Raw genomic sequence first — 56,532 nt, forward strand, 5'->3', positions numbered from 1 at the left:
CGGTTTTTTTATGCCCGGATATTCTCCGGGATATTCAGACGGCGGCGCCAATCCGGCGCCGCCACTGCCATCGCAGCTTATTTCAATTGCTCGTGCAGCAGGTTCAGGATCTTATCGCCGACCGGGCCCGTTTCCGGTTTGCCGGCATTGTTCATCACGGTGACGGTGCTGCTGTTGCCTGCGCCGGCCTTGACCGAGATGCGATAGCGTTGCGCTTCCTTATCGGCTTCCGACGACGAACCCCAGCTGAACAGCTTGCTGAAGAAGCCCTTGGTTTCGGTCGCGTCGTCGATGTAGCGGACGAAGTAGGTGCCGCTGGTGCGGTCGCGGTCCTCGACGGTGAAGCCGGCGCGGTCGAGCGCCAAGCCGACCCGGCGCCAGGCGCGGTCGAAGCCCTCGTCCACCTGCACGGCACGGTCGGCGCCGGTGCCGACCAGCGACGCGTGCTGCGGCTGGACGATGGCCGATTCGACGGCGGTCTTGGCCGGCGAGGTGTCTTCGCCGCCGTTGCCCAGCTTGTTCATCATGCGTGCCAGGAATTCGGCTTCCAGGCCCGGATCGTTCGGACGCGGGGTCCACATCGTGCTTTCCTTCTGGGCGCCGGTGACCACTTCTTGGGCGCCGCGATGGCTGATGTAGATCTCGCTGGCGCCGTCGGCGCGGCGCTCGATGCGGGTGCGGAACTTGTCGCGCTCGCCGCTCGAATAGACCGAATCGAATACCTTGCCGATGGTGTTACGGATGAAATCCTGCGGAATCTTGGCGCGGTTTTCGTTCCATTCCGTTTCCATGATGCCGGCGGTCGGCAGTTCCTGCGCCAGGGTGAAGCCCGAATCCTCCCAGAACTTCTTCAGCTGCGGCCACAGTTGTTCCGGCGTCTGCTTGATCACCAGCCAGCGCTGGTTGCCGTCGCGCTCGACCTTGATGTCGTTGACGCTGGTCGGCACCACGGTGCCGGCGAGCGGCTGGCCCGGCACGACCACGCCAGGACCGACACCGGCGGCGGCGGCCGCGCCCTTGGCGGCGTTGTAGCCGGAGGCGGTGGCGACGCCGTTGTTCGAGTCCGGCAGCGAGTAGCGGTTATCCTTCTGCAATTGCGTCAGATCCGGCGGCACGTCCAGGGTGCTGGCCTTTTTGGCGGACTTGTAGTCCACCTTGTCGTTGCCGATGACGGAGCTGATCATGCCGCAACCGGTCAAACTGGCCATCAATGCGCCCAGTACCAGCACGCGCTGCGAGGAAATAGAAGCTGTCTTGCGAATAGTCATGTCGTTACTGTTATAAGAAGCTGGAGTGCAGCAAAATATGATCCGATCGAGTCGGGGCTTGTTGCTCAGGCCGCCACCGCGCCCGTGCAACATCGCGGGCGCGCGCATGCCTGCCGGGGTTTTACAGTACGCCGGCCTCTCGCAGGGCCGCGCGTACCGCGTCGTGGCAATCGGCGCCCAGCGGCACCAGCGGGAGGCGTATGCCGGCCGGCATCTTGCCCATTTCCGCCAACGCCCACTTGACCGGCACCGGGTTCGGCTCGATGAACAGCTTCTGGTGCAGCGGGAACATTTGATTGTTCAACGCCACCGCCGTCGGGATGTCGCCGGCCAGCGCGGCCGCGCACATCTCGGCCATGGCGCGTGGCATGACGTTGGCGGTGACGGAGATGTTGCCGGCGCCGCCGCCGAGGATCAGCGCCATCGCGGTCGGATCGTCGCCGGAGTAGACGGCGAACGATTTCGGCGCCAGGCGCAGCAGGTCGTAGCCGCGGCCGATGTTGCCGGTCGCATCCTTGACGCCGACGATGCCGGGCACGGCCGCCAGACGCAGGATGGTCTCGTTGCTCATGTCGGCCACGGTGCGGCCGGGCACGTTATACAGGATCACCGGCAGGTCCACCGCTTCGGCGATGGCCTTGAAGTGCTGGAACATGCCTTCCTGGGTCGGGCGGTTGTAGTAGGGAACCACTTGCAGCGTGGCGTCGGCGCCCGCTTCCTTGGCAAAACGGGTCAGCTTGATCGCTTCGGCGGTCGAGTTGGCGCCGGCGCCGGCGATGATCGGGATGCGGCCTTTGGCGTGGGCGACCGTCGCCTTGATCAGGGCGCAGTGCTCTTCCACGCTGACGGTGGCCGATTCGCCGGTGGTGCCGGCGATGACGATGCTGTCCGTGCCTTCGGCGATGTGCCAGTCGATCAGGCGGTTCAGGCCCTCGAAGTCCAGACTGCCGTCCGGGTGCATCGGAGTGACGATTGCTACTATGCTGCCCTTAATCATAGGAAACCACTGCATAAAGTATTAAAACGACGATTGTAGACGATGAGCCGCGCTTATGGTGCATTCGGGGCGACAAATCGGGTTTCAAAATGGCGGCAACAGGGCCGCCACGCGCGGAAAATCAGGCTTCACGGCGCAGATTCGTTGCACCATGGCAGCTTTTGGCGCATCGACCACGCCATCCTCAAACGCGACCACGCGCAGGCCGTGGCCGCGCGCCCAGTCCAGCAGTTCGCCCGGCTTGAGCAGAAAGTCAGGGTTCGACGGTTTGCCGAATTGCGCGTTACCCTCTGCGAAGGTTTCGTAGATCAACACGCCGTCCGGCGCCAGGCTGGCGATCATCGCGGCGGTTAGCGGGCGATGCAGGTAGTTTGTTACCACAATACCGGCAAATCGCGCGGGACCGAACGGCCAAGCGGCGCCCGCCTCCTCCAGGTCGATGTTGGACGTGGTGATATCGGGGCCGGCCGCCAGCGCCAGCGCCTCCGGATCGCGGTCCACCGCGACCACCGAATGGCCCAGCGAGGCCAGATGGCGGGTATGGCGGCCGTTGCCGCAGGCCAGATCCAGCACCTCGCCACCAGGGATCAGGGGGGCGTAGCGCCGCACCCAGGAAGAGATGTTATCGCTCATGATGTCTTTACCGGAATTTACGAAGGGTTACAAAGTTTCCAGCGCTACGTGTAGGCCAGGCCCATGGCCTCGCGCACGTCGCGCATGGTGTCCTGCGCCAGCCGACGCGCGGCGTCGTTGCCGTCGGCGACGATGGCGCGCACCAGCGACGGGTCGTCCAGATATTGCTGGGCCCGCTCGTGCATCGGCTCCTGTTCCTTGACGATGGCGTCGATAACGGGTTGTTTGCACTCGATGCAGCCGATACCGGCCGACATGCAGCCGCGCTGCACCCAGGCCTGGGTCGGCGAGTCGGAATACACCTGGTGGAATTGCCAGACCGGGCAACGGGCCGGGTCGCCCGGATCGGTGCGGCGCACGCGGGCCGGATCAGTCGGCATGGTGCGGATCTTCCTGGCGACCGAGTCCTTGTCCTCGCGCAGCGCGATGGCGTTGCCGTAGCTCTTGGACATTTTGCGTCCGTCCAGGCCCGGCATGCGCGAGGCGGCGGTCAGGCGCGCCTGCGGCTCGACCAGGATCAGTTTGCGGCTGCCCTCCAGATAGCCGAACAGGCGCTCGCGGTCGCCCAGCGACAGGTTCTGCGCGTCGTCGAGCATGGCCTTCGCCTGCTCCAGCGCCTCGTCCTTGCCGTCCTGCTGGTACTCGGTGCGCAACTCCATGTAAAGCTTGGCGCGCTTGCTGCCCAGCTTCTTGACGGCCTTTTCCGCCTTCTCCTCGAAGCCTTTTTCCTTGCCGTACAAGTGATTAAAACGTCGCGCTATTTCGCGCATCATCTCGATATGCGGCACCTGGTCGTCGCCCACCGGCACCAGGCTGGCGCGGTAGATCAGCACGTCGGCCGCCTGCAGCAGCGGGTAGCCGAGGAAGCCGTAGGTGGCCAGGTCCTTGTTGGCCAAGTTGTCGATCTGGTCCTTGTAGGTCGGCACCCGTTCAAGCCAGCCCAGCGGCGTGGCCATCGACAGCAGCAGGTGCAGCTCGGCGTGCTCCGGCACGCGCGACTGGATGAACAAGGTCGTCTGCGACGGATCGATGCCGGCGGCCAGCCAGTCGATCAGCATCTCCCACGTGCTGCGCTCGATGACGCTCGGGTCGTCGTAGTGCGTGGTCAGCGCGTGCCAGTCGGCCACGAAGAACAGGCACGGCTGCTCAGCCTGCAGCTTGATCCAGTTTTTCAGCGCGCCGTGATAGTGGCCCAAGTGCATGGAGCCGGTCGGACGCATGCCGGAAACGACACGATCGGGGTACATGGTGTGCTTAAGCCAAAAGGAAGATCAGCGGTTTCACCAGCAAATGGAAAACAGTCTGCACCAGATGCATGCCGCTGATGAGGAAGCCGGTCAGCAGGCCGAACTGCATCATCAGGATCAGGCCGATGAAGACGTAGACGCCGTAGCGCTCGATCTGCGCGTACTTGCGCGCCAGCGGCATCGGCAGGATGCCGGTGACGATGCGCCCGCCGTCGAGCGGCGGCAGCGGAATCAGGTTGAACACGAACATGGCGGAGTTGACGCCGATACCGGCCTTGGCCATCAGGATAAAGAAGTCGTCCTGGTCGGCATGGAACACGAACGTCAGCACCACCCACAGTACCATCCAGCCCAGTCCCATGACGAAGTTGGCGCCGGGACCGGCGGCCGCCACGATGGCCATCTGCTTTTTCGGATTGCGCAGGCGGTTGTAATCGACCGGCACCGGTTTGGCGTAGCCCAGCGCCGGCAGGGTCAGCAGGCTGAGGACCAGCGGCAGCAGCACCGTGCCGAACGGGTCGATATGGCGCATCGGGTTGATGCTCAGCCGGCCAAGATCGGCGGCGGTGGGATCGCCGAAGTAGCGGGCGACATAGCCGTGTGCCGCTTCGTGCAGGGAAATTGCAAAAAGAACTGGAATGGCGTAGACCGTGATGGTCTGGACGATGCTATCTATATCCATGATGGAGGGATTCTACCAGAGGCTGCTAAGTGATCTTGGGCGCCGTCGAAGGCCGGCGCACTTGCCTTGTCGCAAAGGGAGAATCAGAGTCCGAACAAGGCGGCGTCGCCCCGGCCCTGGCGTACCAGCTCGGCGTCGGGACCGGTCAGGTCGATCACGGTGGTCGGCTCCATGCTGCAGGCGCCACCGTCGATGACCAGCTCGATCTGCTTGCCCAGCCGCTCGCAGATGGTGTCGGCGTCGTTGAGCGCGTCCTGCTCGCCCGGCATGATCAGGGTGGTGCCCAGCAGCGGTTGCTGCAATTGTTCCAGCAGCGCCAGCACGATCGGGTTCTCCGGCACGCGCAGGCCGATGGTCTTGCGGGACGGATGGCTGAGCCGGCGCGGCACGATCTTGGTCGCCTCGAGGATGAAGGTGTACGGCCCCGGCGTGGCGCTCTTGAGCAGGCGGAACTGGCGGTTGTCGACGCGCGCGTAGACGCCGATCTCGCTCAGGTCGCGGCACAGCAGGGTCAAATGGTGCTTCTCGTCGATGCCGCGGATGCGGCGCAGGCGCTCGACGGCGCCCTTGTCGTCCAGGTGGCAGACCAGCGCGTAGCAGGAATCGGTCGGCACGGCGACGATGCCGCCGCCGTCGATAATCTGCGCCGCCTGCTTGATCAGGCGCGCTTGCGGGTTGACGGGATGGACCTGGAAGAATTGACTCATGGTTGGTTGGCAGGGCCTCGGCTTGGCTGAAGTCGTGACCGACTAAAGCCGGCCGAGGCCGCTATTAATAAGATCAGGATTGTACGCTACGCAAGGCGGCGATGCGCTGCTCGAAAGGCGGGTGGGTCGAGAACAGCGCGCCCCAGCCGCCGCGGTTGGTGATGCCGGCCGCCGCGATCGATTGCGGCAAGGCGCCCGGCTCCATGCCGTTCAGGCGGGCCAGCGCGTGCTGCATCGGCACGCTGCTGCCGAGCAGCTTGGCCGAGCCGGCGTCGGCGCGGAATTCGCGCTGGCGCGAGAACCAGGCCACGATCAGCGAGGCGACCAGGCCGAACACCAGTTCGCAGACGAACACGGTGGCCATGTAGCCGATGCCGGTGCCCTGGCGGTCGTTCTTGAGCAAGACCTTGTCGACGAAGAAGCCGACCACGCGCGCCAGGAACACCACGAAGGTGTTGACCACGCCCTGGATCAGCGTCATGGTGACCATGTCGCCGTTGGCGATGTGGGCCACCTCGTGGCCGAGCACGGCCTCGACCTCGTCGCGGTTCATGTTTTCCAGCAAACCGGTCGACACGGCCACCATCGCCGAGTTCTTGAAGGCGCCGGTGGCGAAGGCGTTCGGCTCGCCGTCGTAGACCGCGACCTCGGGCATGCCGATGCCGGCGCGTTCGGACAGCGCCTTGACGGTGTTGACCAGCCACAGCTCGGTCGACGACGACGGCGTCTCGATCACGCGCGCGCCGGTCGACCATTTGGCCATCGGCTTGCTGATCAGCAGCGAGAAGATCGCGCCGGTGAAGCCGACCACCAGCGAAAACGCCAGCAAGCTGCCCATTTCGAGGTTGCCGCCCGCGCCCGGACGGCCGATGCCCAGCAGCGACAGCACGATGGACAGCACCAGCATGACGGCGAGGTTGGTGGCGATAAACAGGACGATGCGTTTCATTGGTTGTTCTCCGGTACGGACAAGTTTGTCCAGATCATAAGGTATGACCGGCTCTGCGCAAAATCAAGATGGCAATATTAATTACCGCCGGTAATCAGCGGACGGTTTTACCGGCGAGGCCTAAAACCAATCATGCCAAACGGGTTTGACATTGGCGGGCAATGGCGGCAACAACGCAAAATCGACACGCGATTCGCCCGGCGCATGGAAATCGGTGCCGCGCGAGGCGAGAAAACCGTAACTATTCGCCAACTGCGCATACACCGGATACTGGTCCGGCGTATGGCTACCGGTGACGACCTCGATCGCCTGCCCGCCCAATTGCTTGAACTCGTCAAACAATTGGCCCTGGGCCAGATGGCTGAAGCGATAACGACCCGGATGGGCGATGACGGCGATGCCGCCTGCCCCGCGTATCCACTCGACCGAATCGGCCAGGCTGGCCCAGCAATGCGGCACATAGCCCGGTTTGCCCTCGGACAGGTATTTCTTGAACACGTCCGGAATATTGGCGCAGGCGCCGATTTCCACAAGATAGCGGGCAAAGTGGGTGCGCGACATCAGGTCCGGATTGCCGACATAGGTCAGCGCGCCCTCGTAGGCGCCCTTGATGCCTGCCGCTTCGAGCTGGCGCGCGATTTCACGGCCCCGGTTGTCGCGGCCCGAGCGCGTGCACGCCAGGCCGTTGAGCAGCGCAGCGTTGGTCTCGTCGATGCGCAGACCGACGATATGCACCGTTTCATTGGCCCAGGTGATCGAAATCTCGACGCCGGAGACAAATTGCATCCCCTGCTCTTTCGCGGCGGCGCGCGCGGCAGGAATGCCGCCGACTTCGTCGTGGTCGGTCAGCGCCCAGACGTCGACGCCGGCCTTGCGCGCGTGGGCGGCCACGGCGGCGGGTGCGAGAACGCCGTCGGAGACATTGGAATGGCAGTGAAGATCGACTTTTAACATGCTGTCATTGTATCGCGGATGCGCGCGCCCCTGCACAGCAACTCCGCAAAGCGCGCGGGGTCGATGTTGGAGCCGCATACCAGCAAGGCCACGCGCTTGCCCTCAAGCCGCTCGCGCAGCGGGCCGAACAACGCGGCCGTCGCCACCGCCGCCGCCGGCTCGGCCACCAGCTTGGCGTCGCGGAACAGATACAGCATAGCCTCGCAAATCTGGTCGTCGTCGACCCGCACCACCTCGTCGACGAAGCGGCGGCAGACGTTGAAGCTGTACTCCATCGCATACGGCGCGCCCAGGCTGTCGGCGACGGTATCGACCCGTTCCAGGGTCTCCGGCGTGCCCGAGGCAAAGCTGCGGTACAACGCGTCGGCGCCGAACGGTTCGACGCCGTAGACGGCGCAGCGCGGATTGAGTTGCTTGACCGCGGCGGCGATGCCGGCGCACAAGCCGCCGCCACCGACCGGGACCACCACTGCGTCCAGATCGGGCACCTGCGCCATCAGTTCCAGTCCAACCGTGCCGGTGCCTTGAGCGGTCAGCGGGCCGTCGTAGGGATGCAGCATGGTGCGGCCCTCGTCGCGCGCGATCTCGCGTCCACGCGCGAACGCCTGGTGTACGTCCGGCATCAGCAGCACTTCGGCGCCGAACTCGCGGCAGGCAGCGATGCGCGCCGGGCTGGCGTGGGCCGGCATGACGACCTTGGCGCTGCATCCGGCCAGCCGCGCCGTGTACGACACGGCAATCGCATGGTTGCCGGCGCTGACGGCGACCACGCCGCGCTGACGCGCCGCCGCGTCCAGCGCCTCGATGCAATTGAGCGCGCCGCGCAGCTTGAAGGTGCCGGTTTTCTGAAACAATTCCAGCTTGAGCCAGACTTCGGTGGAGGGGAATTGTTCTTCGATGACGCCGGTTTGCCAGCGCCAGACGGGCGTATGCAGAACTTTGCCGTGCAGGCGTGCGGCGGTGTCGCGGATCTGGGCCAGCGAGGGATACGGGTGGGATGTCGTCATTGGGTGCTCCATTAAACTATTCAGGGGAAGACGCGGGCACGGCCCGCGCGCGGGGAAGCGCTGGGACTGGGGCGCCGAGCACCGGCGCAGCCGCAGCTCAGCGACCCTGAATAATTCGAATAATGGAGAAAGACTGACCGCAACCGGCAAACGCGGCCAGGCCAGCGTCTGGGGCGACGTGGCGGTGGTTCGTGACGGTGGTGTTATGCGGGTTCATGCGGTCAATCATGCCAAAGAACCAATGTGCTTGCAAGCACTACCGATCATGTGGTCAAGAATTCCTCGATGTACCCCGCAAGCTCGACCGGCTGGTCGTGGTGCAGCATATGGCCTGCATCGTGCACCATCTTGCGGGTGACGTCGCGCAAAAAGCTGAGGCGGCGCTCCAGCTCGACCTGCCCACCCGGCTTCGAGCCGAGCCAGTCCCACATATTGGTCTGATCGGCTTCGACCCACAGCACCGGTGCGGTAATAGCCTTCCAGCAGGCCATCACCTCGTCGACGTTGTACGGCAGCGGGCCTTGTTGCTTGTGTACGGGGTCGCCGAGGATTTCCCACTCGCCCTGCTCGTTCTGCGCAGACCAGTGCTGCGACAGGAAAGCGGCGCGCTCGTCGCTCAGGCGCGGATTGGTCTTCTGCAAGCGCGCCGCCACCGCCTGTCGCGACGGGTAGGTGCGCAGCTCGGGCTTTTCCAGCAAGCCGTCCATCCACTTGGCGTAGCGGCCGGGCGCCTGCTCGGGCTTGGCGGCGCGCAGGCCGGCGCCCTCCAGATTGACCAGCTTGCGGATGCGCTCGGGCCGCGCGCCAGCGTACAGGCCGAGGATGTTGCCGCCCATGCTGTGGCCGACGATGTCGACCGCCTTCTCAGGCGAATAGTGGCGCAGGATCGCGTCCAGGTCGGCCAGATAGTCGGGGAACCAATACGTGTCATCACCGCTGCGGTCGGACAGGCCGAAGCCGCGCCAGTCCGGCGCGATCACGTGCCAGTCGCCTTTCAAGGCGTCGACGACGAACTGGAACGAGGCGCCCACGTCCATCCAGCCGTGCAGCATGAAGATCTTGGGCGCGCCTTCCCTGCCCCAGTGATGCAAATGGCAACGCAAACCGCGTATGGTCAGGAATTCGGAGCGGGATGGTGTCAGCGTCATGGTTCTGGTCCTTGTCTCAGGCAGCTTGAAAACGGCGGAGTCGGCGCAATATCGGTACATTGCTGGCCGCAAAGCAAAATAATAGCACGACCGTTCGCTGGTGGTGCAAGCGTAAAATAGCGCCATCCCGCCGTTCCCATCATTCAACCGAAGGTTTCCAATGTCTATTTATCAACTGGGCGAACACGCGCCAGAGATCGATGCATCGTCATTTGTCGCCGACAGCGCGACCCTGGTGGGCAAAGTCACGTTGAAGGCCAACACCTCGGTGTGGTTTGGCGCGACCTTGCGCGGCGATAACGAACGCATCACCATCGGCGAGAACAGCAACGTCCAGGAAGGCACCGTGATGCACACGGACATGGGCTACCCGCTGACCGTGGGCAAGAACGTGACCATCGGCCACCAAGCCATGCTGCACGGCTGCACCATCGGCGACGGCGCCCTGATCGGCATCCAGGCGGTGATCCTGAACGGCGCGAAGATCGGCGCCGGTTGCCTGGTCGGAGCCGGCGCGCTGGTCACCGAGGGCAAGGAATTTCCGGACAACTCGCTGATCATCGGTTCGCCGGCCAAGGCCGTGCGTACCTTGACCGCCGAGGATACCGCGCGCTTGCTCGCCAGCGCCGACAGCTATGTGCAACGCGGCCAGCTGTTCAAGACGCAACTCAAAAAGATTGGATAAAACATGAGCATTACCCTGACTACGGATGTCCTGCAGAAATTCATCTTCGAGAACGCCGCCGTGCGCGGCGAGTTCATCGACATTTCGGCCACGTGGCGCGAGGTGTTGTCGCGCCACGACTACCCGCCTGCGGTCAAGAAGCTGTTGGGCCAGATGGTCGCCGCCGGAGCGCTGCTGTCGGCCAACCTGAAATTCAACGGCTCGATCATCATGCAGATCCACGGCGACGGTCCGGTGCAGTTGCTGGTGGTCGAGTGCGATGCCGACCTGCGTCTGCGCGCCACCGCCAAGCTGGCCGAGGGCGCCGTCATCGCCGACGACGCGACGTTGCCGGCAATGCTGAACGCCAACGGCAAGGGCCGCTTCATCATCACGCTCGATCCGGCCGACAAGGTGCCGGGCCAGCAGCCGTACCAGGGCATCGTGCCGCTGGACGGCGACGATGTGGCGACCGTCATTGAAAACTACATGCTGCGCTCGGAACAGCTGGATACCAAGCTGTGGCTGGCGGCCGACGATAACGTCTCGCGCGGGCTGCTGCTGCAAAAGCTGCCGGACCATGGCGGCAAAGCCGGCGCCGAGCCGCTGACGCAGGAAGACGCGCTGGAGACGTGGAACCGGGCGGTGATCCTGGGCTCGACGTTGAAGGAGCAGGAGTTGCTGGAAACGACCGTGGATGTGTTGATGCAGCGCTTGTTCTGGGAAGAGACGATTCGGGTGTTCGATCCGTTGAGCCCTTCGTTCCATTGCACCTGCACGCGCGAGAAGGTGGGTAACATGCTGAAGATGCTGGGACGCGAGGAGGTTGACAGCGTCCTGGAGGAACAAGGTCACGTTGGGGTGAATTGCGATTTCTGCGGGCAGCATTACGATTACGACAAGGTCGATTGCGCGCAGTTGTTCGCCAGTGATGAGCCGGTCGCGGCGTTGATACCGGCGAGCGACGTTAAGCATTGATCTTGCTGGCGGCGGTCGCGTAATCCGTTTTGAGCTTTTGGCGGCTCATGGCGGATTACGCTGCGCTAATCCGCCCTACGTGGATCACGAAGTTTCAACCGTTAACGATGACGGCCACGACCGCCGCAGCACCACGGATGCACGTAGGGCGGATTAGGCGGCACGCCGTAATCCGCCACCGAGCCGCCAGCGGCCTCACCCTTCCTCGCCATCCCTGGCGTACCGCTGCGCCAATACTGCACACACCATCAATTGCAATTGATGGAACAGCATCAACGGCAACACCACCGCGCCCAGCGCGCCGCCCGCGAACAGCACCTTGGCCATCGGCACGCCGCTGGCCAAACTCTTCTTCGAACCGCAGAAGACGATCGCGATCCGGTCCGCGCGACTGAATCCCAGACGCCGGGCCAACTGCGCGGCGATCAGCATCACCGATCCCAGCAACACCACGTCAATCAACATCAGCCCGCCCAGCGACGCCCATGACAGCTGGTGCCACAGCCCCTGCCCGACCGCCTCGCTGAATGCGGTGTAGACCACCAGCAGAATCGAGCCCTGATCGACCATCCGCGTCAGCGGCTTGTTGCGCTCGACCCAGGCGCCGATCCAGCGCCGCGCGACCTGCCCTGCGATAAACGGCAGCAGCAACTGCAAGGCGATCTGCAACGCCGACTCCCACGGCGAACCACCCTGCATCTGCGCGGCCGTCAATAATCCGACCATCAACGGCGTCAGGAAAATCCCGATCAAATTCGACGCCGACGCGCTGCATATCGCCGCCGGCACATTGCCGCGCGCGGCCGCCGTGAAGGCAATCGACGATTGCACCGTCGACGGCAGCATGCACAGGAACAGGATGCCAAGATAAAGGTCCGGCGTCACCAGCGGCATCAGCAGCGGCTTGAGGACGAATCCCAGCACGGGAAACAGCGCGAACGTACACAGCAACACCAGCAAATGCAACCGCCAATGCGTGATGCCGGCCACCACCGCCTCGCGCGACAGCTTGGCCCCGTGCAGGAAGAACAGCAGGCTGACCGCCGCATGGGTGATGCCGTTGAAGATCACCGCGCCCTGGCCGGTGCACGGGAACAGGCTGGCCGCGACGATCGTCACGACCATTGCCAAGGTAAAGTTATCGGGCAGGAATTTGGGACGGGTCATCGCTGGGTTACCACATCTTGAGCTTGGCGCATTGGACTTCCAGGATATCGACCGCGCCCAAGGTCTTGGCCGACGTCTGGTTGCGGATCAGATCGACACGTTCGACGCATTCACCGCGCATCAGCCGTTCCTGCGCGCGGGTGCAGATCGTCACGGTGCCGGGGCTGCTGGCGTTGCAGGCAAAGCCCTCGACCCGCATGCGCGCCACCGCCTGCTCCAGCGGCATGCCGGGCTGGACGGTGTCGGTGACGAAGTTGCCCAGCCGTGCCTGATTGACCGTGTAACAGCCGGCCAGTGGCAACGCCAACGCCAGCATCAGAAGTATGCGCATCGTGTTGTTCCCTCTTATTTCCATACGGCAGTGTACCGCATGCCCGTCATCATCCGGTAACACGCCATCACTATCATGCGCAGCGTTGCTATTCCTGTTGTAACTCTTTTAACCGGTTTTCAAGGCAGAACATGAACAAGAAATTATCCGCAGTGTGCTTCGCCGCGCTGAGCTTCCCGATGCTGGCCATGGCCGCCAACGTTGCCGCCGCCGTCGCTGAAATGGCCGCCCCGGCCAATGCAGCGGAAGCCCCCGCCGCCGCTGCCGATACTGTGGACACCGCCGCAGCCGCCGCCGCGCCGATGGCCACCGTGGAAATCGCCACCCGCAAGACCCGCTCCTCGGTCGCGATGACCAAGAGCGATATGCAGAAGATCCTGCCGGGTATTAATCCATTGAAAGCGCTGCAAACCCTGCCGGGCGTGAGCTTCCAGACCGCCGACCCGTGGGGCAACAACGAACAAAACACCTCGCTGTTCATCCACGGCTTCAGCGGCCCGCAGCTGGGCTACACGATGGACGGCGTGCCGCTGGGCGACCAGCAATACGGCAACTACAACGGCCTGTCGCCGCAGCGCGCCGTCATCAGCGAGAACGTCGGCAGCGTAATTCTGTCGTCGGGCGCAGGCGACCTGTCGACCGCGTCGACCAGCAACCTGGGCGGCACCATCGAGACCTTCTCCAGCGATCCCTCGCAGACGCGCAACCTTGCCGTCCAGCAAACTGTCGGCAGCTACAAGACCTCGCGCACCTTCCTGCGCTACGACACCGGCGCCTTCGGCGAAGGCAACAGCGCCTACATCTCCGGCGTGCACCACGAGCAGCGCGCCTGGGACTTCAAGGGCCGCCAGGGCGGCGACCAGTTCAACGCCAAGTTCGTCAACCAGTCGAGCCTGGGCAAGCTGACCTTGTTCGTCAACTACTCGGACAAGATCGAGCCGAACGAGGACAGTACCGTGCGCTCGGCCACCGAGAAGTTCCAGCCATACACCCGTCCCTTCCTGTACCCGAACTTCCAGCAGGCGGTGTCGTACCTTTCGCCAACCGGCGCCACCCCGGCCGCAGAAGGCAACAACTACCGCAACTACTACAGCGACGCCCAGCGCACCGACTGGCTGACCTACGCCAAGTTCGACATGAACCTGGGCGAATCGACCACCTGGTCGAACCAGATCTACTATCACAACGACGACGGCGTCGGCGTGGTGGCCGGCCCGATCGGCGTCGCGGGCCTGCCGGGCTTGTTCGCGGTGTACTTCCCCGGACAGAACCTGAAACAGGTGTTCGGCAACTCCGGCTACGCGACGCGCACCACCGAATACGTCATCAACCGCAGCGGTTACCTGTCGAGCCTGACCACGGAACTGGGCGACCACAAATTGCAGGCCAGCCTCTGGCTCGAAAGCAACCGCTCGTCGGCCTACCGGCGCTGGTACGCGCTGGACGTCAACAATCCAAGCTCGCCATACGACCGTCCGAGCGATCCGCTGATCACGCAATACGGCAGCAAGATCGACAACAAGGTCGCGCAGATTTCGGTGCAGGACGAATGGCGCGTGCGCGACGACCTGGCGCTGCAAGCAGGCTTCAAGTCGAGCCTGCAATGGGCCGACGGCCAGTTCCCGGTGCAGCCTAAAGTGGGCGCCATCGCCAACGGCTCGACCGCCCTGCCGGTCGGCAAGATCACCACCAAGAAATGGCTGCTGCCGCAGATCGGCGCGCGCTGGGACATCACGGCGCAGGATCAACTGTTCGTTAAACGTGCAGAAGAACATGCGCCAGTTCGTCACCTATGGCGGTGGCGGCGCGTCGCCGTGGAGCCTGGCGAGCCAGCAGGCGTTCGACCTGTTCCGCGACACCGCCAAGCCGGAAACCTCGATCACCTATGAAGCGGGCCTGCGCACCAGCCACCAGCTTAACCTCGGCGCGCTGAGCGCCATCGACGGCCAGGTCAACGTCTACCACGTCAACTTCAAGGACCGCCTGCTGCAGATCAGCCCGACGCCGGTGATCTCGTCCATCATCGGCGGCAACCCGGTGCTGGCCAACGTCGGCAGCGTCAAGACCGACGGTATCGACCTGTCCGGCACCTTGCACTTCGGCCGCATGTTCACTTTGTACAACGCACTGTCGTACAACCGCTCCGAGTACCAGGACAACTACCGCAACGGCAAGGACATCGTGCCGACCGCCGGCAAGGCCGTGCCGGGCAGCCCGGAGTGGATGAACAAGACGGTCGCGACGCTGACTGTCGCCGACACCGAGTTCCAGCTGATCGGCGACTATGTCGGCAAGCGCTATGCGACCTACACCAACGACCTGTCGGTGCCGAGCTACTTCCTGATGAGCCTGGGCGTGTCGGGCAAGCTGCCCTTCCTCAACGGCGGCTTGATCAAGAACGCGCGCTACCGCGTCAACATCAGCAACCTGGCCGACCGCGAAGGCAGCTTGAATGTGGTGGTCGGCGCGGCCAGCGGGACTTACAATACATTCCCGATCGCACCACGTCAGGGCTTCCTGACTTTGATGGCCGACTTCTGATGAATAAACTTTATTTACCTTCGCGCCTGTCGCGCCGGGGCTTTATCCAAACGGCGGCGCTGACCGCCGGCGCCTCGCTGCTGTTGCCGGCATCGTCGGTGCTGGCGGCGAGCGGCGGCCTGGCTGACCAGTCGGGCCTGCCGGGCATCGCGCCGGTCGGCGCCGGCGGCATCGGCGGCGGCAAGAAACCGCTGGTGTTCGCGCACCGTGGCGCCAGCGCCTTGCGGCCGGAACACACGCTGGCTTCGTACGCCAAGGCCATCGCGGACGGCGCCGACTATGTCGAACCGGACCTGTGCAGCACCAAGGACGGCGTACTGGTGGCGCGGCACGAGGCGTATCTCAGCGAGACCACCGATGTGGCCAGCCATCCCGAGTTCGCCAGCCGCAAGACGCGCAAGACCATCGACGGCGAGCCGCACGACGGCTGGTTCGTCGACGACTTCACCCTGGCCGAACTGAAGACCCTGCGCGCGGTTGAACGTATTCCGGCTTATCGTCCGGGCAGCGCGCAGTACAACGGCATGTTCCAGGTGGCCACGTTCGAGGAGATCATCGACTTCGTCGCGGCCGAGGCGGCGGCGCGCGGGCGCATCATCGGCATCGTGCCGGAGCTGAAGCACTCGACCTATTTCGCCAGCGTCGGCCTGCCGCTGGAGGACCGTTTCCTGTCGATTCTGGACGCGCACGATTACACGCGCCGCAACCCGGTCGAGATCCAATCGTTCGAGGTCGCCAATCTGAAATACCTGCGCGGCAAGCTGGGCCGGCGCGCCAACCTGCGCATCATGCAGCTCGTCATCGGCCAGGACGTGCGGCCGATGGACGTCGCGGCGGCCGGCGGCAAGCTCACCTTCGCGCAGATGTGCACGCCGGCAGGCATGCGCGACATCGCGCAATACGCCGACGTGATCGCGCCGCCGACGCGCTCGATCATCCCGCTGAAGAAGGACGGCAGCCTGGCCGAGCCAAGCTCATTCGTCGACGATGCGCACAAGGCCGGCCTACGCGTAGAGCCGTGGACCTTCCGGCCCGAAAACCAGTTCCTGGCGGCGGATTTCCGCGACGGCGGCAGTTTGCAGGCGCGCAACGAGGCCGGCTCGATCGCCGAAATGAAACGCTACATCGCCGTCGGTCTGGACGGCTTCTTCACCGACGATCCCGCGCTGGGCCGCGCCGCCGTCGGTGCCTAAAACCCCGGGGTCAAGTCTGACATTCGGACACGAGCTTAACTGTAAAGCCCTCGCACCGTAGAGGCCGTGTCCGAATGACAGACTTGACCCCCGCAGGGTTAGCGGCTGGCTTGGCGGGCGGCGTCTTCGGCTTTCGGCAACGCGGCGGTCATGTTGAGCCAGCTTTCCGGCTGCGGTTTCTTCGGTTCGCGCACGCCGAAGAAGCTGACCACCTGGTCGCTGTTGTGGTCGTAGAATTCGACCGAGGTGATGCCGGCGCGCTTGACCACCCAGCCGCTGGCGAAGGCGCTGTCACGCAGGTGCAAATTGAATTCCGGGTCGAGCACGTTGAACCAGCCCGACGAGGCGGCGACCTTGCCGACCTTGCCGCTGAAAATCTGGATCGTCGAGCCATTGCCGAGGAAGACCATGATGTCGATCTTTTGCTTTGCGGTCTCTTCCAGCAGCTGGCGTACCGCTTGCGGCGTGATGCGCGTGGCGGCGCCGGCCGGCGCCAGGCGCATCGCTTGCTGGCGCGAGACGCCAAATTCCGTCAACAGGCGGTTGAACTGGTGGACGTCGTTGATTTCGTTCCATGCCAGCTGGAATTCCTTGACGTCGATCGCGCTGTCCGGTTTTTCGGCAGCCTTGACCGGTTGCGCGGCAACCTTCAGGTCGGCGCTTTGCGATGGCGCGCGGAAGTCGGCGACCAGCTTGTCAAACACCGGTACGCCGGCGTCGTTTTTCAGGTACAGCTTGTGCACGGCGTTGCCGCTGGCGTCGAAGAATTGCAGGCTGCGCGAGACGACGCCGTCCTTGCCCGGCTGCGTCACCGCGAACGCGTATTTCCATTTGTCGAAGGTGAAGCGCAGGTCGATCTGGCCGCCCAGATAACCGCCGGCGATGTTGCGCAGGCGCGCTTCGCGTTCCTTCTGCTTGTCTTCTTCCAGACCGAGAATCTCGTCCTGAGACTTGAGCTTGCTGGCGACGCCGGTGCGCTCGAGCACGCCGTTTTCGTTGCGGGTCAGCGCCAGCACCTTGCCCAGGTCCAGCGCGCGGCGCATGATTTCGCGCGGCACGGTGTCGCCTTCCTTGAGGCGGACGACGGTCTTGCCGATGCCCGTCGCCAGCAGGTCCGCTTCCGAGACGCTGAGCGTTTTGGCGGCGTCGCGCGCGGCCAGCTTGGGCTGCTCGGCGCGTAGGCTGTCCCAGCGCTCGGCCAGGCTGGCGGCGCCGCCCGGCAACGCGGTGAACAATAAGGCGCCGGTCAGCGCCAGGGTGAATCGATGGTGAGGTTTCATGTTGGCTCCGTGGGTGGTTTAGTAGATGACTTTGAGGTTGACGGCGAAGTTGCGGCCCGGACGTGCCTGGCGTTCGATGTCGGCCAGGGTGGCTGCCGTGGTGCCGGCAACCAGGCTGCGCGACGAGGCGTAGTCCCAGTACTTGCGGTCGGCCAGGTTGTACAGGCCGCCGCTGACGGTGGCGTGCTGGTTGATGTGCCAGTACGCGGTCAGGTCCATGACGGTGTAGCCGGGCACGGCGAACATGCCGGTCGTGGCGCTGGTGAACACGTCGGCGGCGGCGCGCTTGCCGCGCACGGTGCTGACGATGAAGGCGCCGCCGCCGCGCTTGGCCGGGTCGTCATAGGCGAACGTGGCATTGGCCTTGTACGGTTGCACCGAGGCCAGGTCGGCCTTTTTGCCGCTGTCCTTGTTTTCGGCCGTGCCGCGCGAGATGCCGCCGGCCAGCGCCAGGCTGTAGCCTTGCATCGGCTGCCACCATTGGCCCAGCGCGAATCGGCTGCTCACTTCGCCGCCACGGATCTTGGCCTTGCCGACGTTTTCCGGACGGAACAGGCCTTGCGTGATGGTCGGGTAGTTGACCGGGTCGGGCGCCTGCGCGGCGTATTCGATGAAGTTGTCGTAGCTGGTGTGGAACAGCGAGAAGCTGACCTCGACACCCGGCGTCGGCGCGCCCTTCAGGCCCACCTCGAAGGCATTGCTGGTTTCCTTTTTCAGGTCGGGGTTGCCCAGCACGGCGTAAGCGTTGCCGGCGGCCGTGTAGCTGAACGAGTCGTAGGTGCCGGTGCGCTCGGCCGCGCTCGGCAAGCGGGTGCCGCGCGTGTATTGGGCGTAGGTGCTCAGCTGCGGGGTCAGCTCGACCGAGAAGTTCAGGCTCGGCGTGACGAAGGTGTCCTTTTCCTCGCGGATTTCCTTCGCCGCGCTCGGCACGGCGATGAGGTAGTTTTGCAGGTTCTTAGGCGTCAGCTCGCGGCGCTCGGCGCGCAGGCCCGGCGTCAATGTGGCCTGGTGGCCGGCGAGGTTGAACCCGAACTCGCCGCGCACGTAGGCGGCCAGCTTGTCGGTGTCCATGTCGGCCATGCGGTTCTTCATCGTGATCTGGTGGGCGCCGGTGCGCACGACCGTGCGGTCCTCCAGCCATGGACGGCGGCTTTCCAGTTCCTCGTAGAGCACGCCGTAGCCGAGCATGATCGACGGGTTCAATTGTTTCACCGCGTCAAACGCGAGACCTTTGCTATCGTTGAAATAGCCGGTGGTGATGTCGCGGATGTAGGGCTGACCGCCGGTGACGTAGTTGGCGTTGGTGAAGTCCTCGACCGAGGCGGTTTGCTTATACAGTTTGGTTTCAAGCTTGTCGAACAGCAGGTTGTTAGCCGGTGTGTAGCGGTGTTCGACGCTGTAGCGGGTGCGCTCGGTATTGGAGTTCTGCGTCGCGCCTGCCGGATACAGCGCGCCGACCTTGTTGTTATAGATACGATCGTGCTCGGCCTTGTAGTGATCGACGGTGAAGCGCAGTTCCTGGTCGCGCGCCAGCTTCCAGTTCAGCTTGGCCAGCACGGCATCCGAGGACCAGTCGTCCGGGTTGGGGACGGCGTCGCCTTCGGTCTTGGTTTCGGCGCCGTCGCGGTGCACGGCGACGATCAGCGCTTGCAGGCTGTCGCCAAGCGCGGTGGCGGCGGTGACGGCGTGCATGCGCGACGCCTGTTCCGACGCGTAGCCGAACTTGTAGTCGGCGTAGAGCTTGCGGGTGCCGTCGAGGTACATCTCCGGCGATTTGGTGACGAACGAGACGGCCCCGCCCAGGCCGGGTGTGCCGCCGCCGGCAGGGCTGGCGCCGGAGCCGATGCTGACGTAGTGGAACATCTCGGGGTCGAAGTAGTCGCGGCCGATGCCGAACGAATTCATCGATGTGCTTTCCGGACGCGGCGCGGCGTCCGGCAGCGCGATGCCGTCGACTTCGAGGCTGACGCGGTTGCCTTCGACGCCGCGAATGTTGATGCCGGTGTTGCCGGCGCTGTCCCAGACGTTGGCGCCGCCGCTGGCGGCGGCGGGCACGCTGATCAGCGGAGAGTAGCGGGCGATCTTGGCCATATCGATGGCGTTGTTTTGTTCCAGTTGCTCGGCTTTGACGACGGTGGTGGTGCCGTTGCGGGTGGAGGCGGCTTCGTCGCGCTTGGCCTGGACGACGATTTCGCCGAGGGCCGGGGCGCTGGCGGCGGCTGCCGCTTGAGCTTGCTGGGCATGTGCCGGGAGCATGGTGGCGGCCATCAGGGTGATCATGGCGGAGTGCACTGCGACGCCCATCAGGCGCGGCCGCAAGTTGTGGGTAGGCGCGGCCGGATGCCGGGCGCCCGTGGTGGTGGTGGCCATAGAGTTCCAAGAGAGAGTTGTGGACGGCTGGCTCTCGGACTTACAGCGATTGCTGGCAAAAACGCATACTAACAATAATGATTCTCATTTACAAGTGGTGAACGTGTAAAGATTGATTATTATCAAAGCGATTATGGGCAAACCCGGGTGGAAATTTTTTGACGGTGTTGGCGGCGCTTGGCGGATTACGCGCTTTGCGCTAATCCGCCCTACGTGATGTAGATTTTTTCACGTGTTCAGGCCATGGGGCGGTCAGAGCGTTTGCATTGCCTGACTTTGCTTTGCTTGGGTTTCACTGCTGATGTGGTTGTTTTTGACGCGGACGTAGTGCTCGGCCGAATATTTCAGGTAGGCGATTTCCTCTGCACTGAGCGCCCTCACCTTTTTCGCCGGACGGCCGACGTACAAGTGGCCGCTTTCCAGCACCTTGCCCGGCGAGACGAGGCTGCCGGCGCCGATCATGACGCGGTCTTGCACCACGACGTCGTCCATGATGATGGAGCCCATGCCGATCAGGCATTCATTGCCGATGGTGCAGCCGTGCAGCAGCACCGAGTGGCCGATGGTGACGTAGTCGCCGATGATCAGCGGCGAACCGTCCGGCTTGCCCGGGTGCTTGTGGGCGACGTGGCCCATGGCGAAGTCTTGCACGTTACTGCATTCGCCGATGACGATGCGGTTGACGTCGCCACGCAGCACGGTGTTGCACCAGATCGAGCTGTCGCGGCCGATGCGAACGTCGCCGATCACTTGCGCCGTGGCGTGCAGATAAATGTCGTCAGCAAGGACGGGGCTGGTGTCGAGGTACGGGAATAAAGGCATGCGGTGTCCGGAAAAGTCAGTTGGGGGAATAGGTGCTGTCGCCGTGCGGCGCGGCGGCAAATTGCGGCAGCGACTCGGCGCGGCGCGACAAGTCGTCCAGCGCCGGATAGTTTTCGGCGGCCACCAGCTCGGGCAGCATTTGCCGCATGAAATGCCAGGTGATTGCGGTCATGATCGCGCCATGTTCCGTGCCGGGTCCACCGAGGATCAGCGGCTTCTCGCGCTGCTCGGCTTCGAGCGCGTCGAAGGCCGACAGCATTTGCAGGGTGACGCGCTCGACCCACGGCTGGTGCAGCTTTTCGGCCGGGCGCACGTTGCGTTCGTAGACGATTTGCACGCCCTTGTCGCAGGCGGCCAGGGCCAGCCCGAGCATGCGCAGCGAGCGCAGCAGCGCTGCCGGGTCGGATGGCGTCAGGCGCCGTTCCGGCGTAGCCAGGGTTTCGGCGTATTGCAGGATCAGCGTCGAGTCCATCAGCACGGTGCCGTCGCCGGTCACCAGGGTCGGCGCCTTGACCACGGGATTGATCTGGCGGAATTGGTCGAAGGTGCGGAACACCGACAGCGACTGGTGTTCGAACGGCACGCCGAATAATTGCAGCGATACGGCGACGCGGCGGACATAAGGTGAGTCGAGCATGCCGATCAGTTTCATTTTTTCTCCGTGGTGTCGGGTGGAAGGCCGAGCGCAAACTCGGCGGCCTTGCGGGCGTGGATGGCGGTGGTGTCGAACAGCGGCACGGCCGCGTCGGCCTGGGCGATCAGCAGCGAGATCTCGGTGCAACCCAAAATGATGGCCTGCGCGCCCCGCTCCACCAGCGCGGCGATGACGCGGCGGTACTCGCCGCGCGAGGCCTCGACAACGTTGCCGAGGCAGAGTTCTTCGTAGATGATCCGGTGCACGATGTCGCGTTCGTCCGCTTCGGGGACGATCACGTCCAGGCCGTGCAACGCGCGCAGCCGGTCCTTGTAGAACGCCTGCTCCATCGTGAAGCGCGTGCCGAGCAGGCCGATCCTGGTGTGGCCGGCGGCCTTGATGGCGGCGGCCGTGGGGTCGGCGATGTGGAACAGCGGAATGCCGGCGGCCGCTTCGATGGCCGGCGCGACCTTGTGCATGGTGTTGGTGCACAGCACGATGAAGTCGGCGCCGGCGGCCTGCAGCGAGCGGGCGGCGTCGGCCAGCAGCGCGCCGGCCGCGTCCCAGTCGCCGGCCCGCTGTAACTTCTCCACGTCATGGAAGTCGACGCTAACGAGCACGACCTTGGCCGAGTGCAGCCCGCCCAAATGCTCCTTGACCGTTTGATTCACTTGCCGGTAGTACGGCACCGTCGATTCCCAGCTCATGCCGCCGATGAGGCCGATGGTCTTCATCAGATGCGCCCAGGAATGAAGCTGAGGAAAGAGAACTCCGCTTCGAAGCCGGACTCCTTGGGACTGCAGGCGTACAGCCCGCAGGCGACCGACTCGGCGCCGGCGCGCTCGTGCAGGTGCGCCATGCGGATTTGCGTCCACTGCTCGCCGTCGAGCGACGATTCGACGATGCAGTCGTTGTCCTCGGCGCGCACGCGGAACCAGACGGTGTCGATGTCCTTGGCCAGCGGCTGGGTCGACCAGTCGGAATAATGGCCGTTGGTGACGACGACGCCGAGGCGGTTGTCGCCGTCCGGCTCGAACTCGACCGACGTTTTGAGCCAGCAACCGGACGACAGCCGCACCATCAGCCCGGCCTGGTCGTACTGGTGCGCCGGGCGCGAGGTGACCTTGGTCGTCAGCACGAAGTCGCCTTCGGCCTGCAGGTGCAGAAAGTGGCCGTTGTCGACCTGGAAGCCGTAGTGGGTGCGCTGCCAGAAGTCGGTGGCGGCGTCGGTGTGGATGCGCAGGCTATTTGCAGCGTAGTCCACCTGCCAGTGGGCAGGCTCGCAATGCCATTGCAGCCTTGGGCTGAGCATGGTGTCGGCGAAGGTTTCGTGCAGCGGGGTGTCGCTCATCCGGTTTCCTAGTCTGGTGGTGGCCGTGCGCTAGTGTACCAAAGGAAAGGGCTCGCCCTATTCCGTCCGCTAACCTTGCAACAACACCACCGCGCCGCGCGAGATGGCCCGCGCCACCGTCTGGACGTCCCAGTTGGTCAGGCGGATGCAGCCGTGCGACTGGGTCTTGCCGATCTTGCCCGGCTCCGGCGTGCCGTGGATGCCGTAGTGCGGCTTGCTCAGCTGGATCCAGACAGCGCCGACCGGGTTATTGGGGCCGGCCGGAATCTGGGCGGCGGCGTCGCCGGCCTTGGCGTCCCAGAACAGCTTGGGGTTGTAGCGGTATTGCGGGTTGACGGCGATGCCGCGCACTTCCCAGCGCCCCTCCGGCAGCGGGTCGTGGGCGCTGCCGGTGCTGGCCGGGAATTGCGCGATCGGCATGCCGCCGGCGTCGAGCAGGGTCAAGGTGCCGTCGCCGGCGTCGACCAGGATCGAGGTCGCTTTGGGCAGCGGCTTGGCCGACATCACGTTCGGCACCAGCAGTTGCTCGCCCGCCCGGGTGAACGATTTGCCGGGATTGAGGCGGCGCAGCAGCTCGGGGCTGCTGTGGAATTTTTCGCCCAGCGCCTCGGCCATGCTGGCGTAACCGAGCGCCGGCAGCTTGGCCTTGTCGGCCATCGTGGCCGGCACCGGCCGGTACGGGCCGGCCGCGTCCCCGGCGGTGACGGTGTAGACGTCGAGCACGGGCGCGGTGTCGGTCGATAGCACGGCCCAGGTGGCGGTGTCGAGCACGCCGGTCAGCGGCAACTGGTGCAGTTTCTGGAAACCGATGACGGCCTTGCGCAGGTTGCTGCCCTTGCTGCCGTCGATTTCGCCGGACGAGAAATGGGCGCGGTCGAGCAGCACTTGCGCGCGCAGCAGGTCGTGGCCGCCGGCGGCGGGGTTGGCTGCGGTGACAGGGGTTGCGGCGGCGATACCGGCCAGCGCGAGCGTAATGGTCGCGGTGGTTATAAACAGCGTCTTCGACAAATCAGGCCTGGAGGTGGTCGGGATGAGGGACCCGGATTCTACCAAATCGCGGGCCCAAATCGCGCACTACTATTGCTTGCGGTATTTCTGCATGACGTAGCCGAGCCGGTGGCGGTTGACGTCGAGCCAGGTCCACAGCGCCTCCACCTGCGCCGGGTGGGCGCGGTAGAAGTTGTCGTTGAAGGCGAGCCAGACGCGGGTGTTGATCAGCGGCTGCGGTAGTTGGACGAAGGCCCCCTTGTAGCGCGCCAAGGTGGCCTTCAGGTGTTCGGGCGAGACGGCGGCGACGACTACGCCATCGATGCGTCCGAGCCGCAGCTTTTCGAGGTTGCGCTCGAGATCGCGCGCGCCGTCGTCGATCGTCAGGCCGGCGTCGCGCAGGCGGGGGGCGTAGCTTTGGCCTTGCGCCACGCCGAGCAGCTTGCCCTTGAAGTGCTGCATCGGCTGGGTGCTGGCCGGTAGCTTGTCGCTGGCGCGCACCAGCACGATGAGGGCGTTGTGCATGGCGCGGTCGAGGTCGATGTTGCCGGCCTTGTCGCGTGGTAGCGCTATCTCCGGCGGATAGACCGGCAGCTCTCCCATGGGCGACATGTCGATGTCGCCGCTGGCCAGCGCCACGCGCAGGCGGGCGATCGGCAGGCGCACCCAGACCGGCGGGCAGCCGAAGCCGGCGCCGAGCACGGCGTCGTGCATCAGGTCGACGGCGGCGCCGGGCGGATCGGGGACTACGGTGCCTTCGCCCAGCCAGTATGGGGGGCGGTGCTGGTCCATGTAGCCGACGCGGACGGGGATGCAGGTGGCGTCGGCGGCTAGTGGCGCCAGCGCGGTGGCCACGAGCGTGGCCGCCCAAGCAAAGGCGGCGCGGAGGCGGCCGGGCTGGCGGCGGGCCGCTGGTCTACGGGTTGGTGCTGGGGCTTGGGTCATGGCGGTATGGTCACTTCGCTGGATGCTCGTCGGTATCATAGCGTTTATTTCCATGTGGAAATCTAGCGAAATGTCACGGGGGTTGGCATGGGCCATCGACGGCGCTTGGCGGATTACGCTGCGCTAATCCGCCCTACGTGTTTTAGAACATATTCAGGGTTAGTGGTCGGCTGGCGGGGCTGGTGGGGCGGCCAGCGGCACCGGCGGCGCGGCTTGGCCTTTGCCGACGATCTGGATGAAGATTTCGTTTTGTTTAATCATGCTGAGCTCGTAGCGGGCGCGTTCTTCGACGGCGCCGGTGCCGTCCTTGAGGTCGCGCACTTCGGAGTCGAGCTTGGCGTTGCGAGCCAGCAGTTCGGCGTTTTTTTTATGCGCCGTGCCCACTTGCGCTTCGAGATCGGCCACGCGCAGCCAGCCGCCCTTCCCCAGCCAGAGCGGGTACTGTATCAGCAGCAGCAACACTGCCAGGGCGAGGGTGATCAGGCGCATGGTCGATTCGGGTTCGAACGCGGCCGCCGGACGTCGGCGGCCGCTGACTGCATTACTTCAGGTTGTAGAACGCGTCGCGGCCAGGATAGGATGCGATGTCGCCCAGGTCTTCCTCGATGCGCAGCAGCTGGTTGTATTTCGCCATGCGGTCCGAACGCGACATCGAGCCGGTCTTGATCTGCAGGGCATTGAGGCCAACGGCGATGTCGGCGATGGTCGAGTCCTCGGTCTCGCCCGAACGGTGCGAGATGACGGCCGTGTAGCCGGCGCGCTTGGCCATTTCGATGGCGGCGAAGGTTTCGGTCAGGGTGCCGATCTGGTTGATCTTGATCAGGATCGAGTTGGCGATGCCCTTCGAGATGCCTTCCTTGAGGATCTTGGTGTTGGTGACGTACAGGTCGTCGCCCACCAGCTGGATTTTCTTGCCCAGTTCCTTGGTCAGGATGGCCCAGCCGTCCCAGTCGCCTTCGTGCATCGCGTCCTCGATCGAGATGATCGGGTATTTGTCGCACCAGGTCGCCAGCAGGTTGGTGAACTCAGTGGCCGTCAGGGACAGGCCCTCGCCTTCCAGTTCATACTTGCCGTTCTTGTAGAACTCGGAGGCGGCGCAGTCCAGGCCCAGCGCGATCTGGGTGCCAGGCTCGTAGCCGGCTTCTTCGATGGCCTGGATGATCAGCTTGATGGCTTCCTCATGGTTGGCCAGCGATGGGGCGAAACCGCCTTCGTCGCCGACGGCCGTGCTCAGGCCCTTCTTGTGCAGGATCTTTTTGAGGGTGTGGAACACCTCGGCGCCGTAGCGCACGGCTTCCTTGAAAGACGGGGCGCCGACCGGGATGATCATGAATTCCTGGATATCCAGGTTGTTGTCGGCGTGGGCGCCGCCGTTGATGACGTTCATCATCGGCACCGGCAGTTGCATCGCGCCCGAGCCGCCGAAGTAGCGGTACAGCGGCAGGCCGGCTTCTTCCGCCGCGGCCTTGGCCACGGCCATCGACACGGCCAGCATGGCGTTGGCGCCCAGGCGGCCTTTGTTTTCGGTGCCGTCCAGATCGATCAGGGTGCGGTCCAGGAAGGCTTGCTCATTGGCGTCGAGGCCCATGATCGCTTCCGAGATTTCAGTGTTGATATTTTCGCAGGCTTGCAGCACGCCCTTGCCGAAGTAACGCTTCGGATCGCCGTCGCGCAGTTCGATCGCTTCGCGCGAACCGGTCGAGGCGCCCGATGGCACGGCGGCGCGGCCCATGACGCCCGATTCGAGCAGGACGTCGCATTCGACGGTCGGATTGCCGCGCGAATCGATAATTTCACGGCCGATAATATCAACAATAGCACTCATGTCATTCTCCAAAGTTAGACGAAAACGTGTTTGCCCATCGCGTGTTGCATGATGGACAATTTAAGGATAACGGGAATATAACCCGGCGCAGAGGGGTTTGCCAACGCGCGCCGGGCATTTTTGCCTGCGATTGCTTTAGTTGAAGCTAGTTTCCAGGAAACCGGCTTTTTTGGTGATGCGGTCCAGCTCGATCAGGGTCGACAGCAGTTCCTTCATGCGGCCCAGCGGCACGGCGTTGGGGCCGTCCGACAGCGCCTCGGCCGGGTTCGGGTGGGTTTCCATGAACAGGCCGGCCACGCCGACGGCAACAGCCGCGCGCGACAGCACCGGCACCATCTCGCGCATGCCGCCCGACGAGGTGCCGTTACCACCCGGCAATTGTACCGAGTGGGTGGCGTCGAACACGACCGGGCAGTTCGATTCGCGCATGATGGCCAGCGAACGCATGTCGGACACCAGGTTGTTGTAGCCGAACGAGGCGCCGCGCTCGCACGCCATGAAGACGTCGTCCGGCAAGCCCTTGGCCTTGGCGGCCGCGCGTGCTTTGTCGATGACGTTTTTCATGTCGTGCGGGGCCAGGAACTGGCCCTTCTTGATGTTGACCGGCAGGCCGGACTGCGCGCAGGCCGTGATGAAATCGGTCTGGCGGCACAGGAAGGCCGGCGTCTGCAACACGTCGACCACGGCCGACACTTCGGCGATCTCGTCGATCGAGTGGACGTCGGTCAGGACCGGCACGCCCAGCTCGCGCTTGACGTCGCCGAGGATCTCCAGGCCCTTGTCGCGGCCGGGACCGCGGTAGGACGTGCCCGACGACCGGTTGGCCTTGTCGAACGACGACTTGTAGATGAACGGGATGCCCAGCGCGGCCGTCATTTCCTTCAACGCGCCGGCGGTGTCGAACGCCATCTGGCGCGATTCGATCACGCAGGTGCCGGCGATCAGGAAGAACGGCTGATCGAGGCCGGCTTCGAAGCCACAAAGTTTCATGCCGCATCTCCTTGCAACGCAGTGCTCTCAGCGACGGCGTGCGGGCGGTTGCCGCCGGCTGCCTTGTGGGCCAGTGCCGCCTTGATGTAGGACGTGAACAGCGGATGGCCGTCACGCGGGGTGGATTTGAATTCCGGATGGTACTGCACGCCCATGTACCAAGGGTGCGAATTGTCGCCGGTGCGCGGCAATTCCATGATCTCGCACAGGTCCTCGGTCGGCGTGCGGGCCGCCACCACCAGGCCGGCCGCTTCGACGCGCGGCAGGTAGTGGTTGTTGGCCTCGTAACGGTGGCGGTGGCGCTCGGTCACGACCGGGCCGTAGATCTCCGCCGCCAGGGTGCCCGGCTTGATCGCGCAGGTTTGCGCGCCCAGGCGCATGGTGCCGCCCAAATCGGAGTTGGCGTCGCGCGTTTCGACCTTGCCGTCCTGGCCCTGCCACTGGTCGATCAGGGCGACCACCGGTTGCGAGGTTTCCAGGTCGAACTCGGTCGAGTTGGCGGTGGTCAGGCCGGCCATGTGGCGCGCGTATTCGATCAGCGCGACCTGCATGCCCAGGCAGATGCCCAGGTACGGGATCTTGTTCTCGCGGGCAAATTGCGCCGCCATGATCTTGCCCTCGACGCCGCGCTTGCCGAAGCCGCCCGGCACCAGGATGGCGTCGTACTTGGCCAGCGCGGCGCAGCCGGTCGTCTCGATCTCTTCCGAATCGATGTACTCGATGTTGACCTTCGATTCGTTGTGGATGCCGGCGTGGCGCAGCGCTTCGGTCAGCGATTTGTACGACTCGGTCAGATCGACATACTTGCCGACCATGCCGATCGACACTTCGCTCTTCGGATGCTCGAGCGTGTAGATCAGGCGGCTCCAGACGGACAGGTCGGCCGGCGGCGGGTTGATGTCGAGCGCCTCGCAGATGATGGCGTCGAGGCCCTGGTCGTGCAGCATCTGCGGCACTTTGTAGATGGTGTCGACGTCCCACACGGAGATGACGGCCTGCTCTTCGATGTTCGAGAACAGCGAGATCTTGGCGCGTTCGTCGTCCGGGATCGGGCGGTCGGCGCGGCACAGCAGCGCGTTCGGCGAGATGCCGATCTCGCGCAGCTTCTGCACCGAGTGCTGGGTCGGTTTGGTTTTCAGTTCGCCCGCCGAGGCGATGTACGGCACCAGGGTCAGGTGGACGAAGGCGGTGTTCTTGCGGCCGGCGCGCAGGCTCAGCTGACGCGCGGCTTCCAGGAACGGCAGCGACTCGATGTCGCCGACGGTGCCGCCGATTTCGCACAGGGCCACGTCGTAGCCTTCGGCGCCGCGGCGGATGTAGTCCTGGATTTCGTTGGTGATGTGCGGAATGACCTGCACGGTCTTGCCCAGGTACTCGCCGCGGCGTTCCTTGCGGATCACCGATTCGTAGATCTGGCCGGTGGTGAAGTTGTTCACCTTTTTCATGCGGGTCGAGATGAAGCGCTCGTAGTGGCCGAGGTCGAGATCGGTCTCGGCGCCGTCGTCGGTGACGAACACTTCACCGTGCTGCATGGGGCTCATCGTGCCGGGGTCGACGTTGATGTACGGGTCGAGCTTGAGCATGGTGACTTTGAGGCCGCGCGATTCGAGGATCGCGGCGAGGGAGGCGGCGGCAATCCCTTTACCAAGGGAAGACACGACGCCACCGGTGACGAAGACAAATTTGGTCATTGCAGATAGTGCCGAACGGCACGTGCGGGAAATTGAAATTATACCCTAAAACGGTTATTTCATCAGCATCAGCCCCGGAAAAATCCCTTACGGATCGGAAAACTCAGCGTAGCTGACTGGCAAAAATGGCCGGTTTGGCAATCCGATCCGACTGTGTCTCAGCGTACAGACCGTCCCAATCAACCAAGTCAGAATGGCAACTCATTCTTAGAGGAGAACATCATGAGCTACACGGAACGCGATGCTTACGGTATGTATGTCGACAACGGCAACAAGGGTCCCGGCCCTGAACTGATGGGCGCAGACACGCTGATCGGCGACCACGTTCACAATCTGAAGAACGAACACCTGGGCGAGATCAAGGAAATCATGCTCGACATGCGCACCGGCAAAATTGCCTATGCGGTCATGTCGTCGGGCGGCATCCTGACCATCGGCGAAAAATTGTTCGCGGTGCCATGGGAAGCGCTGACCCTGGACACGGTCAACAAACGCTTCACCTTGAACATCGACAAGGAGCGCATCGAGAACGCGCCCGGTTTCGACACCGACCACTGGCCCAACATGGCCAACCAGACCTGGGCGAGCCAGATCCATAGCTACTACGGCACCCGCTACGACAACCTCGACAGCGGTCCGCTGTGATGTCGGCCCTGATCATGCTGGCCGGCGCGGCCGCGCTGACCGCGACCTTGATGGTGCGGATCGCGCGCCGGCGCCAGACGCAGGCGCGGCCGCCGGTCGGCGTGCCCGTCACGCTGGCGAGCTGGTCCGACGGTCGTGAATACCAGGTGGCAGAGCACCTGCGGCGCAAGAGGCGATGAGTTGGCGGGATAACCACCGCCCTCGCATCGTTGCAGTACGGCTTCGGCCGCCCGTGTAAGCGTGCGGCCGAAGTCTTTTTAATCAATGAATGTCGTCGAATTCATCGTATTCACGGCGGCTTTTGGGCAAGCGGCGCTCCAGAGTGTTTCGGGACTGCAAGTCGACGTGCTCGATCAAAACCAGTGCGGCGTTCAGCGCATTGCTCATTGTCTTGGCTGCGTTAGCCATCGCTTCCGCCGGCGTTGGCGGCGTAGTGGCGGCACGTTTTTGCAGACGGGCGCGCAATTGCGCGGCACACGCCCAATTCTTTTCTCCAGGGAAGCGTATCCACAGATCCCGCCAGGCATTGCGGCCGTCGCCGGCCACGGCCTGGGTCAACTGATGCGGGGACACGGGAAGGCCGCGATAGATCAAATCATCACCGACCACTTCGGCGCTGTGCCAGTCTTCCTCATATTGCATGCGTACGCGAGTTCCCTCCGGTAAAAATAAAATCTTCCATTGGTAGCCGCGCGATGGCTGGGCGGTCGCCTTCTCGCGCTCGATCCAGAATTTAACGGCGGCCACCAGCGCCTCGGTGACCGATAGAGAGCTGGCGCTCTTGCGCAGGAATTCTTCAAGCTGGAGTTCAGTGGCGGGTGGGAGTAAGCGAGTCTGTCGGGGATTCATACTCTTTCTCCTTGCGGTTTCTGTCGGTTTTTGTCTCTTCCTGTCTCTTTAGACCCGGAGCCCGAGCTGGAGTTCAAATAAGACAAAAAGAGACAGAAACAGACAACCAAAAGAGTACGGTTCCCGCATAGAGTCGTGTGATATTGCCCCTTTCACCTCTTACGGTCCTGTACCAGACACCTTATATGCCCGTTGGGGTGGGGGCCCCAGATCTTAGGCCGCGTCCCGCACCGCCTGCTGGGCGCGCGCATAGCTCTCCGCCACCGCCGCATAGTTGGGCGCGACCAGGCCATATAGCTTGGCCAGCTCCGCCGCTTCCGGGCGCGCCCAGGTGCGGTGCAGCTCCGATAACAACGCGTTGGTCGCGGTGGGCTTGACGCCACCTTGTGCGAAGCGCGCAACGGAGACGCGCGAGACCATCTCGCTCGGATCGCCGGACGCGTCGATGACGGCGTAGACATCGTACCCTGCCGCCACGGCGTCGAGCGCGGGAAACATCACGCAAACGCTGGTCCACACGCCCGCCATCACCAGCGTCTTGCGGCCGCTGGCGCGCACGGCGCCGACAAAGTCGGCGTTGTCCCACGCGTTGACCTCGCCTTTGCGCGGCACATAGACGGCATGCGGCGCGTACTGGTGGATCTCCGGCATCAGCGGACCATTGCTGCCGGCCGGCTCCGAAGCGGTGGTGATCACCGGGATCTTCAGCAAAGTGCACAGCCTGGCGATCGTCTCCACGTTCCGCCGCAGGTCTGCCACCGCGATATCCTTGACGGTCTGGAAGAGTCCGGCCTGGTGGTCCAACAGCAGCACCAGGGTGTCGGCGGGATCGAGCAGCGCGGCGCCGCCGCCTGTGGGCAAGGCGCTGGGTTTGGCGTGTGAAATGTCTGGCATGGGTGGTTCTCCTTGATTGGACAGTGGTGACAGTGACGGCGGACGATCGGGAACGCGCGTCCAATCAGCTTGCCTGAATTCGTGTCCTCGGTGGCGTTGCGGCGCCAGTTCGCTCCCCGCACTCCCCCCGAAATGGGGGCCTGTGGCACCCGGCTTCCTCAAATTCCGCGCGCGTACGACTGCGGCCAGCCATCGCGCCGGAAATTCCACCTCAACAAAAATCACGGCTGATGGTCGGCAGCCGGCCCAGCAGGTGCGACATGTCGACCAGCCGCTTGGCCACCAGGTGGCGCACGATGCCGTCCTGCTGCCAGACGCCGTACACGCCCAGCAGCGGCGCGCCCAGCACCTCGCGGCGCTGCTCCTCGACCAGTTTGGGCCAGATGATGACGTTGACGTTGCCGGTCTCGTCCTCAAGGGTGAGGAACAGCACGCCCTTGGCCGTGCCGGGCCGCTGCCGCACCGTGACCATGCCGCAGGCGCGCGCCAGCATGCCGTTGGTGTAGGTGTTCAGGGTAGCCGCCGGCAGGAAACGGTGCTCCAGCAACTTGGCGCGCAGCAGCGCCAGCGGATGGCGTCCCAATGTCAGGCCGTGCGAGCGGTAGTCGCCGAGGATTTCCTCGCCCTCGCTCGGCGGCTTCAATACGGGCGCCTCCTCGTCCGGCGTGGTCGGCCGCAGCAAATCCTTGTCCGGCGTGGCGCCGACCGCCTGCCACAGCGCCTGCCGGCGGTTGCCGGCCAGGTGGACCAGCGAATTGCCGGCGGCCAGCACTTGCAGGTCGTGGCGGTCCAGGTCGGCACGCCGCGCCAGGTCGGCGACGCTGGCGAACGGCGCCTGGGCGCGCGCCGCTTCGATGCGTTCGGCGGCGCCATCGCGCATCCCCTTCATCATCGACAGGCCCAGCCGCACCGCCGGCTGTCCCAGCTTGCCCACCGGCTCCTCCAGCGACGACTCCCAGCCGCTGATGGTGACGTCGATCTCGCGCACCACCACGCCGTGGCGCTTGGCGTCCTGCACCAGTTGCGACGGACTGTAGAACCCCATCGGCTGGCTGTTGAGCAGCGCGCACAGGAAGGCGGCCGGTTCGTGGCATTTGAGCCAGGAACTGGCATAGGTCAGCAGCGCGAAACTGGCCGCGTGCGATTCGGGGAAGCCGTATTCGCCGAAGCCCTGGATCTGGCGGAAGATCGATTCGGCGAACTCGGGATCGTAGCCGCGCTCGGTCATGCCCTCGACGATGCGGGCATGGTACTTGTCGACGCCGCCCTTGCGTTTCCAAGCCGCCATCGCGCGCCTTAATTGATCGGCCTCGCCCTCGCTGAAACCGGCGGCGATGACGGCGATCTGCATCACCTGTTCCTGGAAAATCGGCACGCCGAGGGTGCGACCGAGCGCCTCCTTCAGGCCCGGCGGATAGTCGATAAGCTTGGGGTTGATGCGCCGCTGCAAATACGGATGCACCATGCCGCCCTGGATCGGCCCCGGCCGCACCAGCGCCACCTCGATGACGAGATCGTAGAAGACCTTGGGCCGCAGCCTTGGCAACATGCTCATCTGCGCGCGCGACTCGATCTGGAACACGCCGATGGTGTCGGCCTGGCACATCATCGCGTAGGTGGCGGGGTCTTCGGACGGAATGGCGTGCAGGGCCAAGGGCGCGCCGCGCCGGGCCGACACCAGGTCGAGCGCGCGCCGCAGCGCCGACAGCATGCCCAACGCCAGCACGTCGACCTTCATCAGGCCGAGCTCCTCCAGATCGTCTTTGTCCCACTGGATCACGCAGCGCCCTTCCATCGTGGCCGCCTCGATCGGCACCAGCCGCGACAACTTCTCGTGCGAGATGACGAAGCCGCCCGGATGCTGCGACAAGTGGCGCGGAAATCCCAGCAACATCATCGCCAGCGAAGCCCATTGCTGCGCCAGTTGCGAGTCCGGGTCGAGCCCGCATTCGGCCAGTCGTCCGACCAGGTCGTGCCGGCTGTCGAACCAGTGGTGCGACTTGGCCACCTTCTCGACGATGGCGAGGTCGACGCCGAGCGCCTTGCCGCTGTCGCGCAGCGCGCTCTTGGGCCGGTAGCTGATGACGACGGCGGCCAGCGCGGCGCGGTCGGCGCCGTATTTTTTATAGATATACTGGATCACCTCCTCGCGCCGCTGGTGCTCGAAGTCGACGTCGATGTCGGGCGGCTCCTTGCGCTCGCGCGAGATGAACCGCCCGGTCAGCATGTTGCTGCGCTCGGGGTCGACCGCCGTCACGCCAAGACAGAAGCACACCACCGAGTTGGCTGCCGAACCGCGCCCCTGGCACAGGATGCCCTGGCTGCGGGCGAACTTCACGATGTCGTAGACGGTCAGGAAATACGGCTCGTACTCGAGCTCGGCGATCAGCTTGAGCTCGTTCTCGATCTGACCGCGCACCTTGGCCGACACCCCGGCCGGAAAGCGCCACGCCGCGCCCTCGTACACCTCCTGGCGCAGGTAGCTGGCCGGCGTGTGGCCGGCCGGCACCAGCTCGCGCGGATATTCGTACCGCAGCTCGGTCAGCTTGAAGGTGCACTCCTGCATGATGCGCAAGGTCTCGAACAGCGCCGCCGGCGGATACAGGTTGGCCAGCCGCAGACGCGGGCGCAGGTGCTGCTCGGCGTTCTGCGCCAGCGCGTAGCCGCACTCGCCGACCGGCTTGCCCACCCGCACCGCCGTCAAGGTATCGTGCAGCGGCTTGCGCGAGCGCACATGCATGCACACCTGCCCCAGCGCCACCACGGCCATGCCATGCTGCAACGCCACCTCGTCGATGCTGAGGCGGTGCGCCTCGTCGAAGGCGCGCTGCAGCAGGTTCAGCCCCATCCACGCGCGCCCGGGAAAGGTCGCCTCCATCCACGCCGCCTGCGCGTGCAGCCGGTCGACGTCGCCGGGCTGGTGCGCCGGGTAGTGCGGCAGCAGTATCATCAGGCAGTCCGGCAAGCCTTTCAAGTGCGCATAGGCAGGCGCCGGCGCGGCCAGGTCGGCCGGCGTCAGCAGATAGCTGCCCTTGGCGACCCGGTTGCGGGCGATGGTGATCAGTTCGCACAAATTGCCGTAGCCTTCGCGGTTTTTGGCCAGCGCGATGAGCGACAACGCGGCGCTGCCGTCCGGGTTCTTCAGGTGGAAGTGGCTGCCGATCACCAGGGGGAGGCCGGCCTCTTTGGCGGCCGCGTGCGCGCGCACCACGCCGGCCAGCGAGCACTCATCCGTGATGGCCAGCCCCGCATAATCGAGCTCGACAGCGCGCGCGACCAGCTCCTCCGGCCGCGACGCGCCCTGCAGGAAGGAAAAGTTGCTCATGCAGAACAGCTCGGCATAGGCCGGCAGTCCTTGCGACGACGGGAGTGGTGACGGTGGCGGGCTCATAGGCATACTGTGTTTATGTACAGTATTTTACACCCTAAGCGCACGGTATACTCAAGTCATGCTCATTCATCAACTTCTTTGCTTCGGCACCATCCCCGGCGGCGGCAACGCCGCCCTCGTCGTCCAACACGACCACAGCGACGCCGATTGGCGCCAGCGCTTTGCCCGCGAACGCGCCCTGCCCGCCTGCGTGTTCGTCGACACCGCGCCCGACGGCGGCGTCGTGCTCGACTATTACTATCCGCACACGCGCAGCCCGCTGTGCCTGCACGCGACCCTGGCTGCGGCGCGCGTGCTGCTGTCGCCGGAGCGTCCGAGCTTGACCGTGCACACCGCCATGCGCGGCCAGCCGCTGACGCTCACGTTGCCCGAGAATGGCAACGACGTATTTGTCGAACTGGCGCCGCAATCGGTGCCGCAGCCTGCGATCGCCAACGACTTGGCGGCGCGTCTGCTGGCCGCGCCCGGGATCGAACTGGCATCAGCGCCCGTCGTCGCCTCGGTCGGCAGTCCCAAATTGTTGCTGGAGGTGGCCGACAATGCCACCCTGCAAGCGCTGCGCCCGGACCTGCAAGCCATCGCCGACTGGGGCCGCGAGCACGGCGTCAACGGCTGCTACGCCTGGTGCCGCCGGCCCGACGGCGCGCTGGGGGGCCGCAACTTCAACCACCTCGATCCTGCGATGGAGGACGCCGCCACCGGAGTGGCCGCCGGCGCCCTCGCCGTCCACCTGGGCGCTGACGTGACCTTGTACCAGGGCGCCAACCTCGGCCAGCCATGCCGCATCCGGGCCCGCCCCAGCGGCGTCGGCGCCGAACACATATTAATAGGCGGTGCCGCCGAGTTCATTTGACCGGTCCGGCCTCCGTAACACTACGTACCCGGGCATCCGCCCCGGGACTAGTTGGCGCGTCAAAACAACACTAAATAGTGTTTAAACGCAAAATTGGCAGAAAACCCATATCAATATAAATTATTTGAATAGAATCAAATTTTTCATGGGAGCCGAAACGTGCCAGCCAACACCACCTTACGCAACGCCGTCTTATTCACCCTCTACGGCGCCGCCGCGCTGACCCTGAGCCCCGCCGTCCACGCGCAAAGCACCGCGCCGGCAGACGCCGCCGCCGCTCCCATGCAAACGGTCACCCTGGTTGGCTCGCGCCGCGCCACCTCGTCGGCCACCGACACCGTGGTGCCGGTCGATATCATCCCGATGAACAAGGTCTCCGAACAGGGCGGCCAGTTCGACCTGGCACAATCGCTGACCTACATCTCGCCATCGTTCAACTCGACCCGCCAAAGCGGCTCGGACGGCGCCGACCTGGTCGACTCGGCCGCGCTGCGCGGCCTGGGCTCGGACCAGACCCTGGTGCTGGTCAACGGCAAGCGCCGCCACACCACCGCGCTGGTCAACCTGTTCGGTGCGCGCAACCGCGGCAACACCGGCACCGACCTGAACGCCATTCCGATGCTGGCCATCAAGGACGTGCAGGTGCTGCGCGACGGCGCCGCCGCCCAGTACGGCTCGGACGCGATCGCCGGCGTCATGGACATCGGCCTCAAAAAGAGCCTGGGCTGCGAAGCCATCGCCGGCTACAGCCAGTACTCGGCCGGCGACGGCGAGAACTACCTGGGCTCGGCCTACTGCGGCTTTAGCATCGGCAACGGCGGCGTGGTCGGCATCACCGGCGAATACCTCGACCGTGGCCGCTCGAACCGCGCCGAAGCCGACAACCCGCGCATCATCGGCGACACCAAGACCGAAAACCAGACCATCTATCTGAACGGCGAACTGCCGACCACCGGCACGGGCAAGCTTTACTTCACCGCCGGCGCCCAGAAGCGCGACGGCTCGTCGGCCGCGTTCGCGCGCGGCGGCGTCGGCTCGGACGACATCCCGAGCCGCAACTCGGCGGCGATGTACCCGAACGGCTTCGTGCCGTTCATCGACGCCAAGATCGACGACCGCTACGCCACCGTCGGCCACCGCATCAAGCTGGGCGAATGGAACACCGACTTGTCGCAGACGTACGGCTACAACAAGATGATGTACAACATCAATAACACGATCAACGCGTCGATCGCCAACCAGGACCTGCTCAACGGCGGGCGCGGCGTCAGCGCCAGCGCCTTCGACGCCGGCGGCTTCTCGTTCCAGCAGCTGACCACCAACGTCGACCTGTCGCGCTACTACGACGGCGTGCTCGGTGGCGGCCTGAACGTCGCCTTCGGCGGCGAATACCGCAGCGAGGAATTCAAGATCTTCGCCGGCGAACGCGGCTCCTATATCGACGCCGACGGCGTCGGCAACGGCGGCAACGCCGGCAGCCAGGGCTTCCCGGGCTTCCAGCCCGGCGACGAGACCACGGCCAAGCGCCACAGCAACGCCGCCTACCTCGACCTCGAGGCCGACCTGACCGACAAGGTCAAGGCGCAGGCGGCGGTGCGCTACGAGAAATTCAGCGACTTCGGCTCGACCGTGACGGGCAAGCTGGCCGGCTCGGTGCGCGTGGCGCCAAGCACCCTGCTGCGCGGCTCGGCCAGCACCGGCTTCCGCGCGCCGTCGCTGCAGCAAAGCCACCTGTCGACCACCTTCACCGACTTCATCGGCGGCGTGCCGAAGGAAGTGGTGCTCGCGCCCAACGGCGGCGTGGTCGCCAACGCGGCCGGCATCCCGAAACTGAAAGAGGAAAAATCGACCAGCTTCACCCTAGGCACGACCTGGACGCCAAGCGAGGCGATCTCCGTCACGGCCGACCTGTACCGCATCAAGATCAAGGACCGCATCGTGCTGTCGGGCCGCTTCAACGCCGACAACTACCCCGACCTGGCCGACCGCCTGGCCGCGCTGGGCGTGGGCGAGGCGCAGTTCTTCGTCAACTCGGTCGACACCAAGACGCAAGGCCTGGACCTGACCGCCTCGCACAAGGCCAACTTCGGCGCCAACCGCCTGACCACCTACCTGGCCCTCAACGCCAGCAAGACCGAGGTCACCGGCATCCACGCGCCGGCCGCGCTGCAAGGCTTCGAGGACGTGCTGCTGTCGGAAAAGGAACGCCTGTACATCGAGCAGGGCGCGCCGAAATCGAAAGTCACCCTGGGCTTCGACTTCGTCACCGGCGCGCTGGAGACGGACTTCAAGATCATCCACTTCGGTCCGCAGACCCTGGGCACCTTCGACGGCACCGCCAACGGCGTGGCCAACCAGCGCTACGAGTCGAAGACCTCGGCCGACCTGAGCTTCACCTACACGATCAACAAGAACATGAAGTTCACCCTGGGCGGCAACAACATCTTCAACGTCAAGCCGACCTCGCAGGACCCGGACCAGACCGACAACGGCTTCAAGTACGAGAGCGTGCAGTTCGGCCTCAACGGCGCCTCCTACTTCGGCCGCCTGTGGGTGCGGTTCTAATCCAGCTGGCTTAACGACGGCGCCTGCGGGCGCCGTTTTTTATTGGCGACTTTAAACAGCTTTACGTTTGCTTACATTTCACTAACGCAATTCAACCCGATCACGGCCTACACTGGTCTTTATTCAAGGCAACGGAGCACGCCATGCGCCACGCGATCGCCCTCATGTTATTCCTCACACTGCTGCAAGGCGCGCTCGCCTACGCGGCGCTGGGCGGCTCGCCGTCCGACTTCGGCGGCACGCCGGCCACCACCGCGCGGCGCCTGGCCGCCACCGGGGCCGCCACGACGGCCGCCACCACCGACGCCGTCTACACCGTCAGCCAGAGCACCCTCGACAGCGGCACCGTCGTGCGCGAATACAGCGACACGGCCGGCAAGGTGTTCGCCGTCAGCTGGCGCGGCCCGATCCTGCCGGACCTGCGCACCCTGCTGGGCGAAAAGTTCGCCGTCATGACCGGCGCCGCCGGCCAGCGGGCCCGGGCCGGCCACTCGCAGCTGGCGCTCAACCAGTCCGACATGGTGCTGGTCTCGAGCGGCCACATGCGCGCGTTCGGCGGCCACGCCTGGATTCCCAGCGCGCTGCCGGCCGGCTTCGACACCGCCACCATCGACTAGGACACCGCATGAGATTTCCCTTGCACGGCGCCGGCGCGCCCTGGACCGCCCGCCTGGCCGCCGCTCTGCTCTGCCTGGCGCTAAGCGCCTGTGGCGGCGGTAGCGGCGGCACGGCGGCCACCACCACCACCACCACCACCCAGGCCGACGCCGGCGTCGTCGCCGCCACGCCGGTGGTCAGCATCGGCGCCACACCGACGGCCACCACCAGCGGCCAGGTCGTCACCCTGAGCTGGAGCGTGAGCAATCCGCCGGCCGCCGGCTGTGTCGCCTCCGGCGCCTGGAGCGGCGCGCGCGCCGCCAGCGGCACGCTCACGGTCACCGCCGGCGCCGCCGGCACGGCCAACTACACGCTCACCTGCGGCGGCGCCAGCGGCACCGCCGACGTGGTCGTGAGCACCCCGCCGCCCGCCCCCACCACCAATCTGGCCCTGGCGCCGGCCAACATCACCACCGCCCAAACCTCGGTGCTGAGCTGGTCGTCGGCCAACGCCACCGGCTGCGTCGCCAGCGGCGCCTGGAGCGGCGCCCGCGCCACGTCCGGCGCGGTGACGGTAACCCCTGCCGGCGCCGGCAACTTCACCTACAGCCTGGCGTGCAGCGGCGACGGCGGCGCCGCCAGCGCCAGCGCCTCGCTGAGCGTGACGGCGGCGCTGTCGAACAGCACCACCATCAGCGTCGACAGCGGCCCGGCCGGGGTGGGCGGCGTCATCAACGTGCCCTACGTGAACGTGACGGTGTGCCAGCCCGGCACCGCCACCTGCCAGACGGTCGACCACGTGCTGCTCGACACCGGCTCCTACGGCCTGCGCCTGCTGGCGTCCGCGCTCGACCCGGGCCTGGCGCTGCCGGCCGTCAAGACCCCGTCCGGCGCCGACGCCGCCGAATGCGGCAAGTTCATCAGCGGCTACACCTGGGGCGCGGTGCGCCGGGCCGACGTCAAGATGGCCGACGAGGTGGCCGCCGGCATCCCGATCCAGGTCATCGGCGACAGCGGCGCCAGCTACGCCGCCACGCCCGCGACGTGCAGCAGCGCCGGCAACAACCTCGGCACCCTGGCGGCCATGGGCGCCAAGGGCATCCTTGGCGTCGGCCTGTTCCAGCACGACTGCGGCAGCGCCTGCGCGCAAGCGGCCATATCCGGCGTGTACTACGCCTGCGGTTCCGCCGCCGGCGGCACCTGCACGGCCAGCGCCATGCCGCTGGCCTCGCAGATCAGCAATCCGGTCGCAGCGTTCGCCGTCAACAACAACGGCGTGCTGGTGAGCCTGCCGGCGGTGGGCGCGGCCGGCCTGACGTCGGTCAGCGGCACCCTGATCTTCGGCGTCAACACGCAAGCCAACAACACCATCGCCGGCGAAACGGTGTTCAAGACCGACAGCGGCGGCGACTTCAGCACCACCTACAAGGGCAAAACGTACGGCTCGAGCTTCATCGACAGCGGCTCGAACGGCTACTTCTTCACCGACGCGACGATCCGCACCTGCTCGGGGGGCGACTTCTTCTGCCCGGCCGCAGCGCTGGCGCTGAGCGCGACCAACACGGCCGCCGACGGCAGCGCCAGCGGCACGGTCGCCTTCAACGTCGTCAACCTGGTGCAACTGGCGTCGACCGTCCAGGCCGCGCACGTGGGCGGCCCCCTTGCCGGCATTTCCACCGCCGGCAACGGCGACGCCTTCGACTGGGGCCTGCCATTCTTCTACGGCCGCCGCGTGTTCGTCGTCATGGAAGGGCATACGGTCAACGGCAAGACCGGCCCGCTGTGGGCCTACTGACCCAACAGTCGGGGTCAAGTCTAACATTCCAACACGTGCTGATCCGCAGCACGGCCGAGCTCGTGTATGAATGTTAGACTTGACCCCGCAGTTTATTGCGGTTTGTCACAACGCGGTCATGTAGTTTCGTTAAAGTCGCCACCTTGATTTTTATACATTTTTGGGGATGCGATGAGAACGAATTCGGTGATGGTGGCGGCGTTGATGGCGGCCGGCGTGGTGGGTTGCGGCGGCGAGTCCAATCCGGTGCCGGCCATTCCCGAGGGTACCACCGTGACCCTGGCGTTGATGGAGACCACCGACATCCACGCCAACGTGATGAGCTATAACTATTACTCGCTGGCCGAGGACACCAGCCTGGGCCTCGAACGCACTTCCACCCTGGTGGCCGCCGCCCGCGCCGAGACCCCCAACAACGTGCTGCTCGACGACGGCGACACCATCCAGGGCACCCTGCTGGGCGACCTGCAGGCCGTCACCAAGCCGATCCCGTGTTCGGAGACGATGGCCGTGCACAAGGCCATGAACGCCATGAAGTACGACGGCGGCGGCTTCGGCAACCACGAATTCAACTATGGCTTGCCGCTGCTGAGCCAGATCACCAACACCGACTTCGGCATCCCCGGCGTGGCCAAGCCGAGCGGCACCTGCGGCGCCCCGGCCTTCCCGCTGACCCTGACCAACGTCACCGGCGTGGCCAGCGGCAAGCCGATCGTGCAGCCGTACGTGCTGCTGCCGCGCACCTTCTCGGCCACCGCGCCCGACGGCGGCAAGTTCGACGTCAAAATGAACATCGGCCTGCTGAGCTTTGTGCCGCCGCAGATCCTCGAGTGGGACCAGAAGAACCTGGCCGGCAAGGTCGCCGTCACCGGCGTGCAAGAGGCGGCCAAGCAGTACGTGCCCGAGCTGCGCGCCAAGGGCGCCGACCTGGTCGTGGCGCTGTCGCACGGCGGCCTCGATCCGAGTCCGTACAGCCCGAAGATGGAAAACGGCAGCTACCACCTGACCACCACCGGCATCGACGCGCTGCTGATCGGCCACTCGCACCTGATCTTCCCGAAAGGCAAGGAGCCGGGGGCCGCCGCCCTGGACGCCTCGTTCGCCGCCTTCCCGGCCAGCGCCAAGATCGACGCCGTCAACGGCTTCGTCAACGGCGTGCCGACCGTCATGGCGCAAAGCTGGGGCCGGCGCCTGGGCATCATCAAGATGACGCTGGCCTACACCGGCGGCAAGTGGGTGGTGCAGCCGGCCAGGACGACGGTCGAGTCGCGCGGCTTCAAGTACACCGACGGCACCACCAACGTCAAGGCCGATCCGGCCATCGCGCCGCTGGTCGCCGCCGAGCACGCCGCCACGATCGCCTACGCCAAGCAGCCGCTGGGCGTGGCCACCGACTTCGAGATGTCGGCCTACTTCGCGCTGGCCGGCGACGTCAGCGCGATCCAGCTGGTCAACCAGGCGCAGCTCGACTACGTCAAAAAATTCATCGCCACCAGCACCGATGCCACCCTCGCCAGCTACAAGAATATTCCGGTGATCTCGTGCAGCGCGCCGTTCAAGGCCGGGCGCAACGGGCCGTCCGACTTCACCGACGTCGCGCCGGGCGCCAGCGCCGCCGCGCCGGTCGGGCTACAGGTGCGCAATCCGGGCGACCTTTACCTGTACAGCAATAACAACCTGCAGGCGGTCAAGATCAAGGGTTCGGACTTGAAGGCATGGCTGGAGACGTCCGCCAAGCAGTTCGGCCAGATCGATCCGGCCAAGACGGCCGAGCAGGACCTGGTGCCGAGCTATGGCACCATCTATAACTACGACGTGTTCTACGCCGAGAACAACGCGCTGACCTACCAGATCGACGTCACCAAGCCGGCCGGCGCGCGCATCGTCAATTTGACGTACCTGGGCAAGCCGGTGGCCGACGGCGACGACTTCATCGTCGCCACCAACGATTACCGCGCCGGCGGCGGCGGCGCCGTGCCCGGCATCGACGGCAGCAAGACCATCATCAAGTCGCCGGACGCCAACCAGACCGTGGTGAGCAACTACCTGGCCGCGCTGGGGGCGTCGACCGGCAAGGTCACCTTGGCCGGCAACGGCAGCGCGCGCAGCTGGAGCTTCGTCAAGACGGCCACCGCCGGTCCGGTGATCCTGCGCTCGGCGCCGGGCCACCTGGCGCTGGCCAAAAGCAGCGGCATCACCGCCGTCACCGCAGAGGGCGCGCTGGACGCGAGCGGCTTCGCCAAGTACACGATCGATCTGAGCAAATAAACCCGGGGAGCGCGACGATGAACAAGCCTTCAGTGACGATCCTGGCGACGGTGCTGGCCTCCGCGCTGTTGTTCGGTTGCCAGATCCAGCGCGATCCGCCCGACGCGGCGCAGATCGAGACGGTCGGCATGAAGGCGCTGCAGCAGGCCGACGCCAGCGCCGAGCGCAAGCTGATGGCGTGGGCGCGGCAGGACATGCCGGTGGCCCAGCGCGAGCTGGCGCTGCTGTATAAAACCCGGGCGGACCAGCGCGCCGAGGCGCTGAAGTTGTTCGAGCAGGCCGCGCGCGGCGGCGACGTCGAGGCGGCGTTCCAGCTGGGCGAGCTGCTGCGGCTGGGCGTGGCCGGCGTACCCGCGCAGCCGGCGGCGGCCGCGCCGTGGTACACCCTGGCGGCGCAGCAGCGGCACGCGCGGGCGGCGCTGGTGCTGGGCCAGCTCTACAAGAACGGCGACGGCGTCGCGCGCGACGACCAACTGGCCGCGCGCTGGCTGGGCGCCGCCAGCGAAGGCGGCAACGCGCATGCGATGTTCCTGCTGTCGTACTTCTACAGCGAGGGGCGCGGGGTGCCGGCGGACCCGGCCAAGGCGCGCGCCTTGCTGGAGGAGTCGGCCGAGCACGAGTACCCGCCGGCGCTGCAGGAACTGGCGATGACGGTGCAGCTGGGCGACGCCCACAGCGCCAGGGACGAGCGCCGCGCCGGCTACCTGCTCAAGGAGGCGACCGAGCACCGCCACAACAACTGGAACCGTTTTTGATCTGGGTTTGATCTTGGCTTGATCTGGCCCATGGCCGACCATTACATGAAGTTGCGGGTGTGCAGGGACGACAGGTGTTGTGCGGCGTCCTTGCTGAAGCCCAGTCTTTCCAGCCGCGCCTGGCGTCCCTCGGCCATGTCGCGCATCAACTGCTGCACCTTCAGGTAGCCGGCCGCGATGGCCGGCACCGTCAATTCCCCCGCCGCCAGCAGGATCAGCGCGTCGAACACTTCCTCGTTCAGGCCCGATGTCGTCGATAGCGCGTCGTTGCGCGACTGCACCGCGTTGGCCAGCCGCGTCCGGACGCCGGGATCGTTTTCCAGCCGCGCGGCCAGGTGCGTCATGCCGAAGGCGACGTGGCGCGCCTCGTCGCGCGCGGCCAGCCGGGCGATCTGGCGCGTGACCGGGTCCGGCGCGTGCTCGTGCAGGAAGTGCAGCAGGCTGACGAACGTGCCCTCCCCCAGCACCGACAATAAAAACTCGGCCACCGAGAAATCCGGCTCGTCGAGCAGGGTCTTGAGCGAAGCCTGGCCGCCGGCGGTCGACAGGCCCGGCTCGCGCCCCTTGAGCCGCAACCGGCGCGTGAAGACGTCGATGTGGCGGGCCTCGTCGGCGACCTGGATCGCCAGCACCGCCTGCACCTCGCGGTAGTGCGGGTGCAGTTGGCCGAGGAAGCGCGCCGGCACCACCAGCGCGGCCACTTCGTTTTCGATCATATAGGTCAGCACCTGCACCACCGCGTCCTCGACGATGTCGGGCAGCGCGAACGGCGCGGCCCAGTCGATCGCCGTGTGCGGGTCCCACTGGGCGGCGGCGGCCTGCGCGTACAGGTCGGCGGCGCGCTCGCCCCAGACCTCGTCGCGCTCGGCCAGGCGGAAGGCGATCGGCGGCGAACCCGCTTCCACCGTCGCGCCGCGCGCGGCCAGACCCCAGCGGGCGTCGGCGCGTTCGGCCAGCGCGCCGGGCAAGGCCGGGTCGGCGTGGCCGGTGCGCAGCGCGCCGCGCCAGCGTCCGCCCGCGCCGGCGCGGGCCTGGTTGGCGGCGTTGTCGGCGTTGTCGGCGCTGTCGGCGTTGTCGGCGCTATCGCCATGCCGGCGCACGGTGGCGATGTTGCCGCCGCCCTGCCCGCCCTGCTCGACGGCGCATTGGTGCCCTTGCGTGCGGCACCACGCGATCAGTTGGCCTTCCCAGCCGTAGGCGCGGCCGCGCACCTGCAAGGTTTGCCCCGGCGGCAACGCCGCCAGCGCGTGCTTGACCAGCACATGGGCGCCGGCGTCAAAGCCCAGCTGCTCAATATCGATAGTCGCTTGCAATGATATTCCCCGCTGCATCGTAGAACTGCTCGTCGTCGGCGGCGCGCATCAGGGCGTCGTAGCCGCTGGTGCGGCCGGGCAGCCATTGCCGCAGGCCTTCCATCTCCAGCAGCGGCCGCACCTCGGCGTCGTCCCAGCGCATCGCCAGCAGCAGCTCGGTGAACTGCTTGATCTGCTCGGCCGGGGCGCCCGGGCTGACGGTGAAGTTGCAATGATCGAAGGGTTGCGTGCGCGCCAGGATGCGCGTTGTACCGGCCGCCAGCAAGCCTTCGCGCGAGAATGCCATGTGGTTGCCGTCGATCATCCAGGCGGCGTCGATCTCGCCGGCGACCAGCGCCTGCGCGGCGTCGCGCTCGCCGCCGATGTGGTCGCCGTGCTTGCCGCCCAGGACGTCGAAGTGGCGCGCCATGAAGTCGCGGCCGGCCAGCAGGCCGTGGTGGCGCAGATAGTCGAGCGGGATCAGGCGCGCCTGCGGCGAGTCGATGGCGCCGAAGCCGATGGTCTTGCCGGCCAGCCAGGCCAGCTCGGTCACCGGCGAATCGGCGCGCGTGACCAGCACCGACGTCAGGTCGCGGTCGGTGTCGCGCATCGCCACCGTGTCGAGCGTCAGGCCGCGCGCGGCGGCGATGCGCTCGGCGCGCACCCACGCCAGCGGCGAGTTCCAGGCCAGGTCGATGCTGCCGTCGAATTGCGCCTCGACCTGGCGCTCGTAGTTGGAATAGAGGAGGTAGTCGAAGGCCAGGCCGTGGCGGCGGAAGTATTCCTTGAAGCCTTCCCAGATCGTCACGACCTTGGGCGCGTAGGCGACCGCGCCCATCATCAGTGGTGTGCTTGTCATGTGTCTCCCTTGTGCTCTCAATGGCGTCATCAGCCGAACACCGGCATGCCGCAGACGGCCTTGCCGATGAAGTCGTACAGCACGTCCGACGTCGGCGCCATCACCGACGCGGCGCGGGCGTCGCGGAAGTAGCGCTCGATGCCCAGGTCCTTGCGGAAGGCGGCGCCGCCGCACACGCGCATGGCCGTGTCGCTCACCTCCAGCGCGGCCTCGGCGGCGGCGGCCTTGACCTGCATCACGCGCAGCATGGCGTCGGCGCGGCCGGCCGCCAGCGCGGCGACGGTGTCGTCGCGCAAGGTGCGCACCAGGTCGGCCTGGATGCGGGCGCGCGCCAGGTAGGCGCGGATGGTCGGCAAGTCGGCCAGCGCGCTGTCGAGGTGCTCGAGCCTGCTGGCGGTGACGTGGCCGCAGGCGGCCTCCAGCACCGCGTCCATCAGGCCCAGCGAGCACGACGCCGTCAGGGTGGCGAACACCGGCAGCACCTTCCCGACCATGATGTCGAAGCCGCCGCCGTCGGCGCCCAGCAGCGCGCCGGCCGGCGCCCGTACGCCCCGGGCCGTCAACGGCGACGAGCGGTTGCCGCGCAGGCCGAGGCCGTCGAAGAATTTGGCCTCGCCGAGCCCCTCGCTGTCGCGCTCGACAAGCCACAGGCTGCTGACGCCGGCGCCGTCGGCCGGCCCGGTCGACCACACGTAGGAATCGGCTTCGGCGGCCGAGGTGACCATAGTCTTGCTGCCGTCGATCACGACGTGGTCGCCATCGCGCCGCGCCGTGCCCATCGGCGCCCAGAAGTGGCTGCGCGAACCGCTGTCGGACCACGCCAGGGTGCTCAGGTGGCGGCCGGCGGCAATCTCGCGACGCACGGCCTCGGCGCCGAATGCCTCGATGACCACGGTGGCGCAGTAATGCATGCACACCACCATCGCCGTCGACGGGCATGCGCGGGCGATGCGCTCGACCACCTGGGCCGCCTCGGCCAGGCCCTTGCCGCCGCCGCCGACCGCCTCGGCGCTGATCAGGCCGAGCAGGCCGGCCTGGCCCAGCGCGCCGATGGCCGCGCGGGGAAAGACGGCGTCGCGGTCGGTCGCCTGCGCGGCCGGCGCGACGGTGGACAGGACGATGGAATCGAGTGTTTGCAGGTAGGGCATGGCGTTCCTCATAGCGGCAAGGGGACGATAAGCGGCGCGGCCAGTGTAGCAGAGAGCGCCACACCGCCGCGCCCCGTACTCCGGGGTCCGGTCCACCATTTCTACACGGCCTCGTCCCTCGTAAGGCTGGCCGCCGATTTACGCCGCTCTACGGTTCTGCTTGTGTAGAAATGGCGGACCTGACCCCGGAGTTGCCGGCGTTGCTGAGGGTGGCCATTTCGCGCTGCATGTTGGCGATGGCGCGCGCGTTGTAGGTGTCGGCGAAGTAGGCGTTGCCGAACAGCTGGCCCGCTTCGGCCTTGCGGCACAGATGCGCCAGCGCGCCGCCCCGGTCCTGGCGGTACTTGACGTCCGGCAGGTGGCTGTATTCGCGCCGGATGCCGCGCGCGTAATTGTGATAGACCTCGTCGTCCTGGCCGAGGATGGCCAGGTCGACGCTGAGCATGACGTCCTTGAGCCGGTGCGTGATCGACGCTTCCTGGAAGTGGTCGGTGGCGCGTATCAGTTGCGCCGTGTCGTCCATTTCCTGCGCCAGGTGGCTGCCCAGCCACAACTGGGCGCTCGCTTCCTCGTTGGTCAACTCGCCCGGCTCGCCCCGGCGGCCGTATTCGGCGTCGTGGAACCAGAACGCCTGCTTGACGATGTCGACATCGAGCGGGTCCGGGCCGGTGTTGGCGGCCCAGGCGCGGATCTCGCACAGGCCGTGCACCAGGTGGTCGAGGTTGTGGTAGTGGCGGTCGGCGCCGCCGTAGGCGGTGGCGCCGGTCAGGCGCACGAACCATTGGTCGGCGTGGGCGATGGCCGGCACGTCGGCGTGGGCGTAGTCCCACAAGGTTTCCCATTCCTTGCGCAGCCAGCTGAGCACCCAGGCGTGGTAGGCCGGCCCGGGCACGAATTGCTTCATGATCCAGTTCCAGCCGATCGGCCCCTCGAGCGCCTTGACGAAGCTCGAACTGACCGAACCGAGGTCGCGCGGCGGCATGACGAAGATGGTCTTGGCGCCTTGTAACACGTCGACGTTGGTCTGCTGGATCAGGTTTTCATAGTCGAAATCGGCCGTGGTGCGGATGCCGCGGATCAGGCAGTCGGCGCCGTGCTTCTTGGCCGCGCGCGCCGTGTAGTCGCCCTTGACGATGACCACCTGCACGTTGTCCCAGCCCTGCTCGGCGCAGCTGAGCGCGATGATGCTTTTGCGCTCCTCGGCCGTGAACTTGGGTTTTTTGGCGGTGTTTTCGGACAGGAACACCACCACTTCGTCCGCGATCGAGCGCGCCTCGTTGATCACCCACATGTGGCCGTTGGTGATCGGGTCCAGGGTGCCCGAAAAGCCGATCTTCTTCATACGCCGCTCCAACCGATGTCAAAGGAGCATTTTAGACCGGAGTGGGCGTCGCAGTCTCGGGAAAATCGACTTGGACCTTCAGCCCGCCCAAACGCGCGGACTGGTCGAGGGTGAGCACGGCGCCGTGGCGCTCGGCGATGGACTTGATGATGGCCAGCCCCAGGCCGCTGCCGCCGGCCTCGCTGCCGGGCACGCGGTAGAAACGGTTGAAGACGCGCTCGCGCTCGTCGGGGGGAATGCCGGGGCCGGAATCCTCGACGCTGAGGATGACCCTGCCCGGGGCCGACTTGGCGCCCGGCACGCGGCGCAGGTCGAGGTCGACCGTGCCGCCGGCCGGCGTATATTTGATGGCGTTGTCGACCAGGTTGCGCAGCAGGATGATGAGGGCGTCGGGCTGGCCGTCGACGCCGGCCTCGTCGGCGTGGTGCAGGCCGAGGTCGATCTGGCGCGCCTGCGCCAGGCCGGCCATGTCGCCCAGGGTGCGCTTGAGCAGGTCCGACAGGCTCAGCGCCTCGAGCCGCGCGTCGTCGACCGAGCCCTCCTGGCGCGCCAGCACCAGCAGTTGCTCGACCAGCCGGGTGGCGCGCTCGATGCCGGCCGTCACGCGGCCGATGGCGACGTTGCGCGCGGCCTCGTCCTGCGCGCGCCCCAGGCTGAGCACCTGGAGCTTGAGCGCGGCCAGCGGCGAGCGCAGCTCGTGGGCGGCGTCGGCCACAAAATGTTGTTGCGCCTCGAAGGCGGTGCGCACGCGGCCGAACAGCAAGTTCAGTTCGTGCACCAGCGGCAGCACCTCGTCCGGTAAATCGTTTTCCGACACCGGCGACAAATCGTCGGCCTGGCGCGCGGCCACTTGGCGTTTGACGCGCGACACCGGCGCGAGCGAGCCGCTGACGACCCACCACACCACCAGCATCAAAATCGGCGCCATGACGGCGATCGGGCCGACCGTGCGCAGCGCCAGCGTGCCGGCCATGCGCTGGCGCACCGCCATGTCCTGGGCGACCTGCACCGTCTGGTTGCTGGTTTGCACCGAGAAGATGCGGTAGGTGGTGTTGTTGGCCTTGACGTTGGAAAAACCCAGCACGGCGCGCTGCGGCAGCGCCGCGCGCGACAGCGAGCGGAACACCTGGGCGCCGTCCGGGGTCCAGACCTGCACCACGAGGTCGTCGTTTTCGGGGTCGGCCACGGCGTCGGCGGCCTTGTTGGTCAGGGTCGCGCTCGAGCGCAGCGACATGGCCATTTGCTGCATGTGGTAGTCGAAGATCTGGTCGGCGTCGCTCAGCGCGCTGCGGTAGGCGATCAGCGCCTGGGCGATGGCCGCCATGGTGATGGCCGCCAGCAGAAACCACAGCAGCCTGCCGCGCAGCGAGTGCGTCACCACCGGCACCCGCGGCAACGATGGCAGCGAGGGCATCTTGACCTTCACCTTCATAGCTTGGGCACCATGTAGCCGAGGCCGCGCACGTTCTGAATCAGCTCGGCGCCGAGTTTTTTGCGCAGGCCGTGGATGTAGACCTCGACGGCGTTGCTGTTGACCTCGTCCTTCCAGCTGTACAACTTCTCTTCGAGCTGGTGCCGCGACAGCACGATGCCGGGCCGGGCGATCAAGGCTTCCAGCACGGCCCATTCGCGCGCCGACAGGTTGACCGGCTTGCCGTCGGCGATCACTTCGCGCGTTTGCGGATTGACCGAGACGTTGCCGTGCTCGAACACCGGCTCGGCGCGACCGGCCGAGCGGCGCAACAAGGCGCGGATGCGCGCCAGCAGCTCGTCGAGGTCGTAGGGTTTGAGCACGTAGTCGTCGGCGCCGGCGTCGAGGCCGGCGATGCGCTGCTCCTTGGCGTCGCGCGCGGTGGCCACCAGGACCGGGGTCAGCTCCTTGCGCGCGCGCATCGAACGCAGCACTTCGAGGCCGTCCTTGCGCGGCAGGCCCAGGTCCAGCAGCACCAGGTCGTAGGTTTGCGTTTGCAGCGCGGTGTCGGCCATGTCGCCGTCCTTCACCCAGTCGACCGCGTAGTGCTCGGCCCGCAGCAGGTCGAGCACCACTTCGCCGATCATCGTGTCGTCTTCTACCAGCAGAAGTCGCATGGTGTGTTTCCTTTCTTGTTATTGTCGCATTCCGCCAGAGGGTTGCAAATGACCGGTTTTTGATTACCCCAGTCGCACCGGGATGAAGATTCTCTCATCTCCGCGCTGGATCAGCAACGCCACCGACTTGCCGGACTTGTCGACCACCTGGCGCACCTGGTCGACGGTGTTGACCGCCAGCCCGTTGACCGACAGCAGCACGTCGCCCGGCTGGATGCCGGCGTTGGCGGCGGCGCCGCCGGCGTCCTCGATCACCAGGCCGCCGGGGATGCCGGACTGGCGCCGCTCCATCTGGTCGAGCGGACGCAGCGACAAGCCCAGGCGCAGCTTGGCGGTGCCCTGGTCGCCCCGCTCGCTACGGTCGGCCAGGGCGGCGACTTTATCGTTGGCATTGCCCAGGGTCGCCGTCAGCGGCACCAGTTTGCCGTTGCGCCACACCTCGAGGTTGATCTTCGAGCCCGGCTGGGCCAGGCCGACCATGGCCGGCAGGTCGATCGAGCTGACGATCTTCTGGCCGTTCATCGTGCGCACCACGTCGCCCGGACGCAGGCCGGCCTTGTCGGCCGGGCCGCCGCGTTCGACGTTGGCCACCAGCGCGCCTTCCGGCGTGGCCAGGTTGAACGAATCGGCGAAGCTCTGGTCGATCTCCTGCACCGTCACGCCCAGCTTGGCGTGTTCGACCTTGCCCTTGGAGACGATCTGGTCCTTGATCTTGGTGGCGACGTCGATCGGGATGGCGAACGACAGGCCCTGGTAGCCGCCGGTCTGGCTGTAGATCTGCGAGTTGATGCCGACCACCTCGCCGCGGGTGTTGAACAGCGGCCCGCCCGAGTTGCCGGGATTGACGGCGACGTCGGTCTGGATGAACGGCACGTACGAATCGTCCGGCAGCGAGCGGCCCTTGGCGCTGACCACGCCGGCGGTGACGGTGTTGTCGAGGCCGTATGGCGAGCCGATCGCCAGCACCCACTCGCCCACTTTCAGGTTGTCGGTCTTGGCCAGCGGCACGACCGGCAGGTTCTTGGCGTCGATCTTGAGCACGGCGACGTCGGTCTTGGGATCGGAGCCGAGCACCTTGGCGCGGAATTCGCGGCGGTCGGTCAGTTTGACGACCACTTCGCGGGCGTCGCGCACCACGTGGGCATTGGTCAGGATGATGCCGTCGGCGCTGATGATGAAGCCCGAGCCCATGCCGTGGGTCGGCATTTCGCGCTGGCCGCGCGGCTGCTGCTGGCCCTGGAAGCGGCGGAAGAATTCCATGAACGGGTCGTCGCCGAAGGCGTCGCCGCGGCCTGGACCGGCCTGGCCGCTGCCGTCGTACGAGGTCTTGACGCTGCCGGTGACGTTGATGTTGACCACGGCCGGGCCGTTGTGGGCCGCCACGACGCTGAAGTCCGGCAGCGAAATACTAGGGGCCGGCACCGCCTGCGGCGCGGCCTGGGCGGCGGCGGGCGCAGCCGCTGTTGCCACGGCGGCCACAGGAGCGCCGCCGGCGGCCGTCGCGCTGTTCTGGTGGACCACCACCGCACCGCCCGCGCCGATCGCGGCCAGTACGGCCACGGCGGCGACGGCGCGCTTGGCGGTCTTCGATCCGGACGAAGTAGTTTGGGACATATGCACTCCTGAATTGAATGAGGTTAGATGTATTCAATATGAGGCAAAAAACTTAGACGCCACTTAACATGAGTTACCGATACAAATGCTTACAAACAATGCAAATTTATTAAGATGGCGGACGTGCAACTGGCCGGATAAACCGGCCAGTTGGTCCTACTCGCGTGCCACCGAAGGCGCACACCCTACAACCGGATTACGCCGCCTGGCGCTGCTCCAGGGCCGCGACGTTGTCGCTGCCATCGATGACGATCTTGCGTGGCTTGAGGGCTTCCGGAATCTCACGCACCAGTTCGATGGTGAGCATGCCGTTGTCGAAGGACGCGCCGGTCACTTTGACATGGTTGGCCAGCTGGAAGCGCTGCTCGAAGTCACGCGCCGCGATGCCGCGGTGCAGATAGGTGCGCTCGGTGGCGTCCTTCTGTTTGCGGCCGACAACCTGCAGCGAATCGCGTTCGAAGGTGATGTCGATTTCCGACCGGTCGAAACCGGCGAGCGCCATCACGATCCGATACTTGTCTTCGGAGACCAGCTCGATGTTGTAAGGCGGGTAGCTTGGTGCGGAATCTCCCCGCTGGGCATCGTTCAGCAGTTGTGCCAGACGATCAAAACCGATAGCGGAACGATACAGAGGAGTGAGGTCAAAAGTACGCATGATAAATATCCTTTTCAAGTTAAGCGATATGGAAGCGTGGCCCCCATCTGGGCAACCACTGAGTCCGATATAGGTTGCTTTTCGGGGCTTTCAAGGCCTTGAAAAACGCCATCAACATCCCCAGCGGCCCACTTTTTTTAAAAATTTTTCAGTCGAACGCGACGTCTTCCAGCCGGAAACGGAATTTACGGCGCTCGGGCAAGGTCCACCCGGCGCCCGGTGTCGGATCGCGTGGCGGCTCAGAAGGTTCGTCTTGCGTGTGGTGCGCGCGAACGATTGCGCGAACTGGTTGGGCGACACCGACTTTCCTTCATGGATAATTTGGTCGCCCTCGACCCGGGCATAGTTGTGATCACCGTAGCTCCATGAGCGCAGCACGGTTCCCTCGGGCAAAAACAGCGATTTCCATTGGTAGCCGCGCACGCTCGCCGGGTCGCAGCCGGTAGCGAGTTTGGCTTGTTCGGCCAGCCAAAATTCGATCGCCGACGACACGCCCTCCGATAAATCCTGCGTGCCGCCAAGCTCGCTGAGCTGGTTGATCAGCTTGAGCAGGGTGGCGGTGTCCAGCTGCACGGTCACTGTGGATTTCACTCGATTTCCCCTTCTATTTTCTTCTGCTTTCCTCTACTTTCTTCTAGTTAGACCTAATTTGGCGCGGTCGGTTCTCCCGCCGGGAAAATAGAGAAAAATAGAAGGAAATAGAAAAATAAATCGAACACTTCCTGCAGGGGGCCGGTGGTGCATACCCCCCTGTGTATTCCCGCAGCATTTACCCGCTTGCGCGCGTGCTAAACTCTTTCTCTTGCCCAACCTTTCAACCTCCCTTTCAACTCTCTATCACGCCGCCCCATGTTCCCTATCCGTGCCGCACTCGCCGTCCTGTTGGCCACCGCCTTCAGCGCCCAGGCAGAAACGATCTCCGAGCAGCCCTATCCGGGCACCATCGTGCTCAAGGTCGACGCCAGCAACTTCGCCCAGCAAATCTTCCGCGTGCGCCAGACCATCCCGGCCAAGCCCGGCAAGCTGACCTTGCTGTATCCGCAGTGGGTGGTGGCCAACCACGGCCCCAGCGGCGCGCTCAACCAGTTCGCCGGCCTCAAAGCGAGCGCCAACGGCAAGCCGCTGGACTGGAAGCGCGACCCGCTCAACGTCTGGGCCTTCGCCATCGATGTGCCGGCCGACGCCAGCGCCGTCGAGGTCGAGTTCCAGTACCTGTCGCCGATCGAGGCCAGCCAGGGCCGCACCACCTTCACCGCCGACATCCTGGGCGTGCAGTGGCAGTCGCTGGCGCTGTATCCGGCCGGCTACCGCAGCCGCAACATCACCGTGCAGCCGAACTTGACCGTGCCGCCCGGCTGGCAGTTCGGCAGCGCGCTGGAGACGGCCGCGCGCAACGGCGACGAGATCGCCTTCAAGCCGCTCGACCTGGAAACGCTGCTCGATTCGCCGCTGTTCGCCGGCCGTTATTTCCGCCGCGTCGACCTCGATCCGGGCGCCAAGGTGCCGGTGCACCTGAACATGGTGGCCGACAGCGCCGAGCAGCTGGCGGCGACGCCTGAGCAGATCGCGCCGCACCGCGCGCTGATCCAGCAAGCCTATAAACTGTTCGATTCCAGGCACTACCGCCACTACGATTTCCTGTTCGCCATCAGCGACGAATTCGGCGGCATCGGCCGCGAGCACCACGAGTCGAGCGAGAACGGCGTCAAGCTGGGCTACTTCACCGAATGGGCCAAGTACGAGGCGCGGCGCGAGTTGCTGTCGCACGAATTCGTGCACTCGTGGAACGGCAAGTTCCGCCGCCCGGCCGGCCAGGACGTGCCCAACTTCAACACGCCGCTGGACAACTCGCTGCTGTGGGTGTACGAGGGCCAGACCCAGTACCGGGGCGCGGTGCTGGCCGCGCGCTCGGGGCTGATCAAGCCGGAGAACACGCGCGACCTGCTGGCCGCCTCGGCCGCTCGGCTGGACAACGTCAAGGGCCGCGAATGGCGCGCGGTGCAGGACACCACCTACGATCCGATCGTCAACGCCCGCCGCCCGCAGGTGTGGAACAACTGGCAGCGCGGCGAGGATTACTACCAGGAAGGCCAGCTGATCTGGCTCGACGCCGATACCCGCATCCGCGAGCTGTCCAACGGCAAGCGCTCGCTCGACGATTTCGCGCGCGCCTTCTTCGGCGTCGACGACGGCGCCCGGGTCGCCAGGCACTACACGTTCGACCAACTGGTGGCGGCGCTGAACGCGGTGCAGCCGTACGACTGGGCCGATTTCCTGCGCAGCCGCGTGGAAAGCCACGGCCCCGGCGCGCCGCTCGACGGCCTGGCGCGCGCCGGCTGGAAATTGGTCTACGCCGAGCAGCAAACCGCGTTCCTCAAGGCCGAGGAAGAGCTGAGCAAGTCGGCCAACTTCCAGTATTCGCTGGGCTTCTCGGTGGGCGCCGAAGGCAAGCTCGAGGCATTCATGTGGGAAGGCGTCGGTTTCAAGGCCGGCATGTCCGGCGGCTCGACTTTGCTGGCCGTCAACGGCCGCGCCTACAAGCCGGACGTGCTGCGCGCGGCGGTCACGGCAGCCAAGGACGGCAGGGAGCCGATCCAGCTGCTGGTCAAAAAGGGCAATCTGTACCAGACCTACGCGCTCGACTATCACGGCGGCCTGAAGTACCCGCGCCTGGAGCGCATCAAGGGCGTGCCGGACCGGCTCGAGGCCATCCTCAAGCCGCTGAAGTAAAGGAACACGTCGCCCGCGCGCCTGTCCCGCACGGGCGGCGCGGGGCGGTTTTGCTACGTTTTGGTGTATGCTGGCGGTATGAACAAAGACACCGACATCCAACTGAGCGGCCCCTTCAAGGCCACCGACGGCTCCGGCCGTGCCCACGACGCCAAGGCGATCCGCATCTTCGACGAAGGCTACGGCGCCATCGACGTCTACGTCGATTTCGCCGGCTCGATCAGCGGCCTGCACAAGGACAAAGCGCTGATCGACGCCGTCGTCGCGCAGCTGCGCACGGTCGGCTACAAGGGCCCGGCGCTGACGGCCGGCGACCCGGTGCTGCAGGAAGGCAAATTGCTGGTGCTCGAATCGCCCGACGAATTCAACACCTTCGCCGCCGGCAAGGGCTGGAAAGACCTGGCCGAGGAATTCGGCGACGACTAACCGGTTCAAGCCAGATAGCGGCCGCTCCAGACGGCGATCAGGTCGGCCACGTAGACGGCGTCCTCGCGCCGGGTCAGCAGGTGGTCGGCGCTGTCGAGCGAGATAAAACTTTTCGGATGCCTGGCGGCCGTGAAAATATCGACGGCGTTGCTGATCGGCACCGTGTCGTCGCCGGGCGCGTGCATCACCATCAGGGCCCGCCTCAGGGCTGCGATCTTCACCTTCAAATTATGCTCGCCGGCGTCCTCGACGAATTGGCGCTTGATGCGGAACGGCCGCCCCGCCAGTTGCACCTGGGCCTCGCCGTCGCGCGCGATCGCGTCCAGGTGCGCGCTGAACAGGCCGGTCACATGCGACGGATCGCTGGGCGCGGCCACGGTGACGACGGCGGCCACTTCCGGCATG

The 56,532-nt window shown here is 65.6% G+C and carries 52 protein-coding genes (1 of these 52 only partly in view); 15 read left to right on the forward strand and 37 right to left on the reverse strand.

All coding sequences use genetic code 11. From position 1 onward, the window contains the following. Window positions 1–77: 77 nt before the first annotated feature. The 10 genes from bamC to AC0IYS_RS23650 all read right to left on the reverse strand — a co-directional run bounded on the left by bamC (window position 78) and on the right by AC0IYS_RS23650 (window position 9,592). The gene (gene bamC / locus AC0IYS_RS23605; protein WP_471707463.1) at window positions 78–1,268 is read right to left on the reverse strand and encodes an outer membrane protein assembly factor BamC; all 1,191 of its coding nucleotides are present in this window, start codon (window positions 1,266–1,268) and stop codon (window positions 78–80) included. Between the two features lie 121 nt (window positions 1,269–1,389). Beyond that, a complete protein-coding gene (dapA, locus tag AC0IYS_RS23610) occupies window positions 1,390–2,265 on the reverse strand; it encodes a 4-hydroxy-tetrahydrodipicolinate synthase (protein WP_471707464.1) in 876 nt (291 codons plus the stop codon). Window positions 2,266–2,349: 84 nt separating this feature from the next. After that, entirely contained in the window at window positions 2,350–2,898 is a 549-nt protein-coding gene (locus AC0IYS_RS23615; RefSeq protein WP_471707465.1) for a class I SAM-dependent methyltransferase, read from the reverse strand. A gap of 44 nt (window positions 2,899–2,942) precedes the next feature. After that, complete coding sequence (locus AC0IYS_RS23620; RefSeq protein ID WP_471707466.1) at window positions 2,943–4,145, reverse strand: tryptophan--tRNA ligase; 1,203 nt, start codon at window positions 4,143–4,145, stop codon at window positions 2,943–2,945. Between the two features lie 7 nt (window positions 4,146–4,152). After that, window positions 4,153–4,830, reverse strand: a complete 678-nt coding sequence (locus tag AC0IYS_RS23625) for a site-2 protease family protein (protein ID WP_471708927.1) — start codon at window positions 4,828–4,830, stop codon at window positions 4,153–4,155. 80 nt (window positions 4,831–4,910) lie between these two features. Then, window positions 4,911–5,534, reverse strand: coding sequence for an L-threonylcarbamoyladenylate synthase (locus AC0IYS_RS23630; RefSeq protein WP_090314919.1), 624 nt, complete (start codon window positions 5,532–5,534; stop codon window positions 4,911–4,913). 73 nt (window positions 5,535–5,607) lie between these two features. Beyond that, window positions 5,608–6,483 (reverse strand): protease HtpX, encoded by an 876-nt coding sequence (gene htpX / locus AC0IYS_RS23635; RefSeq protein ID WP_471707467.1) that lies wholly within the window; start codon window positions 6,481–6,483, stop codon window positions 5,608–5,610. Window positions 6,484–6,603: 120 nt separating this feature from the next. Continuing rightward, a complete protein-coding gene (locus AC0IYS_RS23640; RefSeq protein WP_471707468.1) occupies window positions 6,604–7,437 on the reverse strand; it encodes a 3',5'-nucleoside bisphosphate phosphatase in 834 nt (277 codons plus the stop codon). Next, window positions 7,431–8,444, reverse strand: coding sequence for a threonine ammonia-lyase (locus tag AC0IYS_RS23645; RefSeq protein ID WP_471707469.1), 1,014 nt, complete (start codon window positions 8,442–8,444; stop codon window positions 7,431–7,433). Before AC0IYS_RS23645 ends, AC0IYS_RS23640 begins: the two co-directional genes overlap by 7 nt. Before the next feature lie 263 nt (window positions 8,445–8,707). Further along, window positions 8,708–9,592, reverse strand: coding sequence for an alpha/beta fold hydrolase (locus AC0IYS_RS23650; protein ID WP_471707470.1), 885 nt, complete (start codon window positions 9,590–9,592; stop codon window positions 8,708–8,710). 160 nt (window positions 9,593–9,752) lie between these two features. On the opposite strand from AC0IYS_RS23650, the gene AC0IYS_RS23655 reads away from it, so the two are divergent. After that, window positions 9,753–10,277: a gamma carbonic anhydrase family protein gene (locus tag AC0IYS_RS23655; protein ID WP_471707471.1), complete on the forward strand. Its 525-nt coding sequence runs from the start codon at window positions 9,753–9,755 to the stop codon at window positions 10,275–10,277. Window positions 10,278–10,280: 3 nt separating this feature from the next. After that, complete coding sequence (hslO, locus tag AC0IYS_RS23660) at window positions 10,281–11,234, forward strand: Hsp33 family molecular chaperone HslO (protein WP_471707472.1); 954 nt, start codon at window positions 10,281–10,283, stop codon at window positions 11,232–11,234. 195 nt (window positions 11,235–11,429) lie between these two features. Here hslO and AC0IYS_RS23665 read toward each other — a convergent pair whose 3' ends face one another. Both AC0IYS_RS23665 and AC0IYS_RS23670 read right to left on the reverse strand, forming a co-directional pair. Then, entirely contained in the window at window positions 11,430–12,401 is a 972-nt protein-coding gene (locus AC0IYS_RS23665) for a bile acid:sodium symporter family protein (protein WP_471707473.1), read from the reverse strand. Window positions 12,402–12,408: 7 nt separating this feature from the next. After that, complete coding sequence (locus AC0IYS_RS23670) at window positions 12,409–12,732, reverse strand: hypothetical protein (RefSeq protein ID WP_471707474.1); 324 nt, start codon at window positions 12,730–12,732, stop codon at window positions 12,409–12,411. A 131-nt stretch (window positions 12,733–12,863) separates the two neighbouring features. Between AC0IYS_RS23670 and AC0IYS_RS23675 the strand changes: the two genes are divergently transcribed. The 3 genes from AC0IYS_RS23675 to AC0IYS_RS23685 are packed head-to-tail and all read left to right on the forward strand — an operon-like array spanning window position 12,864 to window position 16,466. Beyond that, a complete protein-coding gene (locus tag AC0IYS_RS23675) occupies window positions 12,864–14,621 on the forward strand; it encodes a TonB-dependent receptor plug domain-containing protein (RefSeq protein WP_471707475.1) in 1,758 nt (585 codons plus the stop codon). Beyond that, entirely contained in the window at window positions 14,506–15,273 is a 768-nt protein-coding gene (locus AC0IYS_RS23680) for a TonB-dependent receptor domain-containing protein (RefSeq protein ID WP_471707476.1), read from the forward strand. The genes AC0IYS_RS23675 and AC0IYS_RS23680 overlap by 116 nt, the downstream gene beginning before the upstream one ends. Beyond that, window positions 15,273–16,466, forward strand: a complete 1,194-nt coding sequence (locus AC0IYS_RS23685) for a glycerophosphodiester phosphodiesterase (RefSeq protein WP_471707477.1) — start codon at window positions 15,273–15,275, stop codon at window positions 16,464–16,466. Before AC0IYS_RS23680 ends, AC0IYS_RS23685 begins: the two co-directional genes overlap by 1 nt. 98 nt (window positions 16,467–16,564) lie before the next feature. Here the strand turns inward: AC0IYS_RS23685 and AC0IYS_RS23690 are convergent, their stop codons facing one another. From AC0IYS_RS23690 to AC0IYS_RS23745, 12 genes are all read right to left on the reverse strand, one after another. After that, window positions 16,565–17,746: a hemin-degrading factor gene (locus AC0IYS_RS23690; RefSeq protein WP_471707478.1), complete on the reverse strand. Its 1,182-nt coding sequence runs from the start codon at window positions 17,744–17,746 to the stop codon at window positions 16,565–16,567. An 18-nt stretch (window positions 17,747–17,764) separates the two neighbouring features. Next, window positions 17,765–20,116 (reverse strand): TonB-dependent receptor domain-containing protein, encoded by a 2,352-nt coding sequence (locus tag AC0IYS_RS23695; protein WP_471707479.1) that lies wholly within the window; start codon window positions 20,114–20,116, stop codon window positions 17,765–17,767. A gap of 252 nt (window positions 20,117–20,368) precedes the next feature. Beyond that, window positions 20,369–20,938 carry a gamma carbonic anhydrase family protein gene (locus AC0IYS_RS23700; RefSeq protein WP_471707480.1) on the reverse strand — a complete coding sequence of 190 codons (570 nt, stop codon included), beginning with the start codon at window positions 20,936–20,938 and terminating at the stop codon, window positions 20,369–20,371. Window positions 20,939–20,954: 16 nt separating this feature from the next. After that, window positions 20,955–21,590, reverse strand: a complete 636-nt coding sequence (locus AC0IYS_RS23705) for a glutathione S-transferase (protein ID WP_471707481.1) — start codon at window positions 21,588–21,590, stop codon at window positions 20,955–20,957. Beyond that, window positions 21,587–22,306 carry an aspartate/glutamate racemase family protein gene (locus tag AC0IYS_RS23710; protein WP_471707482.1) on the reverse strand — a complete coding sequence of 240 codons (720 nt, stop codon included), beginning with the start codon at window positions 22,304–22,306 and terminating at the stop codon, window positions 21,587–21,589. The genes AC0IYS_RS23705 and AC0IYS_RS23710 overlap by 4 nt, the downstream gene beginning before the upstream one ends. After that, the gene (locus tag AC0IYS_RS23715) at window positions 22,306–22,923 is read right to left on the reverse strand and encodes a DUF1349 domain-containing protein (RefSeq protein WP_471707483.1); all 618 of its coding nucleotides are present in this window, start codon (window positions 22,921–22,923) and stop codon (window positions 22,306–22,308) included. The genes AC0IYS_RS23710 and AC0IYS_RS23715 overlap by 1 nt, the downstream gene beginning before the upstream one ends. A 69-nt stretch (window positions 22,924–22,992) precedes the next feature. Beyond that, window positions 22,993–23,931 (reverse strand): L,D-transpeptidase family protein, encoded by a 939-nt coding sequence (locus tag AC0IYS_RS23720; protein WP_471707484.1) that lies wholly within the window; start codon window positions 23,929–23,931, stop codon window positions 22,993–22,995. A gap of 69 nt (window positions 23,932–24,000) precedes the next feature. Continuing rightward, entirely contained in the window at window positions 24,001–24,855 is an 855-nt protein-coding gene (locus tag AC0IYS_RS23725) for a hypothetical protein (RefSeq protein ID WP_471707485.1), read from the reverse strand. Between the two features lie 159 nt (window positions 24,856–25,014). Beyond that, on the reverse strand, window positions 25,015–25,344 hold the full coding sequence (gene ftsB / locus AC0IYS_RS23730; RefSeq protein WP_471707486.1) for a cell division protein FtsB: 330 nt from the start codon (window positions 25,342–25,344) through the stop codon (window positions 25,015–25,017). A 52-nt stretch (window positions 25,345–25,396) separates the two neighbouring features. After that, window positions 25,397–26,680 carry a phosphopyruvate hydratase gene (eno, locus tag AC0IYS_RS23735; protein ID WP_463449435.1) on the reverse strand — a complete coding sequence of 428 codons (1,284 nt, stop codon included), beginning with the start codon at window positions 26,678–26,680 and terminating at the stop codon, window positions 25,397–25,399. 135 nt (window positions 26,681–26,815) lie between these two features. After that, window positions 26,816–27,670 carry a 3-deoxy-8-phosphooctulonate synthase gene (kdsA, locus tag AC0IYS_RS23740; RefSeq protein WP_471707487.1) on the reverse strand — a complete coding sequence of 285 codons (855 nt, stop codon included), beginning with the start codon at window positions 27,668–27,670 and terminating at the stop codon, window positions 26,816–26,818. Continuing rightward, a complete protein-coding gene (locus AC0IYS_RS23745; protein WP_471707488.1) occupies window positions 27,667–29,361 on the reverse strand; it encodes a CTP synthase in 1,695 nt (564 codons plus the stop codon). The genes kdsA and AC0IYS_RS23745 overlap by 4 nt, the downstream gene beginning before the upstream one ends. Window positions 29,362–29,583: 222 nt before the next feature. Here AC0IYS_RS23745 and AC0IYS_RS23750 point away from each other — a divergent pair, with 222 nt between their 5' ends. Together AC0IYS_RS23750 and AC0IYS_RS23755 are read left to right on the forward strand one after the other, a co-directional pair. After that, entirely contained in the window at window positions 29,584–30,006 is a 423-nt protein-coding gene (locus AC0IYS_RS23750) for a PRC-barrel domain-containing protein (protein ID WP_090314957.1), read from the forward strand. Further along, window positions 30,006–30,185 carry a hypothetical protein gene (locus tag AC0IYS_RS23755; protein WP_471707489.1) on the forward strand — a complete coding sequence of 60 codons (180 nt, stop codon included), beginning with the start codon at window positions 30,006–30,008 and terminating at the stop codon, window positions 30,183–30,185. The genes AC0IYS_RS23750 and AC0IYS_RS23755 overlap by 1 nt, the downstream gene beginning before the upstream one ends. A gap of 82 nt (window positions 30,186–30,267) precedes the next feature. Here AC0IYS_RS23755 and AC0IYS_RS23760 read toward each other — a convergent pair whose 3' ends face one another. The 3 genes from AC0IYS_RS23760 to AC0IYS_RS23770 all read right to left on the reverse strand — a co-directional run bounded on the left by AC0IYS_RS23760 (window position 30,268) and on the right by AC0IYS_RS23770 (window position 35,140). Then, the gene (locus tag AC0IYS_RS23760) at window positions 30,268–30,855 is read right to left on the reverse strand and encodes a hypothetical protein (protein WP_471707490.1); all 588 of its coding nucleotides are present in this window, start codon (window positions 30,853–30,855) and stop codon (window positions 30,268–30,270) included. Between the two features lie 213 nt (window positions 30,856–31,068). After that, window positions 31,069–31,749: an isochorismatase family protein gene (locus AC0IYS_RS23765; protein ID WP_471707491.1), complete on the reverse strand. Its 681-nt coding sequence runs from the start codon at window positions 31,747–31,749 to the stop codon at window positions 31,069–31,071. 211 nt (window positions 31,750–31,960) lie between these two features. Next, complete coding sequence (locus AC0IYS_RS23770; RefSeq protein ID WP_471707492.1) at window positions 31,961–35,140, reverse strand: error-prone DNA polymerase; 3,180 nt, start codon at window positions 35,138–35,140, stop codon at window positions 31,961–31,963. 58 nt (window positions 35,141–35,198) lie between these two features. Here AC0IYS_RS23770 and AC0IYS_RS23775 point away from each other — a divergent pair, with 58 nt between their 5' ends. The 6 genes from AC0IYS_RS23775 (at window position 35,199) to AC0IYS_RS23800 (ending at window position 43,973) form a co-directional block, all read left to right on the forward strand. Further along, window positions 35,199–35,993: a PhzF family phenazine biosynthesis protein gene (locus AC0IYS_RS23775; RefSeq protein ID WP_471707493.1), complete on the forward strand. Its 795-nt coding sequence runs from the start codon at window positions 35,199–35,201 to the stop codon at window positions 35,991–35,993. A 159-nt stretch (window positions 35,994–36,152) separates the two neighbouring features. Further along, window positions 36,153–38,558, forward strand: coding sequence for a TonB-dependent receptor plug domain-containing protein (locus AC0IYS_RS23780; protein ID WP_471707494.1), 2,406 nt, complete (start codon window positions 36,153–36,155; stop codon window positions 38,556–38,558). Window positions 38,559–38,701: 143 nt separating this feature from the next. Then, window positions 38,702–39,175 carry a DUF2844 domain-containing protein gene (locus AC0IYS_RS23785; RefSeq protein ID WP_471707495.1) on the forward strand — a complete coding sequence of 158 codons (474 nt, stop codon included), beginning with the start codon at window positions 38,702–38,704 and terminating at the stop codon, window positions 39,173–39,175. An 8-nt stretch (window positions 39,176–39,183) separates the two neighbouring features. Then, on the forward strand, window positions 39,184–40,950 hold the full coding sequence (locus AC0IYS_RS23790; RefSeq protein ID WP_471707496.1) for a DUF3443 domain-containing protein: 1,767 nt from the start codon (window positions 39,184–39,186) through the stop codon (window positions 40,948–40,950). A gap of 171 nt (window positions 40,951–41,121) precedes the next feature. Continuing rightward, complete coding sequence (locus tag AC0IYS_RS23795) at window positions 41,122–43,218, forward strand: bifunctional 2',3'-cyclic-nucleotide 2'-phosphodiesterase/3'-nucleotidase (protein ID WP_471707497.1); 2,097 nt, start codon at window positions 41,122–41,124, stop codon at window positions 43,216–43,218. Between the two features lie 17 nt (window positions 43,219–43,235). After that, window positions 43,236–43,973 carry a tetratricopeptide repeat protein gene (locus tag AC0IYS_RS23800; RefSeq protein ID WP_471707498.1) on the forward strand — a complete coding sequence of 246 codons (738 nt, stop codon included), beginning with the start codon at window positions 43,236–43,238 and terminating at the stop codon, window positions 43,971–43,973. A 41-nt stretch (window positions 43,974–44,014) separates the two neighbouring features. Here AC0IYS_RS23800 and AC0IYS_RS23805 read toward each other — a convergent pair whose 3' ends face one another. The 9 genes from AC0IYS_RS23805 to AC0IYS_RS23845 all read right to left on the reverse strand — a co-directional run bounded on the left by AC0IYS_RS23805 (window position 44,015) and on the right by AC0IYS_RS23845 (window position 53,562). Continuing rightward, on the reverse strand, window positions 44,015–45,286 hold the full coding sequence (locus AC0IYS_RS23805) for a ferritin-like domain-containing protein (RefSeq protein ID WP_471707499.1): 1,272 nt from the start codon (window positions 45,284–45,286) through the stop codon (window positions 44,015–44,017). Next, window positions 45,264–46,124, reverse strand: coding sequence for a phosphate/phosphite/phosphonate ABC transporter substrate-binding protein (locus AC0IYS_RS23810; protein ID WP_471707500.1), 861 nt, complete (start codon window positions 46,122–46,124; stop codon window positions 45,264–45,266). Before AC0IYS_RS23810 ends, AC0IYS_RS23805 begins: the two co-directional genes overlap by 23 nt. A 29-nt stretch (window positions 46,125–46,153) precedes the next feature. Further along, complete coding sequence (locus AC0IYS_RS23815; RefSeq protein ID WP_471707501.1) at window positions 46,154–47,272, reverse strand: acyl-CoA dehydrogenase family protein; 1,119 nt, start codon at window positions 47,270–47,272, stop codon at window positions 46,154–46,156. Window positions 47,273–47,420: 148 nt separating this feature from the next. Beyond that, window positions 47,421–48,614, reverse strand: a complete 1,194-nt coding sequence (coaD, locus tag AC0IYS_RS23820) for a pantetheine-phosphate adenylyltransferase (protein WP_471707502.1) — start codon at window positions 48,612–48,614, stop codon at window positions 47,421–47,423. Window positions 48,615–48,645: 31 nt separating this feature from the next. Beyond that, window positions 48,646–50,028, reverse strand: a complete 1,383-nt coding sequence (locus AC0IYS_RS23825; protein WP_471707503.1) for an ATP-binding protein — start codon at window positions 50,026–50,028, stop codon at window positions 48,646–48,648. 14 nt (window positions 50,029–50,042) lie between these two features. Further along, entirely contained in the window at window positions 50,043–50,702 is a 660-nt protein-coding gene (locus AC0IYS_RS23830) for a response regulator (protein WP_090314983.1), read from the reverse strand. A gap of 63 nt (window positions 50,703–50,765) precedes the next feature. After that, entirely contained in the window at window positions 50,766–52,316 is a 1,551-nt protein-coding gene (locus AC0IYS_RS23835) for a DegQ family serine endoprotease (RefSeq protein WP_471707504.1), read from the reverse strand. 196 nt (window positions 52,317–52,512) lie between these two features. After that, entirely contained in the window at window positions 52,513–52,971 is a 459-nt protein-coding gene (locus tag AC0IYS_RS23840; protein ID WP_090314987.1) for an Hsp20 family protein, read from the reverse strand. Between the two features lie 111 nt (window positions 52,972–53,082). Continuing rightward, on the reverse strand, window positions 53,083–53,562 hold the full coding sequence (locus tag AC0IYS_RS23845) for a hypothetical protein (RefSeq protein WP_471707505.1): 480 nt from the start codon (window positions 53,560–53,562) through the stop codon (window positions 53,083–53,085). 258 nt (window positions 53,563–53,820) lie between these two features. On the opposite strand from AC0IYS_RS23845, the gene AC0IYS_RS23850 reads away from it, so the two are divergent. Continuing rightward, window positions 53,821–55,701 carry a M61 family metallopeptidase gene (locus AC0IYS_RS23850; protein WP_471707506.1) on the forward strand — a complete coding sequence of 627 codons (1,881 nt, stop codon included), beginning with the start codon at window positions 53,821–53,823 and terminating at the stop codon, window positions 55,699–55,701. A 78-nt stretch (window positions 55,702–55,779) separates the two neighbouring features. Continuing rightward, entirely contained in the window at window positions 55,780–56,127 is a 348-nt protein-coding gene (locus AC0IYS_RS23855; protein ID WP_471707507.1) for a hypothetical protein, read from the forward strand. A 5-nt stretch (window positions 56,128–56,132) separates the two neighbouring features. Here the strand turns inward: AC0IYS_RS23855 and AC0IYS_RS23860 are convergent, their stop codons facing one another. Further along, on the reverse strand, window positions 56,133–56,532 hold the 3' portion of the coding sequence (locus tag AC0IYS_RS23860) for an alpha/beta hydrolase family protein (protein WP_471707508.1). The gene runs 368 nt beyond the window's last position; 400 of the gene's 768 nt are visible here — the last part of the coding sequence; its start codon lies off the right edge, out of view — the gene reads right to left on this strand; it ends in the stop codon at window positions 56,133–56,135.

This window comes from Duganella sp. AC237, from assembly GCF_979254035.1.

Bases quoted from the DNA above. Each gene is read 5' to 3' on its own strand.
- bamC (WP_471707463.1), bottom strand. From the start codon at position 1,268: ATGACTATTCGCAAGACAGCTTCTATTTCCTCGCAGCGCGTGCTGGTA.
- dapA (WP_471707464.1), bottom strand. From the start codon at position 2,265: ATGATTAAGGGCAGCATAGTAGCAATCGTCACTCCGATGCACCCGGAC.
- AC0IYS_RS23615 (WP_471707465.1), bottom strand. From the start codon at position 2,898: ATGAGCGATAACATCTCTTCCTGGGTGCGGCGCTACGCCCCCCTGATC.
- AC0IYS_RS23620 (WP_471707466.1), bottom strand. From the start codon at position 4,145: ATGTACCCCGATCGTGTCGTTTCCGGCATGCGTCCGACCGGCTCCATG.
- AC0IYS_RS23630 (WP_090314919.1), bottom strand. From the start codon at position 5,534: ATGAGTCAATTCTTCCAGGTCCATCCCGTCAACCCGCAAGCGCGCCTG.
- htpX (WP_471707467.1), bottom strand. From the start codon at position 6,483: ATGAAACGCATCGTCCTGTTTATCGCCACCAACCTCGCCGTCATGCTG.
- AC0IYS_RS23640 (WP_471707468.1), bottom strand. From the start codon at position 7,437: ATGTTAAAAGTCGATCTTCACTGCCATTCCAATGTCTCCGACGGCGTT.
- AC0IYS_RS23645 (WP_471707469.1), bottom strand. From the start codon at position 8,444: ATGACGACATCCCACCCGTATCCCTCGCTGGCCCAGATCCGCGACACC.
- AC0IYS_RS23650 (WP_471707470.1), bottom strand. From the start codon at position 9,592: ATGACGCTGACACCATCCCGCTCCGAATTCCTGACCATACGCGGTTTG.
- AC0IYS_RS23655 (WP_471707471.1), top strand. From the start codon at position 9,753: ATGTCTATTTATCAACTGGGCGAACACGCGCCAGAGATCGATGCATCG.
- hslO (WP_471707472.1), top strand. From the start codon at position 10,281: ATGAGCATTACCCTGACTACGGATGTCCTGCAGAAATTCATCTTCGAG.
- AC0IYS_RS23665 (WP_471707473.1), bottom strand. From the start codon at position 12,401: ATGACCCGTCCCAAATTCCTGCCCGATAACTTTACCTTGGCAATGGTC.
- AC0IYS_RS23670 (WP_471707474.1), bottom strand. From the start codon at position 12,732: ATGCGCATACTTCTGATGCTGGCGTTGGCGTTGCCACTGGCCGGCTGT.
- AC0IYS_RS23675 (WP_471707475.1), top strand. From the start codon at position 12,864: ATGAACAAGAAATTATCCGCAGTGTGCTTCGCCGCGCTGAGCTTCCCG.
- AC0IYS_RS23680 (WP_471707476.1), top strand. From the start codon at position 14,506: ATGCGCCAGTTCGTCACCTATGGCGGTGGCGGCGCGTCGCCGTGGAGC.
- AC0IYS_RS23685 (WP_471707477.1), top strand. From the start codon at position 15,273: ATGAATAAACTTTATTTACCTTCGCGCCTGTCGCGCCGGGGCTTTATC.
- AC0IYS_RS23690 (WP_471707478.1), bottom strand. From the start codon at position 17,746: ATGAAACCTCACCATCGATTCACCCTGGCGCTGACCGGCGCCTTATTG.
- AC0IYS_RS23695 (WP_471707479.1), bottom strand. From the start codon at position 20,116: ATGGCCACCACCACCACGGGCGCCCGGCATCCGGCCGCGCCTACCCAC.
- AC0IYS_RS23700 (WP_471707480.1), bottom strand. From the start codon at position 20,938: ATGCCTTTATTCCCGTACCTCGACACCAGCCCCGTCCTTGCTGACGAC.
- AC0IYS_RS23705 (WP_471707481.1), bottom strand. From the start codon at position 21,590: ATGAAACTGATCGGCATGCTCGACTCACCTTATGTCCGCCGCGTCGCC.
- AC0IYS_RS23710 (WP_471707482.1), bottom strand. From the start codon at position 22,306: ATGAAGACCATCGGCCTCATCGGCGGCATGAGCTGGGAATCGACGGTG.
- AC0IYS_RS23715 (WP_471707483.1), bottom strand. From the start codon at position 22,923: ATGAGCGACACCCCGCTGCACGAAACCTTCGCCGACACCATGCTCAGC.
- AC0IYS_RS23725 (WP_471707485.1), bottom strand. From the start codon at position 24,855: ATGACCCAAGCCCCAGCACCAACCCGTAGACCAGCGGCCCGCCGCCAG.
- ftsB (WP_471707486.1), bottom strand. From the start codon at position 25,344: ATGCGCCTGATCACCCTCGCCCTGGCAGTGTTGCTGCTGCTGATACAG.
- eno (WP_463449435.1), bottom strand. From the start codon at position 26,680: ATGAGTGCTATTGTTGATATTATCGGCCGTGAAATTATCGATTCGCGC.
- kdsA (WP_471707487.1), bottom strand. From the start codon at position 27,670: ATGAAACTTTGTGGCTTCGAAGCCGGCCTCGATCAGCCGTTCTTCCTG.
- AC0IYS_RS23745 (WP_471707488.1), bottom strand. From the start codon at position 29,361: ATGACCAAATTTGTCTTCGTCACCGGTGGCGTCGTGTCTTCCCTTGGT.
- AC0IYS_RS23750 (WP_090314957.1), top strand. From the start codon at position 29,584: ATGAGCTACACGGAACGCGATGCTTACGGTATGTATGTCGACAACGGC.
- AC0IYS_RS23755 (WP_471707489.1), top strand. From the start codon at position 30,006: ATGTCGGCCCTGATCATGCTGGCCGGCGCGGCCGCGCTGACCGCGACC.
- AC0IYS_RS23760 (WP_471707490.1), bottom strand. From the start codon at position 30,855: ATGAATCCCCGACAGACTCGCTTACTCCCACCCGCCACTGAACTCCAG.
- AC0IYS_RS23765 (WP_471707491.1), bottom strand. From the start codon at position 31,749: ATGCCAGACATTTCACACGCCAAACCCAGCGCCTTGCCCACAGGCGGC.
- AC0IYS_RS23770 (WP_471707492.1), bottom strand. From the start codon at position 35,140: ATGAGCCCGCCACCGTCACCACTCCCGTCGTCGCAAGGACTGCCGGCC.
- AC0IYS_RS23775 (WP_471707493.1), top strand. From the start codon at position 35,199: ATGCTCATTCATCAACTTCTTTGCTTCGGCACCATCCCCGGCGGCGGC.
- AC0IYS_RS23785 (WP_471707495.1), top strand. From the start codon at position 38,702: ATGCGCCACGCGATCGCCCTCATGTTATTCCTCACACTGCTGCAAGGC.
- AC0IYS_RS23790 (WP_471707496.1), top strand. From the start codon at position 39,184: ATGAGATTTCCCTTGCACGGCGCCGGCGCGCCCTGGACCGCCCGCCTG.
- AC0IYS_RS23795 (WP_471707497.1), top strand. From the start codon at position 41,122: ATGAGAACGAATTCGGTGATGGTGGCGGCGTTGATGGCGGCCGGCGTG.
- AC0IYS_RS23800 (WP_471707498.1), top strand. From the start codon at position 43,236: ATGAACAAGCCTTCAGTGACGATCCTGGCGACGGTGCTGGCCTCCGCG.
- AC0IYS_RS23810 (WP_471707500.1), bottom strand. From the start codon at position 46,124: ATGACAAGCACACCACTGATGATGGGCGCGGTCGCCTACGCGCCCAAG.
- AC0IYS_RS23815 (WP_471707501.1), bottom strand. From the start codon at position 47,272: ATGCCCTACCTGCAAACACTCGATTCCATCGTCCTGTCCACCGTCGCG.
- coaD (WP_471707502.1), bottom strand. From the start codon at position 48,614: ATGAAGAAGATCGGCTTTTCGGGCACCCTGGACCCGATCACCAACGGC.
- AC0IYS_RS23825 (WP_471707503.1), bottom strand. From the start codon at position 50,028: ATGCCCTCGCTGCCATCGTTGCCGCGGGTGCCGGTGGTGACGCACTCG.
- AC0IYS_RS23830 (WP_090314983.1), bottom strand. From the start codon at position 50,702: ATGCGACTTCTGCTGGTAGAAGACGACACGATGATCGGCGAAGTGGTG.
- AC0IYS_RS23835 (WP_471707504.1), bottom strand. From the start codon at position 52,316: ATGTCCCAAACTACTTCGTCCGGATCGAAGACCGCCAAGCGCGCCGTC.
- AC0IYS_RS23840 (WP_090314987.1), bottom strand. From the start codon at position 52,971: ATGCGTACTTTTGACCTCACTCCTCTGTATCGTTCCGCTATCGGTTTT.
- AC0IYS_RS23850 (WP_471707506.1), top strand. From the start codon at position 53,821: ATGTTCCCTATCCGTGCCGCACTCGCCGTCCTGTTGGCCACCGCCTTC.
- AC0IYS_RS23855 (WP_471707507.1), top strand. From the start codon at position 55,780: ATGAACAAAGACACCGACATCCAACTGAGCGGCCCCTTCAAGGCCACC.